The 53,910-nt window shown below is 65.2% G+C and carries 60 protein-coding genes and 1 other RNA gene (2 of these 61 running past the window's edge); 27 read left to right on the top strand and 34 right to left on the bottom strand.

Annotated features, from left to right (window positions below; genetic code table 11):
• The 3 genes from AB0T83_RS05245 to AB0T83_RS05255 form a co-directional block, all read left to right on the top strand.
• Positions 1-2 carry a 2-nt sliver of a metallopeptidase family protein gene (locus AB0T83_RS05245; RefSeq protein WP_366191997.1) on the top strand. 409 nt of this gene lie to the left of the window's left edge, so only 2 of the gene's 411 nt are visible here; its start codon lies beyond the left edge, outside the window; its stop codon straddles the left edge of the window (only 2 of its three bases are visible, at positions 1-2).
• Between the two features lie 86 nt (positions 3-88).
• The gene (locus AB0T83_RS05250) at positions 89-1,006 is read left to right on the top strand and encodes an MBL fold metallo-hydrolase (protein WP_366191998.1); all 918 of its coding nucleotides are present in this window, start codon (positions 89-91) and stop codon (positions 1,004-1,006) included.
• Positions 1,007-1,119: 113 nt separating this feature from the next.
• On the top strand, positions 1,120-2,070 hold the full coding sequence (locus AB0T83_RS05255; RefSeq protein ID WP_366191999.1) for an endonuclease/exonuclease/phosphatase family protein: 951 nt from the start codon (positions 1,120-1,122) through the stop codon (positions 2,068-2,070).
• Positions 2,071-2,299: 229 nt separating this feature from the next.
• On the opposite strand, the gene hemF is transcribed toward AB0T83_RS05255, so the two are convergent.
• Positions 2,300-3,190: an oxygen-dependent coproporphyrinogen oxidase gene (gene hemF, locus AB0T83_RS05260; RefSeq protein ID WP_366192000.1), complete on the bottom strand. Its 891-nt coding sequence runs from the start codon at positions 3,188-3,190 to the stop codon at positions 2,300-2,302.
• A gap of 119 nt (positions 3,191-3,309) precedes the next feature.
• Here hemF and AB0T83_RS05265 point away from each other — a divergent pair, with 119 nt between their 5' ends.
• Positions 3,310-3,684, top strand: a complete 375-nt coding sequence (locus tag AB0T83_RS05265; RefSeq protein WP_366192001.1) for a hypothetical protein — start codon at positions 3,310-3,312, stop codon at positions 3,682-3,684.
• 2 nt (positions 3,685-3,686) lie between these two features.
• Here AB0T83_RS05265 and AB0T83_RS05270 read toward each other — a convergent pair whose 3' ends face one another.
• Genes AB0T83_RS05270 through clpS form a run of 3 tightly spaced genes read right to left on the bottom strand, consistent with a single transcriptional unit; the run spans position 3,687 to position 5,896 of the window.
• Positions 3,687-4,502 carry an SDR family NAD(P)-dependent oxidoreductase gene (locus AB0T83_RS05270; protein WP_366192002.1) on the bottom strand — a complete coding sequence of 272 codons (816 nt, stop codon included), beginning with the start codon at positions 4,500-4,502 and terminating at the stop codon, positions 3,687-3,689.
• Positions 4,499-5,509, bottom strand: coding sequence for a class I SAM-dependent methyltransferase (locus AB0T83_RS05275; RefSeq protein ID WP_366192003.1), 1,011 nt, complete (start codon positions 5,507-5,509; stop codon positions 4,499-4,501). The genes AB0T83_RS05270 and AB0T83_RS05275 overlap by 4 nt, the downstream gene beginning before the upstream one ends.
• A gap of 18 nt (positions 5,510-5,527) precedes the next feature.
• Positions 5,528-5,896, bottom strand: a complete 369-nt coding sequence (gene clpS, locus AB0T83_RS05280; RefSeq protein ID WP_193139521.1) for an ATP-dependent Clp protease adapter ClpS — start codon at positions 5,894-5,896, stop codon at positions 5,528-5,530.
• 108 nt (positions 5,897-6,004) lie between these two features.
• Here clpS and AB0T83_RS05285 point away from each other — a divergent pair, with 108 nt between their 5' ends.
• Together AB0T83_RS05285 and AB0T83_RS05290 are read left to right on the top strand one after the other, a co-directional pair.
• Positions 6,005-6,718, top strand: coding sequence for an HAD family hydrolase (locus AB0T83_RS05285; protein WP_366192004.1), 714 nt, complete (start codon positions 6,005-6,007; stop codon positions 6,716-6,718).
• 160 nt (positions 6,719-6,878) lie between these two features.
• Positions 6,879-8,447, top strand: coding sequence for a serine hydrolase (locus AB0T83_RS05290; protein WP_366192005.1), 1,569 nt, complete (start codon positions 6,879-6,881; stop codon positions 8,445-8,447).
• A 70-nt stretch (positions 8,448-8,517) separates the two neighbouring features.
• Here AB0T83_RS05290 and ccoS read toward each other — a convergent pair whose 3' ends face one another.
• The 8 genes from ccoS to ccoN form a co-directional block, all read right to left on the bottom strand.
• Positions 8,518-8,676: a cbb3-type cytochrome oxidase assembly protein CcoS gene (gene ccoS, locus AB0T83_RS05295; protein ID WP_193139528.1), complete on the bottom strand. Its 159-nt coding sequence runs from the start codon at positions 8,674-8,676 to the stop codon at positions 8,518-8,520.
• A gap of 1 nt (position 8,677) precedes the next feature.
• Positions 8,678-10,924, bottom strand: a complete 2,247-nt coding sequence (locus AB0T83_RS05300) for a heavy metal translocating P-type ATPase (RefSeq protein ID WP_366192006.1) — start codon at positions 10,922-10,924, stop codon at positions 8,678-8,680.
• A 3-nt stretch (positions 10,925-10,927) separates the two neighbouring features.
• On the bottom strand, positions 10,928-11,392 hold the full coding sequence (locus tag AB0T83_RS05305) for a FixH family protein (RefSeq protein ID WP_366192007.1): 465 nt from the start codon (positions 11,390-11,392) through the stop codon (positions 10,928-10,930).
• Entirely contained in the window at positions 11,392-12,834 is a 1,443-nt protein-coding gene (ccoG, locus tag AB0T83_RS05310; RefSeq protein ID WP_366192008.1) for a cytochrome c oxidase accessory protein CcoG, read from the bottom strand. Before ccoG ends, AB0T83_RS05305 begins: the two co-directional genes overlap by 1 nt.
• Before the next feature lie 537 nt (positions 12,835-13,371).
• Complete coding sequence (gene ccoP / locus AB0T83_RS05315) at positions 13,372-14,238, bottom strand: cytochrome-c oxidase, cbb3-type subunit III (RefSeq protein WP_366192009.1); 867 nt, start codon at positions 14,236-14,238, stop codon at positions 13,372-13,374.
• A 45-nt stretch (positions 14,239-14,283) separates the two neighbouring features.
• Entirely contained in the window at positions 14,284-14,466 is a 183-nt protein-coding gene (locus AB0T83_RS05320; protein WP_366192010.1) for a cbb3-type cytochrome c oxidase subunit 3, read from the bottom strand.
• Between the two features lie 12 nt (positions 14,467-14,478).
• The gene (gene ccoO / locus AB0T83_RS05325) at positions 14,479-15,204 is read right to left on the bottom strand and encodes a cytochrome-c oxidase, cbb3-type subunit II (RefSeq protein WP_366192011.1); all 726 of its coding nucleotides are present in this window, start codon (positions 15,202-15,204) and stop codon (positions 14,479-14,481) included.
• A gap of 12 nt (positions 15,205-15,216) precedes the next feature.
• The gene (gene ccoN, locus AB0T83_RS05330; protein WP_366192012.1) at positions 15,217-16,824 is read right to left on the bottom strand and encodes a cytochrome-c oxidase, cbb3-type subunit I; all 1,608 of its coding nucleotides are present in this window, start codon (positions 16,822-16,824) and stop codon (positions 15,217-15,219) included.
• Between the two features lie 219 nt (positions 16,825-17,043).
• Here ccoN and AB0T83_RS05335 point away from each other — a divergent pair, with 219 nt between their 5' ends.
• Positions 17,044-17,883, top strand: coding sequence for a universal stress protein (locus AB0T83_RS05335; protein WP_366192013.1), 840 nt, complete (start codon positions 17,044-17,046; stop codon positions 17,881-17,883).
• 2 nt (positions 17,884-17,885) lie between these two features.
• On the opposite strand, the gene fnrL is transcribed toward AB0T83_RS05335, so the two are convergent.
• The gene (gene fnrL / locus AB0T83_RS05340) at positions 17,886-18,635 is read right to left on the bottom strand and encodes a transcriptional regulator FnrL (protein ID WP_366192014.1); all 750 of its coding nucleotides are present in this window, start codon (positions 18,633-18,635) and stop codon (positions 17,886-17,888) included.
• Positions 18,636-18,695: 60 nt separating this feature from the next.
• Between fnrL and hemN the strand changes: the two genes are divergently transcribed.
• Entirely contained in the window at positions 18,696-20,051 is a 1,356-nt protein-coding gene (hemN, locus tag AB0T83_RS05345) for an oxygen-independent coproporphyrinogen III oxidase (RefSeq protein WP_366192015.1), read from the top strand.
• A 60-nt stretch (positions 20,052-20,111) separates the two neighbouring features.
• Here the strand turns inward: hemN and AB0T83_RS05350 are convergent, their stop codons facing one another.
• The 5 genes from AB0T83_RS05350 to AB0T83_RS05370 all read right to left on the bottom strand — a co-directional run bounded on the left by AB0T83_RS05350 (position 20,112) and on the right by AB0T83_RS05370 (position 26,573).
• The gene (locus tag AB0T83_RS05350; protein ID WP_366192016.1) at positions 20,112-21,722 is read right to left on the bottom strand and encodes an ABC transporter ATP-binding protein; all 1,611 of its coding nucleotides are present in this window, start codon (positions 21,720-21,722) and stop codon (positions 20,112-20,114) included.
• On the bottom strand, positions 21,719-22,864 hold the full coding sequence (locus AB0T83_RS05355; RefSeq protein WP_366192017.1) for an ABC transporter permease: 1,146 nt from the start codon (positions 22,862-22,864) through the stop codon (positions 21,719-21,721). The genes AB0T83_RS05350 and AB0T83_RS05355 overlap by 4 nt, the downstream gene beginning before the upstream one ends.
• A gap of 1 nt (position 22,865) precedes the next feature.
• On the bottom strand, positions 22,866-23,951 hold the full coding sequence (locus AB0T83_RS05360; protein WP_366192018.1) for a microcin C ABC transporter permease YejB: 1,086 nt from the start codon (positions 23,949-23,951) through the stop codon (positions 22,866-22,868).
• A 3-nt stretch (positions 23,952-23,954) separates the two neighbouring features.
• Positions 23,955-25,829 (bottom strand): extracellular solute-binding protein, encoded by a 1,875-nt coding sequence (locus AB0T83_RS05365; RefSeq protein ID WP_366192019.1) that lies wholly within the window; start codon positions 25,827-25,829, stop codon positions 23,955-23,957.
• Positions 25,830-26,048: 219 nt separating this feature from the next.
• Positions 26,049-26,573 (bottom strand): c-type cytochrome, encoded by a 525-nt coding sequence (locus tag AB0T83_RS05370; protein ID WP_366192020.1) that lies wholly within the window; start codon positions 26,571-26,573, stop codon positions 26,049-26,051.
• Between the two features lie 140 nt (positions 26,574-26,713).
• Here AB0T83_RS05370 and AB0T83_RS05375 point away from each other — a divergent pair, with 140 nt between their 5' ends.
• Positions 26,714-27,547, top strand: coding sequence for a prephenate dehydratase (locus tag AB0T83_RS05375; RefSeq protein WP_366192021.1), 834 nt, complete (start codon positions 26,714-26,716; stop codon positions 27,545-27,547).
• Between the two features lie 3 nt (positions 27,548-27,550).
• On the opposite strand, the gene AB0T83_RS05380 is transcribed toward AB0T83_RS05375, so the two are convergent.
• A complete protein-coding gene (locus AB0T83_RS05380) occupies positions 27,551-28,006 on the bottom strand; it encodes a hypothetical protein (protein WP_366192022.1) in 456 nt (151 codons plus the stop codon).
• Entirely contained in the window at positions 28,003-28,986 is a 984-nt protein-coding gene (gene nudC / locus AB0T83_RS05385) for an NAD(+) diphosphatase (RefSeq protein ID WP_366192023.1), read from the bottom strand. Before nudC ends, AB0T83_RS05380 begins: the two co-directional genes overlap by 4 nt.
• 242 nt (positions 28,987-29,228) lie before the next feature.
• Between nudC and AB0T83_RS05390 the strand changes: the two genes are divergently transcribed.
• The 3 genes from AB0T83_RS05390 to rsgA all read left to right on the top strand — a co-directional run bounded on the left by AB0T83_RS05390 (position 29,229) and on the right by rsgA (position 32,392).
• Positions 29,229-31,049 (top strand): 5'-nucleotidase C-terminal domain-containing protein, encoded by a 1,821-nt coding sequence (locus AB0T83_RS05390; protein ID WP_366192024.1) that lies wholly within the window; start codon positions 29,229-29,231, stop codon positions 31,047-31,049.
• A 60-nt stretch (positions 31,050-31,109) separates the two neighbouring features.
• Positions 31,110-31,206: signal recognition particle sRNA small type (gene ffs / locus AB0T83_RS05395), an RNA gene on the top strand.
• 154 nt (positions 31,207-31,360) lie between these two features.
• Positions 31,361-32,392, top strand: a complete 1,032-nt coding sequence (gene rsgA, locus AB0T83_RS05400) for a ribosome small subunit-dependent GTPase A (protein WP_366192025.1) — start codon at positions 31,361-31,363, stop codon at positions 32,390-32,392.
• A 50-nt stretch (positions 32,393-32,442) separates the two neighbouring features.
• Here the strand turns inward: rsgA and AB0T83_RS05405 are convergent, their stop codons facing one another.
• Entirely contained in the window at positions 32,443-33,984 is a 1,542-nt protein-coding gene (locus AB0T83_RS05405) for an ankyrin repeat domain-containing protein (RefSeq protein WP_366192026.1), read from the bottom strand.
• 416 nt (positions 33,985-34,400) lie between these two features.
• Between AB0T83_RS05405 and AB0T83_RS05410 the strand changes: the two genes are divergently transcribed.
• From AB0T83_RS05410 to recR, 3 genes are all read left to right on the top strand, one after another.
• Entirely contained in the window at positions 34,401-36,170 is a 1,770-nt protein-coding gene (locus AB0T83_RS05410; RefSeq protein WP_366192027.1) for a DNA polymerase III subunit gamma/tau, read from the top strand.
• 12 nt (positions 36,171-36,182) lie between these two features.
• A complete protein-coding gene (locus tag AB0T83_RS05415; RefSeq protein WP_193139571.1) occupies positions 36,183-36,527 on the top strand; it encodes a YbaB/EbfC family nucleoid-associated protein in 345 nt (114 codons plus the stop codon).
• Between the two features lie 256 nt (positions 36,528-36,783).
• The gene (recR, locus tag AB0T83_RS05420) at positions 36,784-37,377 is read left to right on the top strand and encodes a recombination mediator RecR (RefSeq protein WP_366192028.1); all 594 of its coding nucleotides are present in this window, start codon (positions 36,784-36,786) and stop codon (positions 37,375-37,377) included.
• A 95-nt stretch (positions 37,378-37,472) separates the two neighbouring features.
• On the opposite strand, the gene AB0T83_RS05425 is transcribed toward recR, so the two are convergent.
• On the bottom strand, positions 37,473-38,243 hold the full coding sequence (locus AB0T83_RS05425; protein ID WP_366192029.1) for a DUF1013 domain-containing protein: 771 nt from the start codon (positions 38,241-38,243) through the stop codon (positions 37,473-37,475).
• A gap of 142 nt (positions 38,244-38,385) precedes the next feature.
• On the opposite strand from AB0T83_RS05425, the gene AB0T83_RS05430 reads away from it, so the two are divergent.
• Complete coding sequence (locus AB0T83_RS05430; protein ID WP_366192030.1) at positions 38,386-39,042, top strand: ribonuclease T2 family protein; 657 nt, start codon at positions 38,386-38,388, stop codon at positions 39,040-39,042.
• Between the two features lie 15 nt (positions 39,043-39,057).
• Here the strand turns inward: AB0T83_RS05430 and AB0T83_RS05435 are convergent, their stop codons facing one another.
• Together AB0T83_RS05435 and nth are read right to left on the bottom strand one after the other, a co-directional pair.
• Complete coding sequence (locus AB0T83_RS05435) at positions 39,058-39,438, bottom strand: HIT domain-containing protein (RefSeq protein ID WP_366192031.1); 381 nt, start codon at positions 39,436-39,438, stop codon at positions 39,058-39,060.
• Positions 39,439-39,498: 60 nt separating this feature from the next.
• Positions 39,499-40,152: an endonuclease III gene (gene nth, locus AB0T83_RS05440; protein WP_366192073.1), complete on the bottom strand. Its 654-nt coding sequence runs from the start codon at positions 40,150-40,152 to the stop codon at positions 39,499-39,501.
• 109 nt (positions 40,153-40,261) lie between these two features.
• Here nth and AB0T83_RS05445 point away from each other — a divergent pair, with 109 nt between their 5' ends.
• From AB0T83_RS05445 to AB0T83_RS05455, 3 genes are read left to right on the top strand one after another with little or no spacing between them, the layout of a single operon-like run.
• Positions 40,262-41,143 carry a methylated-DNA--[protein]-cysteine S-methyltransferase gene (locus AB0T83_RS05445; protein WP_366192032.1) on the top strand — a complete coding sequence of 294 codons (882 nt, stop codon included), beginning with the start codon at positions 40,262-40,264 and terminating at the stop codon, positions 41,141-41,143.
• Positions 41,144-41,203: 60 nt separating this feature from the next.
• A complete protein-coding gene (locus AB0T83_RS05450) occupies positions 41,204-41,872 on the top strand; it encodes a YiaD family glycine zipper/OmpA-like lipoprotein (protein WP_366192033.1) in 669 nt (222 codons plus the stop codon).
• A gap of 59 nt (positions 41,873-41,931) precedes the next feature.
• Positions 41,932-42,717, top strand: coding sequence for an FCD domain-containing protein (locus AB0T83_RS05455; RefSeq protein WP_366192034.1), 786 nt, complete (start codon positions 41,932-41,934; stop codon positions 42,715-42,717).
• 69 nt (positions 42,718-42,786) lie between these two features.
• Here AB0T83_RS05455 and AB0T83_RS05460 read toward each other — a convergent pair whose 3' ends face one another.
• The 7 genes from AB0T83_RS05460 to AB0T83_RS05490 form a co-directional block, all read right to left on the bottom strand.
• Complete coding sequence (locus AB0T83_RS05460) at positions 42,787-43,347, bottom strand: F0F1 ATP synthase subunit B (RefSeq protein WP_366192035.1); 561 nt, start codon at positions 43,345-43,347, stop codon at positions 42,787-42,789.
• A gap of 3 nt (positions 43,348-43,350) precedes the next feature.
• Positions 43,351-43,902 (bottom strand): F0F1 ATP synthase subunit B', encoded by a 552-nt coding sequence (locus AB0T83_RS05465; RefSeq protein ID WP_366192036.1) that lies wholly within the window; start codon positions 43,900-43,902, stop codon positions 43,351-43,353.
• An 84-nt stretch (positions 43,903-43,986) separates the two neighbouring features.
• Entirely contained in the window at positions 43,987-44,223 is a 237-nt protein-coding gene (locus AB0T83_RS05470; protein WP_193139591.1) for a F0F1 ATP synthase subunit C, read from the bottom strand.
• 69 nt (positions 44,224-44,292) lie between these two features.
• On the bottom strand, positions 44,293-45,000 hold the full coding sequence (locus tag AB0T83_RS05475; protein WP_435891142.1) for a F0F1 ATP synthase subunit A: 708 nt from the start codon (positions 44,998-45,000) through the stop codon (positions 44,293-44,295).
• Between the two features lie 91 nt (positions 45,001-45,091).
• Entirely contained in the window at positions 45,092-45,436 is a 345-nt protein-coding gene (locus AB0T83_RS05480; RefSeq protein WP_366192038.1) for an AtpZ/AtpI family protein, read from the bottom strand.
• A gap of 238 nt (positions 45,437-45,674) precedes the next feature.
• Positions 45,675-45,926 carry a hypothetical protein gene (locus tag AB0T83_RS05485; protein ID WP_366192039.1) on the bottom strand — a complete coding sequence of 84 codons (252 nt, stop codon included), beginning with the start codon at positions 45,924-45,926 and terminating at the stop codon, positions 45,675-45,677.
• Positions 45,927-45,956: 30 nt separating this feature from the next.
• A complete protein-coding gene (locus AB0T83_RS05490) occupies positions 45,957-46,853 on the bottom strand; it encodes a DMT family transporter (protein WP_366192040.1) in 897 nt (298 codons plus the stop codon).
• 99 nt (positions 46,854-46,952) lie between these two features.
• Between AB0T83_RS05490 and AB0T83_RS05495 the strand changes: the two genes are divergently transcribed.
• Positions 46,953-47,300, top strand: a complete 348-nt coding sequence (locus AB0T83_RS05495) for an ArsR/SmtB family transcription factor (protein ID WP_366192041.1) — start codon at positions 46,953-46,955, stop codon at positions 47,298-47,300.
• On the opposite strand, the gene AB0T83_RS05500 is transcribed toward AB0T83_RS05495, so the two are convergent.
• Positions 47,297-48,181: a LysR family transcriptional regulator gene (locus AB0T83_RS05500; RefSeq protein WP_366192074.1), complete on the bottom strand. Its 885-nt coding sequence runs from the start codon at positions 48,179-48,181 to the stop codon at positions 47,297-47,299. The genes AB0T83_RS05495 and AB0T83_RS05500 overlap by 4 nt on opposite strands.
• A 216-nt stretch (positions 48,182-48,397) precedes the next feature.
• On the opposite strand from AB0T83_RS05500, the gene AB0T83_RS05505 reads away from it, so the two are divergent.
• Positions 48,398-48,982, top strand: coding sequence for an FMN-dependent NADH-azoreductase (locus tag AB0T83_RS05505; protein ID WP_366192042.1), 585 nt, complete (start codon positions 48,398-48,400; stop codon positions 48,980-48,982).
• Positions 48,983-49,000: 18 nt separating this feature from the next.
• Here the strand turns inward: AB0T83_RS05505 and AB0T83_RS05510 are convergent, their stop codons facing one another.
• Together AB0T83_RS05510 and sciP are read right to left on the bottom strand one after the other, a co-directional pair.
• Entirely contained in the window at positions 49,001-49,705 is a 705-nt protein-coding gene (locus tag AB0T83_RS05510) for a response regulator transcription factor (RefSeq protein WP_366192043.1), read from the bottom strand.
• A gap of 80 nt (positions 49,706-49,785) precedes the next feature.
• Entirely contained in the window at positions 49,786-50,067 is a 282-nt protein-coding gene (gene sciP, locus AB0T83_RS05515; protein ID WP_366192044.1) for a CtrA inhibitor SciP, read from the bottom strand.
• Between the two features lie 485 nt (positions 50,068-50,552).
• On the opposite strand from sciP, the gene ffh reads away from it, so the two are divergent.
• The 6 genes from ffh to bluB form a co-directional block, all read left to right on the top strand.
• On the top strand, positions 50,553-52,028 hold the full coding sequence (ffh, locus tag AB0T83_RS05520; RefSeq protein ID WP_366192045.1) for a signal recognition particle protein: 1,476 nt from the start codon (positions 50,553-50,555) through the stop codon (positions 52,026-52,028).
• Positions 52,025-52,552 carry a GNAT family N-acetyltransferase gene (locus tag AB0T83_RS05525; RefSeq protein WP_366192046.1) on the top strand — a complete coding sequence of 176 codons (528 nt, stop codon included), beginning with the start codon at positions 52,025-52,027 and terminating at the stop codon, positions 52,550-52,552. Before ffh ends, AB0T83_RS05525 begins: the two co-directional genes overlap by 4 nt.
• A complete protein-coding gene (locus AB0T83_RS05530) occupies positions 52,552-53,064 on the top strand; it encodes a GNAT family N-acetyltransferase (RefSeq protein ID WP_366192047.1) in 513 nt (170 codons plus the stop codon). The genes AB0T83_RS05525 and AB0T83_RS05530 overlap by 1 nt, the downstream gene beginning before the upstream one ends.
• A gap of 52 nt (positions 53,065-53,116) precedes the next feature.
• Positions 53,117-53,413, top strand: a complete 297-nt coding sequence (locus tag AB0T83_RS05535) for a chorismate mutase (protein ID WP_366192048.1) — start codon at positions 53,117-53,119, stop codon at positions 53,411-53,413.
• Positions 53,414-53,485: 72 nt separating this feature from the next.
• A complete protein-coding gene (rpsP, locus tag AB0T83_RS05540) occupies positions 53,486-53,860 on the top strand; it encodes a 30S ribosomal protein S16 (protein ID WP_366192049.1) in 375 nt (124 codons plus the stop codon).
• Positions 53,861-53,874: 14 nt separating this feature from the next.
• A protein-coding gene (gene bluB / locus AB0T83_RS05545; protein ID WP_435891143.1) for a 5,6-dimethylbenzimidazole synthase crosses the window boundary here: on the top strand, positions 53,875-53,910 show its beginning. The gene runs 591 nt beyond the window's last position; only the first 36 of its 627 coding nucleotides appear in the window; its start codon is at positions 53,875-53,877; the stop codon falls past the right edge of the window.

The following is a 53,910-nucleotide window of genomic DNA, read 5'->3' on the forward strand; positions in this document are numbered from 1 at the left end:
AACACGTCTCACGAGAGAGTGATCACGCTCGAAAGCAATTCCGGGGCAGCTACTTCTTCGTGAGTGTTCGTTCAACAGGGAGACCAAGATGACCCGCTTCACCCGCCGCCAGGCTCTTTCCACGGTTGCCGCCGTCCCTCTCGCCGCCGGAATGGCGCGGCCGGCCCTTGCCGCCCCAGACAAGCAAGGCGCGGCAACCCCGTCGTTCAACCGTGTCACGCTGGGGGATTTCGAAGTCACCACCATCGCCGCCGGGGCCGCGGTGCGCGAAGACCCGCAAAGCATCTTCGGCATGAATGTCGATGCCGAAGCCTTTCAGGAAGTCTCGGACCAGAACTTTCTGCCCACCGACAAGCTGGTCATTCCCTTCACCCCGACCGTCGTGAACACTGGCGGCGAGTTGATCCTGTTCGACACCGGCCTGAACCCCGAAGGCACAACCGGGCTGCTGGCCCAGGCCGGGATTTCGGCAGATCAAGTGGACACTGTGGTTCTGACCCACATGCACGGCGATCACATCGGCGGCCTGTCCACCGACGGTGCGCCCACCTACGCCAACGCGAAGATCATCACCGGCGCGGTCGAGCACAATTACTGGTCCGGAGCGGACAACGACACCTTCAACAGCAAGGTCGCGCCGCTGAATGACCAGATTTCGTTCCTCGACGATGGTGGCAGTGTGGCCTCGGGCGTTACCGCCATGTCGGCCTTCGGCCATACGCCGGGACATATGATTTACATTATCGAAAGCGGCGGCAAGCAGTTGGCGATCTTTGCAGATACCGCAAACCACTATGTTTGGTCGCTGGGCTATCCCGACTGGGAAGTGCGGTTCGACATGGACAAGGCCGCGGCTGCCGCCACCCGGCGCAAGGTGTTGTCGATGCTGGCCACCGACAAGATCCCGTTCATCGGCTATCACATGCCCTTCCCCGGCATGGGCTATGTGGAAACCCGTGGCGACGGCTTTCGCTATGTGCCGGTCAGCTACCAGATGATGCTGTAACCCCCCCGGCGGGACGCGGCGGGTTCCCCCCCCCGCCGCGTTGCGGCATCGCGGGGCTGTCCAAGCGGCGGGCGATTCACTAGGCTGCGCGCGTCCCGGTTGGATTGGTAATCATGTCTCAAGTTCTGCGCGGCACCTTCATCGGTCTCTGCCTGCCTTTCGCCCTCCCGCTGCCGGTTCTGGCGGTGCTGTTCCAGTTCATGCCGAACGGCGACCCCTTGGGCAGCTTTGCCCGGATCCTTGAACATATGGCGCCGCAGATCCTGGCGGTGTGCCTTGTTCCGGCACTGCTGCTGTGGCTCTTGCGGGCGCGTGTCCTGAGCCTGCTCAGTCTTGCGCTGATCCTTGGCGGCGGCGGCCTGCTGGCGACGCAACACATCCAGACCTCGACGCCGCTGCACGCCGAACTTGAGCCGGATTTCTCGGTGGTCTGGTTCAACGCCCTGTTCGACAACCCGGTCCCGCCCGAGGCCATTGCGGACGAATTGCGCGCCACCCTGCCCGATGTGGCCGTTCTGGCCGAGGCCACGCAACTGGAGGACATGATCGCCGACCTGTCGGATGTCTTCCCCTATCGTCTGGGCTGTCTGGAGGTCTGCGAGGTGGTGATCCTGTCGCGCCATCCCTTCCTTGTGCGGGCGGTGCGCAATCCCGGTCCGGTGTGGCGCGAACGGATGCTGGTCGTGGACGTGCTGCCGCCCGGTCAGGACGGGCCCGTCAAGGTCGTGGCACTGCACATGGTCAAGCCGTGGTATTTCGGGATTACCGAGTTGGAGACCCAGTTGGTGACCGCCCGCCTGCGCCGCTATACCGGGCCGACCGTGGTGGTGGGCGATTTCAACGCCGCGCCGTGGAGCGAGCGGATGCGGTTCATCCGAAAGCGCAGCGGGCTGGAAGGCATCCGCTGGCCGATGGCGACCTGGCCGGCGGCGGCGGGATGGGCCGGGGTGCCGATCGATCACGTGCTGGTCAAGAACGGCCCGCAGGTGGTGGCGGTGACGCCCTGGGGCGCGGCACTGGGGTCGGACCATCGCGGGCTTCTGGTGGACATCGCCCTGCCCTGACGCGGCCTGTCACGCCTATCCCAAAGGATAGCGCCCCTGTCCGGTTGCCGATCGACCTATGCCAAGGGGCACGGGCAGAATGGCTGCGGGATGCCCATCTATCTGGTGTATCGCCAAGGCCAGTTCCCGGCCGGAAACGACGCCTCGCGCCGGTCTCCTGACCTCTCCCTCCTCCCCCGGCGCGGGATCGAAAGACCCCCGCTCCCTCCCGGGGGTCTTTCCATTTCTGTCAGACCCATTTGGCCAGCGGCGGCAGGCTCATCAGCACGGCGTTGGCATCATGGCCGGTGGCCAGCCCGAACTTGGTGCCCCGGTCGTAGACCAGGTTGTATTCCGCATATAGCCCGCGATGGATCAGCTGCGCATCCTTGTCGGCCTCGCACCAGCCGGTGTTCAGGCGGGCGCGGGTCACCGGCAGGAAGGCCGGCAGGAAAGCGCGGCCCACGTCGCGGGTGAAGGCGAAATCCGCGTCCCAGTCGCCGGTGTTCAGATCGTCGAAGAAGATGCCGCCCACGCCGCGCGCCCGGCCCCGATGCGGGACGAAGAAATACTCGTCCGCCCAGGCCTTGAAGCGCGGATAATAGTCCGGATCATGCGCGGCACAGGCGCCTTCCAGCACCTTGTGGAACGCCGCCGTGTCTTCCCCGTACTCGATGCAGGGGTTCAGATCGGCACCGCCGCCGAACCACCATGCGTTCGGGGTCCAGAACATGCGGGTGTTCATGTGCACCGCCGGGGTATGCGGGTTCTGCATGTGGGCTACAAGACTGATCCCCGACGCCCAGAACCGCGGATCGGCCTCGATCCCCGGCACTCCGCGCGCTGCCATCGACGCCTGCGCCTGCTCGCCCAATGTGCCATGGACGGTAGAGACATTGACGCCGACCTTCTCGAACACCCGCCCACCGCGCATCACCGACATCAGCCCGCCGCCAGCATCGGCGCCATCGTCACCGGCGCGGGTGGTGGTCGTGACCTCGAACCGACCGGCGGGAAGATCGGCGGTCGGCCCTTGCAGCGGGCTGTCCTCCAGCCCCTCGAAGGCGGTGACGATCTGGTCGCGCAACTCGCGGAACCAGGCGCTGGCGCGGGCTTTCCGGGCATCGAAACTGTCGGTCATGGCGGTCTCCTTCTCTGGACCAATGCCCTAGCAAGTCCCGGCGCGGTTCACCATTCCCTCGAAGCCGTGAATTGCCATGTGTCGCACGGGCCTGCTATCGATGGGCGGATGAGGCGCCCATGCGATTTGTGATGATCCCGGTTCTTTTGTTTCTGGCGGCCTGTGGCACGCCCGAGCAGCGCTGCGTGCGCCAATACACCGGCGAGGTTGCCACGGTGGAACGCCTGATTCAGGAAACCGAGTTGAACCTGACGCGCGGCTATACTTACGTGCTGGAACCGTCGCCGTTCAACTTCTACTGGGGCGGTTGCACCGGGGGCTGGGATGGCTTCAATTTCTGCGGCTACAACCAGCCGCAGTATCGCCGCAAGGCGGTAGCCATCGACCCGGCGTCCGAGCAACGGAAACTGCAGGATCTGCAACAGAAGCTTGCGCAACTGAAATCACAGGCCCGACCGGTGCTGGAAGCCTGCGGTGTAACCGTCGTCGACTGAGGTCAGTGCGCGGGCGCCGTCACCGGATCAACCAGGGTGCGGCCGCCGTCCACGGTCAGGATCTGCCCGGTCATGAAGCCCGAGCCTTCGCTGGCTAGGAATTGCACGGTCTCGGCCACTTCCGACGGGTTGGCGATGCGCGACAGCGGCGTGTGATCGACGATCTCGCTGCGGTAATCGACATTGTCGCGCAGCGTGTGCTTCAGGCTGGACGACATCACCGAGCCGAACGCCACCGAATTAACCCGGATCCGGTGCGGTGCCAGTGCCACCGCGTGTGAGCGCGTCAATTGATCCAGCGCCGCCGTCGACACCGAGAACGCCAGAAGCTGCGGATGGGTCCGCCGCGCCGCAATGGATGACAGGTTGATGATCGACCCCACGGGCCGGTCGTCGTCGATGCCCTCGTTGGCCTCGGCCTGCGCGATCATCCGCTTGGCCGCGATCTGGGTCAGGCGCAGGCTGGTCATCAGGTTCTGCTGCAATTGCTGCTCGACCACGTCATCCAGATCCAGAATGTCGGCATCGGTGGCGTGCACCTGCCGAGAGGCATTCACAAGGATGTCGAGCCGGTCGAAACTGTCCAGCGTCGCCGACATCAGGTTGTTCAGCGTCAGCCGCTCGCGCAGATCTCCGGCGAAATAGGCGATCTTCTCATTGTCCGCCTCGTCGGACAATTCTTCCTTCAGGCGGGTTTCGTCTATGTCCGCGAACATCACATTGGCCCCGGCGCGGGACAGGTGGCGCGCAATAGCAAAGCCGATGCCATGGGCGGCACCGGTGACGATGGCAGTCTTGCCTTCGACGGAAAAACTCATGATCGGCCTTTCTTGCCTGTCCGCCGCGGTTTCTCGGCGCGCAGCAGCTTGAAGGAACGGGTTCCTTCCAACACATGGACCGCGGAAAACCGCAGATCCAGTTCCGCTTCATAGGGCAAATGCCGGTTCGCAACCAGCCACAGCTTGCCATGGGGCGCAAGGGCACGGGCGGCCGCCGCGATGAACGCCCGGCCCAGTCCCGGATCGCCGCTGCGTCCAGTGTGGAACGGCGGGTTCATCACCACGGCATCCAGCGGTGCCTCGGGCTGCCAAGCGGTGGCATCAGCCCAATGGAACGAGGCACGCGGGTCGGTGATGTTCTGACGGGCCGCGCTGAGTGCGATATGGTCGGCCTCGACCAGATCCAGATGGGTGACCGCGTCGTGTTGCAGGATCTGGCGGGCCAGATAGCCCCATCCCGCCCCAAGATCGCCTACGCGGCCCTTCAGCACCGGCAGCGCCTGCGCCAGCAGTTCCGACGCCGGATCGATGCCATCGGCCGAAAACACCCCCGGTCCGGTCACGAAATCACCCGCGCGCAGATCCGGGGCGCGCCAGTCGTCGAAACGGTCGGCGCCAACCCGGCCCCAGAACAGACGGCCATGCGCCTTGGTAAAACTGTCGGAACTGTCCAGACGGCTCCGGCAGGCCTTGAACAGCGAATCCACCCCGTCGGTCTTGGCGCCATCCACCAGCAGCCATCCGCCTGTGGGCAGGCTGGCCGCGGCCTCGGCGATCCACATCTGGGCGCGGGCGCGGGCGCGCGGCAGGGTGACGATAGCCAGATCCGCTGCCTGCCCCATGGGCAGCACCGGATGCGTGGTAATCCCGGCCTCGGCCAGATGGCCCGCCACCGGTTGCAGCGGCTGAATTGCGGTCACGGTCCCAAACGCCAGATCCTGCGCCGCCTCGGGCGCAGGCATGCCGAACCAGACCACGCGTGCGGTGTCGGCCCATTCGGGCAGCAGACCCTGCGTCAGGGCCAGCGAGAGGCGGCTGTCAGACATGGGGACCCGGCGCGCCGGTCATTCCCGTTCCATGGTGCATTGCAGCGGATGCTGGTGGCGGCGCGCGAAATCCATCACCTGCCCGACCTTGGTCTCGGCGATCTCGAAAGAAAACACGCCGACCACGGCCAGGCCCTTCTTGTGCACCGTCAGCATCAGTTCGAAGGCCTGACTGTGGGTCATGCCGAAAAATCGCTCAAGCACATGGACGACGAACTCCATCGGGGTGTAGTCGTCGTTCAGGATCAGCACCTTGTAAAGCGGCGGCCGTTTCGTCCGGTTCCGGGTCTGGGTGATGATCCCGGTGTCCCCGTCGGTCCCGTCGTCGTCATCGGCTGAAAGGATCAACGGATAATCTTGCAATTCGAGACTCCAGCGGTTTCTCATCGAGCGCGTGCGGTCACCATATAATCGCGGTTGGGTCCCTGAAAAGGGGGCGCCGCGGGGCGGTCGGTCTAGGTGACACCGAAACGGCGGCGAGACAAGGGGCTGAAGATGCAAAAACTGACGGCGATCGGCTTTGATGCCGACGATACGCTTTGGCAGAACGAACAGTTCTTCCGCCTGACCGAAGAGCGATTCGCCGATCTTCTGCGCGACCACGCCGGCCCCGACCATCTGGCCGAGCGCCTGCTGGAGGCCGAGCGGCGCAACCTTGGCCACTATGGTTTCGGCATCAAGGCCTTCATGCTGTCGATGATCGAAACCGCCATCGATGTGACCGACGGCAAGGTCCCCGCCTCGATCATCCGCGAGATCATCGACGCCGGACAGGAGATGCTGGCCCATCCGATCGAACTTCTGCCCCATGCCCGCGAGGCGGTGGAACTGGCCGCGATCTCGTATCGGGTGATCCTGATCACCAAGGGCGATCTGCTGGATCAGGAGCGCAAGCTGGCGCAATCGGGGCTGGGCGACATGTTCGACGGGGTCGAGATTGTCTCGGACAAGAAGCCCCAGACCTATGTCGACATCTTCACACGTCACGGCAGCGGCCCCGAATCGGCGATGATGGTCGGCAATTCGATGAAATCCGACGTGCGTCCGGCCATCGATGCCGGCGGCTGGGGCGTGTTCGTGCCCCACGGCATGACCTGGGCGCTGGAACATGCGGATGCGCCCGAAGGCCATCCGCGCTTCCACGAATTGGCCGATCTGGGGGAGTTTGCAGCCCTTCTGCAACAGTTCCAGGGAAAATCTAGCGCCTGAAGGCACGGACGCCGCCACATCTGCCCTTGCGGCACCCCTGCCGCTTTTGGGGTACAAAACCCTGCCGCATCAAAAATTTCCGTGCTAGTCTTAACCTGCAGGCAACCAAGCTAGCCGAAAAATCGGCAGCGGGCAGAGAAACAAAAAGGCAGGTGACGTCATGCAGCGTCTGAAGACTCTCGCCCTCGCGGGCGTGACCCTTCTATGCATCCTCTCGACTTCGGGACAGCTTTCGGCCGCACCCTATGCGGCGATGGTGATTGATGCCCGATCCGGCAAGGTGCTTCATTCCCGTAACGCCGACACGCGACTTCATCCCGCGTCGCTGACCAAGATGATGACCTTGTACGTCGTCTTCGATGCGGTCCGGCGGGGCGAGATTTCCCTCGATACGCAGGTGCGCGTGTCCAAGAACGCGGCGGCCGAGCCGCCCTCGAAACTTTACCTGAAGGCCGGACAGCGGATTCAATTGCGCTATCTCATTCGCGCCTCGGCGGTGAAATCGGCCAATGATGCAGCCACCGCCATGGCCGAGGCGATCTCGGGCAGCGAAGCCGCCTTCGCGGATCGCATGACGCGGACCGCCCGGGCGCTGGGAATGAAAGACACCACCTTCAAGAACGCCCACGGGCTGACCCAATCGGGTCATCTGTCCACCGCGCGGGACATGACCACGCTGGGCCGGGCGCTGTTCTATCACTTCCCGGATTACTACAACCTGTTCTCGCGCCAGTCGGCGCAGGCGGCGGGCAAGACCGTCTACAACACCAACCGCAAGCTGTTGGCGGCCTATCGCGGCGCCGACGGTATCAAGACCGGCTATACCCGCGCGGCGGGCTTCAACCTCGTGGCCTCGGCACAGCGCGGCAACGAACGGATCATCGCGACAATGTTCGGCGGCAGCTCGTCAGCGGCCCGGAACAAGCGCGTGGCAGAGCTTCTCGACATGGGCTTTTCGCGCGCCCCCAACCGGGTGGCGGTGAACAAGCCGCGTCGCCCGAACCTTGGGAAATTCGCCAGCGCTTCGCCGTCACAGGCGGTGGCCGAAACCATGCTGGCCGTGGCGACCAGCATCCGTCCGTCGCAGCGTCCGCTTCCGGCCGCGCCGGTGGAAATGGCAATGGACACGCAACTTGCTGCCGCCGATGGCAGCGTGACCCGCCCGGCCGAGGGCGAAGCCGCGGTCCTGGCGGCCTCGACCGCCTCACCACCCGACGCCGCCGTGCCCAAGCCTCTGATCGAGGATGCGGTGGCCGCGGCCGTGCTGGCTTCGGTTCCGGCAGATGCGGTTGTTCCCAAATCCGCGGCCGAAGTTGCGGTCGCGCCGGACGTGACGGAAACCAAGGTCAGCGCCCTGGCGGCGGTGGCCAGCCCGGCCCCGCAGCCGCGTCCGGTCAAGATCACCTTCTCGACCAGCACCGCGCCTGCCGAGGCTGTTGATCCCGCCCGTCCCGCCACCAAACCGGTCACCGTGGCCCGCCTGTCGACCTCGGGCGATCGTCACTGGGGCATCAACGTCGGCACCTACGCCAGCCGCTATGAGGCCGAGCGCGTGTTGCTGCGCACCGCCCTGACCGAGATAGAGACTCTGGACAGCGCCCTGCGGAAGGTGGTGCGCAAGAATACCGGGTTTGAGGCCAATTTCGTCGGACTGGACGAGCGCAGCGCCGCCCTGGCCTGCCAGCGGCTCAGCGCCCGCGACCAGCGCTGCGAGCCGCTCAGCCCCTGATCCGCGCCACGCCTGCCCACAACAAAGCACGCCGCCCTCCGGGGCGGCGTTTTGCGTGGTGGCCTGAAGTTCACCCCTTGGGCTTGTCGTCGTAGTCGTCGGTCAGAATGCGGCGGCTGTCGCCGTCGGGGTCGTCATACTGGTTGCTGCGCAGCGTCCAGAAGAACGCGGCCAGACCGACGCCGCCCAGCAGCAGCGAAGCCGGGATCAGGTAACGCAAGACATCCATGTCAGACCTCCTTTGCAGGACGGGCCGGGCGCGGTTTGCGCACGCCCACCCGCAGGGCATTCAGGGACACGGTGATCGACGAGGCCGACATGGCCAGTGCCGCGATCAGGGGCGTCGCCAACCCGGCCACCGCCAGCGGCACCGCGATGACATTGTACACCGTGGCAATCCGGAAGTTTTCACGAATGCGCCGGATGGCCTGCAGCGCCGTGGCCCGCGCCGGGGCAAGCTCGGACAGATCGGTGCCCAGCAGCACGATGTCCGAGGCCACACGCGCCGCATCCAGCGCCGAGGCGGGAGAGATCGAGACATGCGCGGCGCTCAGCGCGGCGGTGTCGTTCAGCCCGTCGCCCACCATCAGCACCTTGTGGCCCTGCCCTGCCAGATCGCCCACGATCCCGGCCTTTTCGACCGGCGTCGCCCCGGCCACCCAGTCTTGGATGCCGACCTCGCGCGCCAGCTCTTCCACCGCCGCAGGGCCATCGCCCGACACCAGCCGGACCGCCAGCCCCTGCGCCTGAAACCCGGCCACTGCCGCCGCCGCGCCAGAGCGCAGGGCATCACAGAATGTGAAAGGATGGGGAGCGGCGTCTCCGATCTTCAGCCAGGTGGCCGCCTTGGCACCGTCCTGCGTGCCGCCGACCCAGTCGCCCCGGCCCAGACGGATGCGATCCTCGCCCAGACGCGCCTCCATGCCGAAGCCCGGCGTTTCGCGAATGTCCGCGACCGGGGCGGCCGCCACGCCTGCGGCCTCGGTAGCGGCCACCAGCGCGCGGCTGAGCGGATGCGAAGACGCCTCGGCCAGTGCCCGTGCCACCGCCAGAACCTCCTCCGGGTGGCTTTGGGGTGCGTCCAGACGCGGGGTCCCTGCGGTCAGCGTGCCGGTCTTGTCGAAGACCACCGTGTCAACCTCGGCCAGACGTTCCAGCGCGGTGGCATCCTTGATCAGCAACCCCTTGCGGAACAGCCGCCCCGAGGCCGCCGTGGTCACCGCAGGCACCGCAAGCCCCAGCGCACAGGGACAGGTGATGATCAGCACCGCCGCCGCGATGTTGATCGCCGTGCGCAGATCGCCGGTGCCGATGTACCACCCGGCAAAGGACAGCCCCGCAAGGATGTGGACGCCGGGCGCATAAAGCGCCGCCGCCCGATCCGCCAACGACGAATAGTTCGACCGCCCGCTTTCGGCCACCGCCACCAGATCGGTCAGCGCATGCAGCGAGCTGTCGGCGCCGACGGCCGTGGCGCGCAGGGTCAGCGGGCCGGTCAGATTGACCTCGCCCGCGCTGACCTCGGTGCCCGGACCCGCGTAAACAGGCAGCGTCTCGCCGGTCAGCAGCGACCGGTCCAACTCGCTTTCGCCGCGTTCGACCACACCATCGACGGGCATGCGTCCGCCGGGCCGCACCAGCACCAGATCGCCCGCCGCCAGATCGGCCAGCGGCACCGTGTGCTCTGCTCCGTCCGGCCCGATGCGCAGGGCGCGGGGCACCTCCAGCGCCGCCAGTTCCTCGGCAGCGGAACGGGCCACGGCGCGGGTGCGATGATCCAGATATCGCCCGGCCAGCAGGAAAAAGGTCAGCGTCAGCGCAGCGTCGAAATAGGCATGCGCGCCGCTTTGCGAGGTCTCGTACAGCGACGTGCCCACCGCCAGCAGGATCGCCAGCACGATGGGCACATCCATGTTCAGCCGCCGGGTTTTCAGCGCCGCCCAGGCGTTGCGGAAGAACGGCTGCCCGGCAAAGGCAATGGCCGGCAGGGCGATGGCGGCAGAGATCCAGTGGAACAGGTCGCGGGTGGCATCCTCGGCCCCGGACCAGACCGAGATCGACAGCAGCATGACGTTCATCGACGCGAACCCGGCCACGCCCAGCCGCATCAGCAACTCGCGCCCTGTCCGGTCGGTTTCGGTGGCGGCCAGCGCGCCGGGATCCAGTTCATGCGCCTCGAAGCCCGCCACCTTTAATGCCTCGGCCAGGGTTTCGGGCAGCATGTCGGGCGCGGCGGTGACGCTGGCGCGCTTCATGGTCAGGTTGACCCGGGCCGTGCGGACCCCCGGCACGGCCTTCAGGGCGCGTTCCACGCGGGAAATGCAGGCGGCGCTGGACATCTCCGGCACCGACAGCATGATCCGCGCCTCGCGGGCAGCCCGCTCGCGGCGTGCCAGCACCTCGGCCGCCGGGGTGACGGCACAGGCGGGGCAGGCGACGCCGCCGGGGCTTTCGGGAAGATCCTCGACCACGGCCATGGGTCAGCCCGCGCCGGACGCCTTCACGTGCAGGACGACCCGCTGCTTGAATTCGCTGCCATCGGAAGATGTGGCCTTCAGGCGGATGTTCCAGTTGCCCGGCACAAGGTCCAACGGCGCGGTGAAGGTGGCGTTGTTGCGCGAGAAATCTGGCACCACGTCATCATGGGTGCTCGTGGCCCAGCCCACGAGGGCGGTCAGATCGGCCACGTCCGGCGCCGGCTGCCCCTCCTTGGTGACCGTCACCGCCAGCAGGCCATCGGCATACTCGGCCGAGACCTCCCACCCCAGCGCAAGCTGGGCGGCGCGATCGGCATCGAAGGTCTGGCTGGCGACATAGGTGTTCTTGACCTCCAGCCCCGGAAAGGTCCGGACCGCCTGCACCGCAAGCAGAAGGTTGACCCCGATGATGATCCCGAAGGCCAGAACCGTGAAGATCAGCACATGCCGTCCGGTGATCTCTCGCATCAGTTTGCCTTTCCGTTGAAGACGGTGTCCTTGCCCGCGCGTTCGCCCGATACGGTATCTTCGACCCAGATATTCACATCCGTCACCGCGCGGGACGCAGCCGGGCTGTCCGGTGGCGCCATGATATAGACCCGTTGCAGCTTGGTCGAATCCGCCGGCACCAGGATCAGCGCATTGTCGCTGCCCTCGGCCAGCACGGACAGGTTGGCGTCGGATTCGATGGTGATCTGGAAATCGCGATCTTCGCCATGCTTGTTGCGCAACCGCACGTCATAGGCGTTGCGGATGGTGCCGTCGGACATTGTGACGAAGACCGGGTTGCGGATCGGGGCGACCGTGAGGCTCAGGTCCGGGCGGATGAACAGGGCGACGGTCAGCCCGACCCCCACCAGGGCCCACAGGGTGGTGTAAAGGATCGTGCGCAGCCGGAAGATGTGCTTCCAGACCGGGATTTTCTCCTGCCCCGAGCGTTCGTGCTGTTCATCGGTCAGCGCCATGTAGTCGATCAGGCCGCGCGGCTTGCCGACCTTGGCCATGATCTCGTCACAGGCATCGATGCACAGTGCGCAGGTGATGCATTCCAACTGCTGGCCGTCGCGGATGTCGATGCCCATCGGGCAGACGTTGACGCAGGCGTTGCAGTCGATGCAATCGCCCAGGGGCGCGGCATCGACCTCGGCGGCTTTCTTGCGGTGATGTCCGCGCGGCTCTCCGCGCCAGTCGCGGTAGGCGACGGTGATCGTGTCCTCATCCATCATTGCCGCCTGAATGCGCGGCCACGGGCAGGCATAGATGCAGACCTGTTCGCGCATCAGCCCGCCAAAGACAAAGGTGGTGGCTGTCAGCAGGAAGATGGTGGAATAGGCCACCGGGTGCGCGGTCAGCGTCACCACCTCCCACAACAGCGTCGGCGCATCGGCGAAATAGAACACCCAGGCCCCGCCGGTGGCGATGGCGATCAGGATCCAGACCACATATTTGGTAATCCTCAGACGCAGCTTTCGGACATCCATCTTCTTCTGGCGATGCAGGCGCAGGCGCGCGTTGCGGTCGCCTTCGATCCAGCGCTCGACCAGAATGAACAGGTCGGTCCAGACCGTTTGCGGACAGGTATAGCCGCACCAGACCCGCCCCAGCGCCGAGGTGAACAGGAACAACCCCAACCCGGCCATGATCAGCAGACCGGCGACGAAATAGAACTCATGCGGCCAGATCTCGATGAAGAAGAAAAAGAACCGCCGGTTCGCCAGATCGACCAGAACCGCCTGGCTGGGCAGTTCAGGCCCGCGATCCCAGCGGATCCACGGGGTGATGTAATAGATCCCCAGCGTCACCAGCATGATGATCCACTTCAGGTTCCGGAAACGTCCCGAAACGCGCTTGGGGAAAATCGGCTCCCGCGCAGCGTAGAGGTTCGGCGGGGTATCGTCGGTCGTACTCATGATGACTTGTCCGATTCTGGCGACAGCATTGCTGTATCTCGCATAGGCCTTTCAGAAGGTAATTGACCTGCATCAATCCTCCAGTGGGCGCGACGCATGGGCACTGCCCGGGTGGAGTCCTGTCCTGGTCGTGGTGTACCTTGTGCGCCTTTCTGACCCCAAGAAGGCAATTGGTCGATGCGCCGATCCGCCTCACATATGCGGCCTTTCGCATGGGAATGGTGGAAATTACGACCCGAATGCAACCTCGGCGTGCGGAAGGTCGGAAATATCTCACTCCCCGGCCCGGCCCGTGAGGTGCAGATTGGACAGGCAATCGCCATGATCGGAAAAGGAAGTCCCCGATGCCCCGCGCAAACATGACCCCCCGTCCCACCCGCATGACCGACCCGGCGCCCGGCAAGACCGCCAGCGCGCGCCATGATCTGCTGCAAGGCTGGGTTCTGCCCGTTCGCCGCAGCTGACACCGGCGGTGCCGGAAGGAAAAAAGGCCGGGCGCAGAGGCCCGGCCTTTTCCTGTCGCGAATGCGTTTGGGGTTATTCACCGCCGCCCAGCTGGTGCACATAGACGGACACGGCGTTGATCTCGGCCTGCGTCAGGCGGCCTTGCCACGGCGGCATGACGCCGAAGCGGGCGTTCTCGACCGACTCCATCACCGCGTCGTAGTCGCCGCCGTAAAGCCACACGGCGTCGGTCAGGTTCGGTGCGCCCTGCTCGCGGTCGCCGGTGCCGTCTTCGGCATGGCACGCGGCGCAGTTGTCCATATAGACTTCCTCGCCAGCCGCTGCAGCCTCGGCATCCACCGGATCGCCCGACAGGCTCATCACGTAGTTGACCACCTGGTCGATCTGTTCCGATTCCAGCAGGTCGTCGGCACCGAAGCGGGGCATCTCGGAATACCGGGCATCCGGGTCTTCCTCGTTGCGGATGCCGTGCATGACGGTGGTCTGAATGGCTTCGATGTCACCACCCCAGAGCCAGGCGTCGTCCAGCAGGTTCGGGAAGCCGACCGCACCGGCCGCGCCCGAGCCGTGGCACTGCGAGCACCAGGTCCGGTAGACCGCAGCCCCCTTGCTGACCGCGAACTGATCCAGTTCGGCATTGTTCGCCACTTCGGTCAGATCGATCGAGGCCAGCGCCGCGTTCAGATCGGCATGGGCAGCTTCGGCCGCCTGCAGATCCTCGACCAGGTCGCCACGGGTCGAGAACCCAAGGATACCGGCCGTGGCCTTGTTGATCATCGGCCACGCCGGATAGGCGATGGAGTATCCGATGCCCCAGACAATGGTGGCGTAGAAGCACCAGAGCCACCATCGCGGCATGGGGTTGTCAAATTCTTCGATCCCGTCCCAGCTGTGGCCGGTGGTGGGGACCCCGTCTTGTTCATCAGGTTTGTTGCTCATAATCGAGTCTCCTTGCCGCCTTCGCGGTTGGGGGGTGGGACCGCCTCAGCGGTCCTTGTCCTCATCGCTCAGGGGCTTGTCATCGTGCCTGAAAATCACGTCTGCCGTATCCCGGTATTTCTGGCGATTGCCGAAAATCACGTAGATGACCACGCCGATGAAGAAGGCGAAGATGAACAGCATCATCCAGCTATCGGCGAATTGGCGAAGCAGAGTGTAGGTTTCCATGGCGTCCCCGCTTTACCGGCTTGCGTCGGGTGTGAAGGTCGAGAAATCGACCAGCGTACCCAACATCTGAAGATAGGCCAGCAAGGCATCCATTTCCGAGATCCCCGGCTCGCTGTCGAAGTTGCGCACCTGCGCGCCCGGATACCGTTCCAGCAGCCCGTCATAGTCGCTGTCGGGATCGGCCTGGGCCACGAAGTCCGCCTTGGCGCTGGCGATCATCTCGTCGGTATAGGGCACACCCACGATCTTGTGCGCCTTCAACGTGTCGCCGATGTGATCCGGGTGCAGACGGGTATCCATCAGGAACGCGTATTTCGGCATGATCGATTCCGGCACCACCGATTGCGGATCCATCAGGTGGGCAACGTGCCAGTCGTCCGAATAGCGGCCGCCGACACGGGCCAGGTCCGGCCCGGTCCGCTTCGAGCCCCACTGGAACGGACGGTCGTATTTCGACTCCGCCGCCAGCGAGTAATGGCCATAGCGTTCGACCTCGTCCCGCATGGGACGGATCATCTGGCTGTGGCACACATAGCAGCCCTCGCGGATGTAGATATCGCGCCCCTGAAGTTCGAGCGGAGAGTAGGGGCGCATGCCCTCTACATCCTCGATCGTGTTCTCAAGGTAGAACAGCGGCGCGATTTCGACGATGCCCCCGATGGTCACCACGATGAAGCTGAAGACCAGCAGCAGCGTGACGTTGGTTTCAAGGATCTTGTGCTTCTTAAGGATGGACATGTGTCGTGCTCCTTACTCGGCCGGGGCGGCAGCTGCGGCCGGGGCTTTCGCCTCGCCACGGGTTGCCGTCATGTACAGGTTATAGGCCATGATCAGGGCACCGACGACATACATCAGACCGCCCAGGGCACGCACGACATACATCGGGAACTTGGCCGCCACGGTATCGGCGAAGGAGTTCACGAGGAAGCCGTTGGCATCCACTTCACGCCACATCAGGCCTTCCATGATGCCGGTCACCCACATGGACGCCGCGTAGAGCACGATGCCGATGGTGGCGAGCCAGAAGTGCCAGCTGACCATGGACAGCGAATACAGACGCTCGCGGTTCCACAGGCGCGGCACCAGGAAGTACAGCGCGCCGAAGGTGATCATGCCGTTCCAGCCCAGAGCGCCGGAGTGCACGTGACCGATGGTCCAGTCGGTGTAGTGCGACAGCGAGTTCACCGCGCGGATCGACATCATCGGGCCTTCGAAGGTCGACATGCCGTAGAAGCCGATGGACACCACCATCATCCGGATCACCGGGTCGGTGCGCAGCTTGTCCCAGGCGCCCGACAGGGTCATCAGACCGTTGATCATGCCGCCCCAGCTGGGCATCCACAGGATGATCGACATCACCATGCCAAGGGTCGAGGCCCAGTCCGGCAGAGCGGTGTAGTGCAGGTGGTGCGGACCGGCCCAGATGTACAGGAAGATCAGCGCCCAGAAGTGGATGATCGACAGCTTGTAGCTGTAGACCGGGCGTTCGGCCTGCTTCGGCACGAAGTAGTACATCATGCCCAGGAAGCCCGCGGTCAGGAAGAAGCCCACCGCGTTATGGCCGTACCACCACTGCGTCATGGCATCCTGCACACCGGCAAAGACCTGCACCGAATCCGAGCCGAAGATCGACACCGGAACCACCAGGTTGTTGACCACATGCAGCATCGCGACAGTCACGATGAACGACAGCAGGAACCAGTTGGCCACGTAGATGTGCGGCTCTTTCCGTTTCACGAGGGTGCCGATGAAGATCGCCAGATAGGCGACCCAGACGATGGTCAGCCACAGGTCGACGTACCATTCGGGCTCGGCGTATTCCTTGGACTGGGTGCCGCCCAGAACATAGCCCGTTGCTGCCAGCACGATGAACAGCTGGTAACCCCAGAAGACGAACCACGCCAGGTTGCCGCCCCACAGGCGCGCCGCGCAGGTGCGCTGGACGATGTAGAACGAGGTACAGATCAGCGCGTTGCCGCCAAAGGCGAAGATCACCGCCGAGGTGTGCAGCGGGCGCAGACGGCCGAAGTTCATGTAGGGCTGGGCAAATTCGAAGTTCAGGACCGGGAAGGCCAGCTGAGCCGCGATGAAGGTGCCCGCCAGAAATCCGACGACGCCCCAGAACGTGGTGGCGATGACCCCGTAGCGGATCACGTCATCCATGTATTCGTCGTCGGGGGACTTGGTGGAAATTTTCACATCATCGACGTTGCGCAGGGTGTAAAGGAACATCCCCGCCGCGATGAGCATGATCAGAATTGCATGGACGAAATACGCAAGGTCTCTTGCGTAGTTCGCCGCTATAGCGGCTGCAAGGGTGATCAGCCCCAGCGCAACCAGCTTGAAATAATCGGTCATTCTCGTTCCCTTCTGCGTCCCATCCCGGCTTTGTCCGAACACCCTCACGTCCGGTTCCGAAGATTGGGACTGTCAGCCTGACAGTATCCCTCGGTATCCACACGGTGCCTGCGCAAGGCATTGATCCATGTCAAAAGCGACTGTAGCGCATGTGATAGGCTATGCAGTGCGGGCTGAAAGTCGCACGTTTTCAATCTCGCGCCGAAAGGAGCTTCCCCCATGTCCTACAAGACATTGTTGACCCTGATCCGCAGCCCGGATGACGCAGCGCAGCAAATTTCCGCTGCGGCGCAGCTTTCCCGGCAATTTGACGCACACCTTGAAATAATCTGCATCGGTATCGATGAAGTGCAGATGGGCTACTATTTCGCGGGTGCGGATTCGATGCTGCAGGAGACCAGCATCGAAATGGCGCGCGAACGGGCGCAGGAACTGCTGACCCAGGCCGAATCACTGGCCGAATCGGAGGGCATCCGCTGGTCGGCACGCGGTATCGTCAGCCAGTACGGCGTGCTCGGCGACGTGGTTTCGCAACTGGCCCGATTCGTGGATCTGGTGATCCTGCCGCCGCCCTATGGCGACGAGGGCCATGTGGAAACCGAAGCGATTCTGGAAGCGGTGCTGTTTTCCGGCACGGCGCCGGTGCTGATCGCGCCGAAGGGCGGGCTGCCCGACGGCTTCCCCAAGCGCGCCGTGATCGGCTGGGACGAAAGCGCCGAGGCGCTGCACGCCACCCGCGCCGCCCTGCCCCTGCTGCAAGCCTGCGAGGATGCCCGTGTCACCATGGTCACCCCGTCCCGGCGCATCCGCCATTCCGGCACGCCCGGAGAGGATCTGTCGACCATGCTGGACCGTCACGGCGTCAAGGTGCAGATCGACCAATGCCCGAAAGGCTCTGACCGGGTGTCGGACGTGATCCTGACCCATGTGCGCGACACCGGCGCGGATCTTCTGGTGATGGGCGCCTATGGCCATTCGCGGTTCCGCGAGGCCATTCTGGGCGGCGCAACGCGCGAGATTCTCAGCGACGCGTCTCTGCCGCTGCTGCTGGCGCATTAGGCTCAGGTCAGCATGCCACCATCGGCATCATCCCCGGTTTCTTCCAGCAGACGGTCGAAATCGGGGATGGTGATGTGGCGTTTGCCTTTCAGGACAATCACCCCGTCACGGCGCAGGGCCGAGACTTGGCGGCTGACGGTTTCCAGCGTCAGGCCCAGATAGTCGGCCATGGCTTCGCGAGTCAGCGGCAGGTCGAATTCCAGCGGCCCGTCGCGCCCCATCAGTTGCAGCGAGGCATCGCGGCGCACGATGATAGTCAGCAGCGTCGCGATCTTCTCGCGCGCGGTCTTGCGGCCCAGAAGCAGCATCCATTCACGCGCCGCGTCCAACTCGTCCAGCGTCATTTCCAGCAGCCGCTGGCCGATGTTCGGGGTGCGCCGCATCATGTCCTCGAACGGGCGCTTGCGGAAACAGCACAGCGTCACCTCGGTGGTCGCGGTCACGTCATAGGCCGCCTGCGCGCGCCCCGGACGGCCCACGAAATCCGACGGCAGCAACAGGCCCACCATCTGGGTGCGCCCGTCTTCCATGGTCTGAGTCAGGGTGGCGATGCCGCTGACGATCGAGGCCACGAAATCCATCTCGTCCCCGGACCAGACCACGGTCTGCCCGGCGGGCACGGTGCGATAGTACTTCAGGCCATCCAGTTCCCGCAGTTCGTCGGATTCGCATTTCGCGCAAACCGCACGATGGCGGATCGGGCAATCCTCGCACTTCAGATTCGGAGTGGTGGCCAGCGAATGTGCGCGCATGGGAACCCTATTTGATGCGGATCAAGGTCCGCCGCGAACCAATGAGATTAGCGTATCGCCATGGATACTCTAACTCAACTCTCCCGTCTCGGTCTCTTCGACAGCCGGGTGCCGCGCTATACCAGCTACCCGACCTCGCCGCAATTCGATCAAAGCGTCGATGCGGACAGGGTTTCGTCATGGATTCAGGCCATTCCGGCAAACAGCCGCATATCGCTGTATGTGCATGTGCCGTTTTGCCGGCGGCTGTGCTGGTTCTGCGCCTGCCGCACCCAGGGCACGTCGAATCTGGACACGGTACGCCTGTACCTTGAAACCCTGAAAACCGAGATCGGCCATCTGAAGGCGCATCTGGCGCCCGGCGTGACCCTGTCGCGGCTGCATTGGGGTGGTGGCACGCCGACCCTGCTGGCGCCCGACATGATGCGCGAACTGGCCGACACGATCTTCGACATGACGCCCATGGCCGAGGATGGCGAGTTTTCGGTCGAGATCGACCCGAACGAGATTGACCATCCCCGCCTCGACGCGCTGGTCGCCGCCGGGATGACTCGGGCCAGCATCGGCGTGCAGGACTTCGACCCGAAGATCCAGGAAACCATTGGCCGCATTCAAGGCTATGACCTGACCCGCCAGGTGGTCGAGGACATTCGCGACCGGGGCATCGAAAGCCTGAACACCGACATCCTTTACGGCCTGCCGCACCAGACCAACGAACGCATCGCCGACAGCGTGCAACGGCTGCTGTCGCTGAACCCCGACCGGGTGGCGCTTTATGGCTACGCCCATGTGCCATGGATGGCGCGGCGCCAGTCGATGATTCCCTCCGACGCCCTGCCCACCCCGGCCCAGCGGCTGGAGCTGTTCGAGACCGCGCGCGAGCTGTTCACTTGGGATGGCTATGCCGAGATCGGCATCGACCATTTCGCCAGGCCCAGCGACGGGCTGGCGCTGGCGCAGGAACAAGGCCGCCTGAAGCGCAACTTCCAGGGCTATACCGATGACACCGCACCGGTTCTGGTTGGGGTCGGTGCCTCGTCGATCTCGCGCTTTCCGCAGGGCTTTGCCCAGAACGCGCCCAGCACCGGGGTCTATACCAAGCATGTGCGCGCCGGTCAGTTCGCCACCGCCAAGGGCCACGCCTTCCGGGGCGAGGATCTGATCCGCGCCCGCATCATCGAGGCGCTGATGTGCGACTTCCGGGTGTCCAACGCGGAACTGACGCGAGACTTTGGCGCGACGCCCGCGCAACTGGCCGCGCTCTACAAACCGGCGCTGGAGACCTTTGCGGGTTTCGTGCAACTGACCCCGAACGGGTTGCAAATCACCCGCGACGGCCGTCCCCTCACCCGGATGATCGCGCGCAGCTTCGACGCTTACGAATTGGCGAAATCGGGGCACAGTTCGGCGGTCTGACCGCCGCGCCAATCCAGTCACATACGCCCGGTCCGCATCCCGCAGGCCGGGCGTTTTCGGTCAGGCCGCGGTGTGGCGCGCATCCAGGTTCAGCGCGGCGGCCAGCAGGTCGCGGGTATAGTCGGATTTCGGCGCGCTGAAGACCTCCTGGCTGCGGCCCGATTCCACGATGTCGCCGGCCTTCATCACCAGCACCTTGTGGCTGAGCGCGCGCACCACCCGCAGATCGTGGCTGATGAACAGATAGGCCAGCCCGTGCCGCCGTTGCAGGTCGCGCAGCAGATCGACGATCTGCACCTGCACGGTCATGTCCAGCGCCGAGGTCGGTTCGTCCAGAACCACCAGCTTGGGCCGCAGGATCATGGCCCGCGCAATCGCGATACGCTGGCGCTGCCCGCCCGAGAATTCATGCGGATAGCGGTCGGCCATAGCCGGATCCAGCCCCACCTCTACCAATATCTCGGCCACCATCTGGGCCGGGGTCTTGCCGCTTTCGGTGCCATGCACGCCCAGTCCCTCGGCGATGATCTCGCCCACGTTCATGCGCGGGCTGAGCGAGCCGAAAGGATCCTGAAAGACGATCTGCATGTCCTTGCGCAGGGGCCGCAACGCCCGCGTTTTCAGCCCCGAGATGTCGCGCCCCATGTAGACGATCGGCCCTTTCGAGCCCACCAGCCGCATCAGCGCCAGCGCCAGCGTGGTCTTGCCCGAGCCGGATTCGCCGACGATGCCCAGCGTCTCGCCCTGCCGCACCGACAGCGTAGCGGCATTGACGGCCTTCACATGGCCCACGGTCTTGCGCAGGAAGCCCCTTGTGATCGGGAACCAGACCCGTAGATCGGTGCAGGACACGACCTCGGCCCCGGTGTCGGGGGCCGGATCGGGCAAGCCGGTCGGTTCAGCTTCCAGCAGCTTCCGGGTGTAGGGATGCTGCGGGTTGGCAAAAATCTCGTCGGTCTTGCCGGTTTCGACGATCTCGCCATCCTTCATCACGCAGACCCGGTCGGCAATGCGCCGCACGATGCCCAGGTCGTGGGTGATGAACAGCAGGCTCATGCCCTCAGCCTTCTTCAGGTCAGCCAGAAGCGCCAGGATCTGCGCCTGTATGGTCACATCCAGCGCCGTGGTCGGCTCGTCCGCGATCAGCAGTTCCGGCCCGTTGGCCAGCGCCATGGCGATCATCACCCGCTGCCGCTGGCCGCCGGACAACTGGTGCGGATAGGCGTCCAGACGGCTTTCCGCATCGCGGATGCCCACCTTCTGCAACAGGTCGATGATCCGCGCCCGCGCGGCATCGCCGGTCAGCCCCTGGTGCAGGGCCAGGCTTTCGCCGATCTGCTTTTCCAGCGTGTGCAGAGGGTTGAGCGAGGTCATCGGCTCCTGAAAGATGAAGCTGATGTCATTGCCGCGAATCTCGCGCAGCTTGGCTTCCGAGGCGCCGATCATTTGCTGACCCCTAAAGGTGACCGAGCCTTCGGTCTGCGCGCTTTCGGGCAGCAGCGCCACGGTGGACAGCGCCGTCACCGATTTGCCGGACCCGGATTCGCCCACCAGCGCGACGGTCTCCCCCGCGCCCACGTCGAAGCTGACGCCCTTCACCGCTTCGACCGTCCGGCCATCCTGGCTGAAGCAGACGCGCAGGCCGCGGACACTGAGAACCGGATCACTCATGCGAAGGTCTTTCTGGGGTCGAACGCGTCGCGCACGCCTTCGAAGATGAAGACCAGAAGCGACAGCATGATGGCGAAGGTGAAAAAGGCGGTGAAGCCCAGCCACGGGGCTTGCAGGTTCTGCTTGGCCTGCAAGGTCAATTCCCCCAGCGACGGAGCCGAGGATGGCAGCCCGAAACCAAGGAAGTCCAGTGCGGCGAGCGAGCCCAGCGTGCCGGTGATGACGAAGGGCAGCATGGTCAGCGTCGCCACCATGGCATTGGGCAGCACGTGGCGGAACATGATGATGCCGTTGCTGACCCCCAGCGCGCGGGCGGCGCGGACGTATTCGAAGTTCCGCGCGCGCAGGAATTCGGCGCGCACCACACCCACCAGCGCGGTCCAGCCGAACAGCACCATCAGGAACACCAGCAGCCAGAAGTTCATCTGGAAGATCGCCGCCACGATGATGATGATATAAAGGCTCGGCGTCGCGCCCCAAAGCTCGATCACACGCTGGAAGATCAGGTCGATCCAGCCGCCGAAATAACCCTGCACGGCCCCCGCCGCGATGCCGATGACCGAGGTGAGCGCGGTGACCACCAGTGCGAACAGCACAGACAGGCGGAACCCATAGATCACGCGGGCCATCACGTCGCGGGCGGTATCGTCGGTGCCCAGCCAGTGGTTGGCATCGGGCGCCGAAGGCGCGGTGCCGGCAATGTCGCTGACGGTGTTGTAGCTGTAGGGGATGACCGGCCACAGCAGCCAGCCCTTGCTGACCTCCTGGCCGTCGAATTGCCCGGTGTCCCGCACGCTGTCGATGACTCCTTCGGGATCGTCCCAGCAATCCTCCAGCCCGCCCGAGACGATCAGGCATTGCACCTCGATGTCACGATAGACGGCCTCGGTCCGGAAATCCCCGCCGAACTGGGTTTCGGGATAGAAGTTGAAGATCGGCATATAGAATTCGCCCTGATAGCGGACCAGCAGCGGCTTGTCGTTCGCGATGAACTCGGCAAACAGCGACAGGCCGAACAGCAGCGAAAAGACGATCAGCGACCAGAACGCCCGGCCATTGGCGCGGAAGTTGCGCCAGCGCCGCTGGTTCAGGGGCGACAGCCGCGACTTGCGGCGGGGGACGGTCGTGTCAACAACGGCCATCTCAGGTCTCCCGCGTCTCGAAGTCGATGCGCGGATCGATCCACACATACATCAGGTCCGACACCAGCCCCATCAGCAGGCCGATCAGGCCAAAGACATAAAGCGTGCCGAAGATCACCGGGTAGTCGCGGCTGACCGCCGCCTCGAAGCCCAGTCGGCCCAGACCGTCCAGCGAGAAGATCGTCTCGATGATCAGCGAGCCGCCGAAGAACACCGACACGAAGACTGCCGGAAACCCCGCGATAACGATCAGCATGGCGTTGCGGAACACATGGCCGTACAGCACCCGGCGCTCGGTCAGCCCCTTGGCCTTGGCGGTCATCACGTATTGCTTCTTGATCTCCTCAAGGAAGGAGTTCTTGGTCAGCAGCGTCAGCGTGGCGAAGGCCGAGATGGTCGAGGCCAGCACCGGCAGCGTGATGTGCCAGAAATAGTCGATGACCTTGCCCATCATGGTCAGGTCCGCGAAATTGTCCGAGGTCAGCCCGCGCAGCGGGAACCATTTCAGATAGGATCCGCCCGCGAACAGCACCAGCAGCAGGATCGCGAACAGGAAGCCTGGAATGGCATAGGCCACGATGATCGCGCCGCTGGTCCAGGTGTCGAACCTCGATCCATCCTTGACCGCCTTGCGGATGCCCAGCGGGATCGACACCAGATAGGCGATCAGCGTCGACCACAGGCCCAGCGAGATCGACACCGGCATCTTCTCCTTCACCAGATCGACGACGCTGATCGACCGGAAGTAGCTTTCGCCGAAATCGAAGCGGGCATAGTTGCCCAGCATGTTCAGAAACCGCTGCCACGCGGGCTTGTCGAAGCCGAATTCCTTTTCCAGTTGCTCGATGAAATCCGGTGGCAGGCCGCGTGCACCCAGATAGCCGTCGCCGGCATCGGTACCGCCGCCGCCGGCGTCATCGCCGCCGCCCGCGAAACTTCCGAACACATCGCCCTGCCCTTCGATCCGGGCAAGGATCTGTTCCACCGGGCCGCCGGGCACGAATTGCACCAGAATGAAGTTGATCAGCATGATGCCGATGAGGGTCGGGATGATCAGCGCCAGACGGCGCAGGATATAGGGACCCATGGGTTACCTCAGAACCCCGGCGGCCTTCAGCGCGGCGGCCCCTTCGGCGTCATACCACCAGAAGTCGAACTGTCCGAGGTCCAGCGGCGGCAGCGGGTCGGGACGGCCGTACATGTTGTAGTAAGCCACCCAGTGTTTGTCGTTGTACCACAGCGGGATTTCATAGTTCAGCGACCGCAAGGTGCGATCCAGCGCGTGGGTTGTGGTGGTCAGCTCGTCCAGCGTTTCGGCGGCCATGACCTCGGCCACCAGCTTGTCCACTGCCGGGCTGCGCAGCCGCGCGAGGTTACGTGAACTGTCGTCGGCGGTGGCCGAACCGAACCATTGCAGCAGCCCGCCCGAAGGCTCGAATCCCATCTGAAAGCCCTGGTTGGTCAGGTCGAAATCGCCCTTGCGGCGGCGTTCGACATATTGCGCGGTGTCGATCCGGTCCAGCCGTCCCGTCACGCCCAGAAGCTTCAGATTGTTGATGTAGGGGTTCACGATGCGGTCGAACAGCGGGCTGAACTGGATGATGACGACCTCCAGCTCCTGCCCGTCCTTGCGGCGGATACCGTCATCGCCGGTGATCCAGCCGGCTTCGTCCATCAGTTGCGAAGCGGCACGCAGGATACGGCGACTGGGCTGGTTGCGCTCGGCCCCGTGTTGCAGGGGGACATTGGCCTCGGCGGTCAGGATCTCGGGATCCAGAAGGCCCTCGTCCACCAGCGGTTGCAGGATGGCGATTTCTTCGGGCGTCGGCAGGCCGCTGGCGGCCAGATCTGTGCCCGGCCAGAACGACACCGGCTGCTTGTAAAGATCATAGAACAGCGTGTTATTCGACCATGCGAAGTTGAACATCATGCCGATGGCCTGACGGACGCGCTTGTCCTGCCATTTTTCCTTGTCCAGGTTGAACACCCAGCTCAGACGCTGGCCGACATTGCCGTCGGGCAGTTCCACCTTGGTGACATAGCCGTTCTGCAGCGCCGGAAAGTCGTATCCCGTGGCCCAGTCGCGCGACGAGCTTTCGGTGCGGAAGGTATAGTCGCCGGACTTGAAGCCCTCGAAGGCGGCGGAGCCGTCCGCGAAATATTCCACCCGGATGCGATCGAAGTTGTTGCGGCCGATGTTGAACGGCTGGTCCGCGCCCCAGAAATCGGGGTTGCGGGCATAGACCACGCGGCGGTTGATGTCGAAACTGTCCAGCACGTAGGCGCCGGTCGACATGAAGGGGCGCTTGGTGCTCTTGTCCAGCCGTACCCCGGTTTCCTCGAACCACGCCTTCGAGAACACCGGCGTGCCGCCCGCCAGACCGACCCGGTCGCGCATCGCGGCCTCGTCGGTGAAGCTGAACTTGATGCGGTAGGGGTCCAGAACCTCGACCCCGTCGAAATAGCGTTCGACCAGCCGCCGGTATTCGATGATGCCCTGCTCAAGGAACAGCCGGTGGGTAAAGGCCACATCCTCGGCGGTCATCGGCGTGCCATCCTGGAAGGTCACGTCGTCGCGCAGATTGAAGATCACCCACGACAGATCCTCGGGATATTCCAGCGTTGTGCACAGGTAGCAGTACAGCCCGTAAGGGTCATCGGCGGTCGAGGTCATGATTCGCTCGGTCCCGATGGTGTTGAGCGAGGCCGGCACCCCTTCGCGCGCGTACTGGTTGAAACTGTCGAAATTGCCCTGCGCCCAGACCGAGATTTCACCGCCCTTGGGGGCATCCGGGTTCACATAGTCCAGATGCGGGAAATCGGCGGGGTACTTGATGGCGCCGAAGCTGGAATAGGCATGCGCGGTGGTGACATCGTTCTGCGACATGGCCGGAACGGCGGTTGCGGACAGGATCGTGGCCAGAAGGGCCACCTTCTTGGTGGTGGCGCGCGGCGTCGGCGTCATCTGCTACTCCCCATGCAGTCATGCAAGCTGTTGCGCCCAAGCTAGTGGGCAGGGCCGACCATGTTCAAGGCGCGATTGCGCAAGCGTGAAGGGACGTGTGGGTCCGGCGCGGGATTTCTGCCCCAGATGGCCCCGATAGCGGGCAGGAACACCCGCAGCGCGCAAGAAAAAGGCCGCCCCGGAAGGCGGCCTGTAACTTGTCTTGATCCGGGCTGACGCTCAGTTGCCGGTGGTCTGCAGATAGGCCACCAGGTCGGCGCGATCGGTGATCTTTTTCAGACCGGCAAAGCTCATCTTGGTGCCTGGCGCCCAGCTCTTGGGATTCTCGAGGAACCCGTTCAGGTTCTCGGCGGTCCAGGCTTCGGCCGATTTGTCGGCCAGCGCGTCGGAATAGGCAAAGCCTGCAACGCTGGCGATGCCACGATCCACCACACCGTCAAGATGCGGGCCGGTGCCATCGGAGCCGTCCAGCTTGTGGCAGGCCTTGCACTTGCCAAAAACCTTCTCGCCCTTGCCGGCGTCGGCTTCGGTCAGGACCGATGCGAAATCCTGGATCTCGGCGGCATCGCTGTCACCGTGTCCGTCTTCTTCGCCGGTGTCGATGAGATAGGCTTGCTCGCCGTGATCGCCATGGCCGCCGCCGGTTGTGTACAGGGACTCACCAACCCAGCCGCCCAGAAGATAGACCAGAAGCGCGCCACAGAAAGCGCCCACAATTTTGGTCATCGTCATCGTGTCTAGCATTCTGTCGCCTCGTGCTTTCAGATTGCGCGCATCTAGCGGCTTCCGTCTGCCCGGTTCAAGGTGTAGGAGGCGCGACCAAACGACCATAAAGCCGCAGGATCCCGTCCTGACGGGAAAAACCGAAGCAGAGAGACGCAGCCATGACCCGCATCGCCTTCCAGGGGGAACCCGGCGCTTACTCCCACGAAGCTTGCCGCAATGCCCGCCCCAATTACGAGGCGGTGCCGTGCCGCACCTTCGAAGGTGTGATCGAGGCCGTGCGCGAGGGCCGGGCCGAGCTGGCGATGCTGCCGGTCGAAAACTCCACCTATGGCCGGGTCGCCGACATTCACCGGCTGCTGCCCGAAAGCGGGCTGCACATCGTCGAAGAGGCCTTCGTACGGGTGCATATCAACCTGCTGGCTCTGCCCGGCACCAAGCTGGACGACGTGCGCGAGGCCATGAGCCACACAGTACTGCTGGGTCAGTGCCGCAGCTTTCTGCGCCAACACGGCATCCACGCGGTGGTCGGCGCCGACACCGCCGGGTCGGCCCAGCAGGTGGCCGAGGAGGGCAATCCGGCAATGGCGGCGCTGGCTTCGGAACTGGCCGGCGAGATCTACGGGCTGGACGTTCTGGCCCGCCACATCGAGGATCACGACCGCAACACAACCCGCTTCCTGATCATGGCCAACGAACCCGACATGTCGCGGCGCGGCACCTCGGGGATGATGACCAGCTTCGTGTTCCGGGTGCGCAACATTCCGGCAGCGCTCTACAAGGCGATGGGCGGCTTCGCCACCAACGGTGTCAACATGACCAAGCTGGAAAGCTACATGGTGGGCGGCAGCTTCACCGCCACCCAGTTCTTCGCCGATATCGAGGGCCATCCCGACGATCCTGCGGTGGCACGGGCGCTGGAAGAGCTGGAATACTACACGTCGACCCTGTCGATCCTGGGTGTCTACCCCGCCGACCCGCGCCGCCACGAATAGGGATCAGGCCGGGATCTCCAGCGCGCGGGCCATGGCCGCGATGTTGCGCACCAGCCGTTCCTCGATGCGCGGGCGCAGCAGGTGCAGCGGCGGCATCAGCATGTGCCCCGACAGGGCACAGGGGCGCACCGACAGGTCGAACCGTGCCAGCGTCAGATCGGCGGCGCGGGCGGTAAATACGGCAGCGATCTTGACCTTCAACTCGGAGGTGCGCCCGGTCAGGGCATAGCCCTCGGGCGGGGCGATCTCGTCAAGGCACAGCGTCACCTCGCGCTGCAACCCGTGAAAGGTCACGTCGCACTGCCATGTGGCGCCGGGCCGCAAGGGCGTGCTGTGGTTCTGGCGGCGCAGCGCCATGGTCTTGGGCACCACCGCAGAAATCAGCCGGTCCAGATCGGAAAACCCCGCGAAGGCGGCGGACCGCGACACCGCGATCTCTTCCTCGTGGGAAACCTTCATCCGGGCATGTCTCCCAGCCGGTCGGCCAGCCATTGCCCCATGATGTAGCCGGCAATCGCGCCCTTCCGGGGGGCGCGAATGGTGGGATGGGCGCCCGTGAACACCTCCAGCAATTCCTCGCGGGTAATCCAGAGGGCATCCTCGATCTCGACCGGATCGACGGTGATTTCCGTGCTGCGGGCAATGCCGTGGCAGGCCAGCATCAGCGAGGACGGGAACGGCCAGGGCTGGCTGGCCAGATAGCGCACCGCGCCAACCTCGACGGCGGTTTCCTCGGCGACCTCGCGCCGCACGGCGGCTTCCAGCGTCTCGCCGGGTTCGACGAAGCCCGCCAACAGCGAATACATGCCGTCCGGCCACTGCGGAGAGCGGCCCAGAAGCAGGGAATTGCCATGGGTGACCAGCATGATGACCACCGGATCGGTGCGCGGAAAATGCTTGCCGTCGCAGGCCGCGCAATCGCGCTGCCAGCCGCCTTGCGTGATGGTCGTCGCCGCCCCGCAGTTGGAACAGAACCGGTGGCGTGCATGCCAGGACAACAGGGCGCGGGCGGTGGCCGCAAGCTCGGCATCGCGCGGGGTCAGCCCGGTCATCGCACCGCGCAGTTCGGCAAACCGGTGCTGCGGCGGGAAGGCCGGATGCACTTGTTCGGACGGATCGAAGAAGGCCTCCAGCGCGCCTTCGGGCACCGCGTCCGGCTCCCAGGCGGACAGATCCAGCGCGAAGCGTGGCGTGGCGGCGTCCATTCCAAGGAACAAGGGCGCTTCGACTGCCGCCTCAAGGCCGGCCGCATCCGTCGGCAGCCATCCGGCCGCCAAACTGTCCGCGTCGCCCGCGATCAGCGGCTTGCCACGCCAGAACGGCAGAACCCGTGCCGTGGGACCGTCATAGAGCGCACGCAGCCGGGCCGGGTCCGCGCGCAGAGGCGCGGCCCGTGGCAGCCCCGAGTCCCGGAACGCGAGCGAATTCGTGTCAAACATGCGGCGCGACCCCCGTTTCCCCTGCCCCGCCGCATCGCACAGCCCCTGCCGGATTGCAAACCACCGGCCCGGCGCGGGTGTTGCGAGAACACCCCGACTGCGCGAGAAATACAACCTTCGGTGCGGCCCGCCTTGCCCCCGGCGCAAAGGCTCCGTGAAGATGCGCATACCAGACGCGAACGTCATGGAAAGGGCGCCCGATTTCCACCTCGGAACACTTGCTGGACCCGGCACAGGTCTCCTTGCGGATTCTGTGCACCACCGATCTGCATGCCGCGATCTGGCCCTTCAACTATGCCACCGACAGGCAGGACGACACGCGCGGACTGGCGCTTCTGGCGCCGCTGATTCATGCTGCCCGGCGCGAGGCCGCCAACAGCTGCCTGTTCGACGTGGGCGACAGCCTGCAGGGCACTGCCCTGGCCGACGCCGCCGCCGGGGACCTGTCGTCCCCCCATCCGGTCATCGCGGCAATGAACAACTTGGACTATGACGCGGCAACGCTGGGCAACCACGATTTCGACTATGGTCTGGAGGCGCTGAGCGCGGCGATGACCGCCGCCCGGTTCCCCTTCGCGCTGGCCAACCTGCGAAATGCGCCCGGATCTTCCCCGGCCCTGCCGCCGCCCTTCGTCTTGCTGGACCGGGAGGTGACCGATCGTGCGGGGCGCAGGCATCCGCTGCGCCTCGGCGTTCTCGGTCTGGCGCCGCCGCAAACCATCCTGTGGAACGCCGCCGCGCTTGACGGCGCGGTGACAGCCGAAGAGGCCGCAGGCGTGGCGGAAGCCCTGATCCCGCAGATGCGCGCCGCCGGGGCGGATCTGATCGTGGCCCTGTGCCATTCCGGCATCGGCAGGGATACCGACACCGATCCGCCCGACATGTTCGCCCAGAAAATCGCCCGGCTGGAGGGGATCGACGCGCTTCTCACCGGCCACAGCCACGGGTGCCTGCCGGGGCCGGATTATACCGGCCATCCTGCCGTCGATGCCGAAAAGGGCGCGATTTGCGGCACGCCCGCCCTGATGGCCGGGGCGCATGGCCGCCACGTTGGCGTGCTCGATCTGGATCTTGCGCGCGGCAGCCGGGGCTGGACCGTCACCGGCGCGCAGGCCGGGTTGCGCGGCATCCCGGCGTCCCCGCCGCCCGCCGATCCGGCCATCCTGCAGGCAACCGCGCAGCACCACGCCCGGACCCGCGCCAGCCTGAGAGACATCATCGCCACCGCCGCGGTGCCGCTGCACACGGTGGCCGCCATGGTGGGACATGCGCCTGCCCTGCGGGTTCTGTCCGATGCGCAGGTCCGAACCGCACACCACATGCTGCGGGATCATTCGCTGGGCGATCTGCCCCTGCTGTCCGCGGTGGCCCCGATCCGGATGGGCGGGCGTGCCGGGCCATCGGCGTTCGTCGATCTTCCCGAAGGCCCGATCCGCGAACGAGACCTGCTGGACCTGGCCCCGTTTCCCAACCGCCTTTCGGTTTTCGAGATCACCGGCGCCCAGCTTCGGCTTTGGCTGGAACGCGCGGCGGCCTGCTATCGGCAGGTGTCGCCCGGCCCTGAGCCGCAGCCGCTGCTGGTGCCCGGCGCCCCCGGATACAATCTGGATACGGTCTTTGGCGTGACTTACGAGATCGACCTGCAGGCGCCAGCCTGGTTCGACGCGATCAGTGGCGTCGCCAAGGCGCGCCGGGGCCGTGGGCGCATCCGGCGGCTGGCCCTGAATGGCCAGACCGTGACCGATGCGGATCGCTTCGCCATGGTGACCAGCGCTTTCCGGGCCTGTGGCGGCGGCGGCTACCGCGCGCCCGCCGATCCGGAGGGGCAGTTGTTCTCTACCGACACTCTGCGCCAATGCCTGTCGGCCCATGCGCGCGACTTGCGCACCCTGAACCCGCCCGGCGACACGCCATGGCGTTTTGCGCCGATGGCCGCATCGGTACAGTTGCAAACCTCTCCAGCAGCGACTCCCGCCCATTTCGGCCCGCTGGAGCGCTCGGTGCAGGATCTCGGGCTGGATGCACAGGGGTTTCGCTTGCTGCGGCTGTCGTTGGACGGCTAGGCCATATGGCTTGCGCCCAGACCCTTGCATCCGTTTCGCAAGACGCTTAGATATCGCGGTGAGAGGTTGGCGCGGGCAGGCGCCTCGCCAACCCGGTCAGATCCGGAAGGAAGCAGCCGTAACGAGCCCCGCTTGGGTCGTTGTCCAGCCTCTCACCCACACCATCCAGCCCGGAGGTCATCTGATGATTGTTCTCGTCTCTCCCCGGGCAGCGCGTTTCTGACGGTCTGAACCGTCCCGCTGCCTGATCCGTATTGCCGCGCAAGCGATTGCTGCGCGGTGAGCAATGCGTGATATCAACAGGCAGACAAATGGCTTTTTCCCTTGCGGACCTTGGCTGGTCCAACTTTTTCCTGCAACAAGACCCTCAGGACGACGGCGATACACTGTATCGGCTGGCCCATGTTCATCGCGACCGCGCCGAAGGGCTGGGCTGTGACGGCCCCGTCGTTCTGACAACCGCGCCGCCGCTGACCACCGCAGAGCTGGCGGTCGGCGATTGGGTCGCGGCGGATCCCGATTTCCGAATCCGACATCGCTTTGACCGCAAGACCGTTCTGCAGCGCCGCGCGGCGGGCACCGATGCCCGCACCCAACTGATCGCGGCCAATGTGGACACCCTGTTCATCGTCGGCTCCTGCAACGCCGATTTCAGTCCGGCGCGGCTGGAGCGGTACCTGGCCCTGGCCAAGGGCGCCGGATGCTACCCGGTCGTGGTGCTGACCAAGGCCGATCTTTGCGACGATCCCGGCACTTTCCGTGCACAGGCCGAGACCCTCGCGCCCCTGTTGACCGTGCTGACGGTGGATGCCCATGCCGCTGAAGACATCCGGCAGGTGGCCGGCTGGCTGGGGCGCGGCCAGACCGGCGCGCTGGTCGGGTCGTCAGGAGTGGGCAAGACCACGCTTCTGAACGGGCTGACCGGGCAGCAGGAAGACACCCAGGCGATCCGCGAGGATGACGCCAAGGGGCGCCACACCACCACGGCGCGCGGGCTGTATCCGGTCGCCTCGGGCGGCTGGATCATCGACACCCCCGGAATGCGCGCCCTGCGGCTGTCAGACGCCAGCCAGGGCATCGACGATGTGTTCGAGGATGTCTCATCGCTGGCCACGCAATGCCGGTTCAGCGATTGCACGCATGAGACCGAACCCGGTTGCGCCATCCTTGCCGCGATCGAAAGCGGCGACCTGGACCCCGCCCGCCTGCGGCGCTGGCAGAAGCTGCGGCGCGAAGACCAGCACAACAGCCAGACGCTGGCGCAGGCCCGTGCCCGCGACAAGGCGTTTGGCAAGATGGTCCGCAACGTGGTGGCCGGGAAGAAGTCCAAGCGCGGCCTGTAAACCGCACCGGACAACCGGGGCGTCAATTCTACGGCGCCCCGGCGCACGGATCAGACCACTCCGCTGTCAACCACCTGCCCCGGATGCGCCTCGGCCCACGTCGCCAGCAGCGCCGCCATCTCGGGTTCCTCGGCCATGCCGACAGCCCGGCGCGGCAACGCGACGCCATGCTCAAGCGCAAGACGCATGCAGCCAGTGTGATCGCGCGCAGCCCGGTGTGGGCAATTCTCCGATCCATGCAGGATGGTTGAAAACACCGTTCCGCCGTAGGCGTTCACATGGCCCATGTCCGGGCCCTGCTTCAGGAACCAGGCGAAGACCTCGGTCAGCCCTTCCCATCCGGCCAGTTGCAGCGGGGTCAGGCCCATTTCGTCGGTCGCATTCGCATCAAACCCCATGGCCACCAGACGCTGCATCTGTGGCAGCGTGCCCGGACGCGGCACCAGCAGGGTCAGCAAGGGGCGCAGATCCGTTGAAACCCTGGCCATGTCGATCCAGTCGGTCGCGGAAACGTCCCCTTCTGCCGCCCGCGCCAATTGCGCCTCGATCGCCGAAAGCGCCGTATCCGCACCGCGCTGTTCCAGCCGCCGCGACAGGGCGGCCTGCCCGAAGATCCGCGCATAGGCATAGGCCGAATGCCCGTGGAACAGGGTCGCGGGATCAGCGCCATTGTCCAGCAGAAGATCCGCCATCGCCACCGAAGCCCCCCGCCGCGCCACCAGATGCAGCGCCGGCAGCGCTGACATTGCGGTGCCCGAGGGATGCGTGGCGGCCCCCTCGTTCGGATCCGCCCCCGCCGCAAGCAGCATCCGCACCGCCTCCACATCGTCGAAATCGATGGCCCGCAGCACGGCGTTGGTGCCCCTTGGAGACGCGCCATGCTCCAGCAGCATCCGCAGCCCCTCGTGATGGCCCAACTCGGTGGCGTGATAGAGCGATTCGCCATCGTCGGGATCGGCCCCATGCGCCAACAGCCATCGCGCCAGCACCATGTTGTTGCTGTGCCCGATGGCCCCGTACAGCGCCGACAGCCGATGGTTGGACCCCGGCTCCGCAGGGCAACTGTCATTTACCGATGCCCCGTGCCGCAACAGAAGCTCCGCAATGCCCAGCATGGCGTCGTCGGGTTCAGGCATCGCCTGGAAGCGGCGCGAAAACGCCAGATGCAGGATCGGCCGCCCGCGCGGCCCGAAGCTTTGCGTGGCCAGTAACGGGTCGCGGGCCAGTGCCGCCGCCACGGCCGCATGATCCAGAAGCGCCACCTGCAAGGCAAAATGCCCCTCGGCCAGATCCGGCGCCTCTTGCAACAACCGATCCACGCGGGCGTTCCGCCCCTGATACAGGGCTCGTTTCAGCGCCTGCAAACGCGCCGCGCCGTCCACGCCGTGCCGTGCCACGGCCTCTTTCAGTTGCGGCCAACTGGAAAATCCAGCCTCGCGCGCCACCACATGCAGCGCATCCGCATGCCGAAGGTCCACCACGGACGCCCCCTGCACTTGCCGGACACGCGCCACGGCCGCCGGATCGCCCTGATCATGGCCGGATTTGAGCGCCTTCGCAGATCGGCGCAGATGGTCGAGGGATTTCACCATCGGTTTCCTCATCGCTTGGCCCAGTGATCCGCCGACACGGGCATGAGAAAAACCGAAGATATTTCTTCGTTCAGGTCTCGATAGGGTGCCGACAACAGCTTTCCGCGGATCAGGAGGCCGCCCCGAACGGCCCTTCCCTGAGGGTACCGCTGCACATCTTGCCTCGCAAGGGGCAACTCCCGCCCTCTGTTGCGCCCTTGCGGGCGCGCCGCCGGTTGGGCCGGGCGCCGCTGGCGCGGCGCGGTTGCACCTTTTTCTTGTCGAAAACACTCAAAATCCCGCCGCCGCCACAGGCCCCGCCCCCACATCGAAGGCACGACCCGATTTGACCTGCATTCCGGCCCGTCCATCTGGACCTCCGCTCCGCTGCCCCCTAGCTTGGCTGCAACCAATGATTCCCCGGGGAGACGACACAGGTGAGCGACAGCGGCTATCAGGTTCTGGCACGCAAGTACCGCCCCGAAACCTTCGCCGACCTGGTGGGTCAGGAGGCGATGGTCCGCACCCTGAAGAACGCCTTCGCCGCCGACCGCATCGCCCAGGCCTTCATGATGACCGGCATCCGCGGCACCGGGAAGACCTCTACCGCGCGGATCATCGCCAAGGGCATGAACTGCACCGGCCCGGACGGTCAGGGCGGCCCCACCACCGATCCCTGCGGCCAGTGCCCGCAGTGTCGTGGCATCGCCACAGGCACCCATGTGGATGTGATCGAGATGGACGGCGCCAGCCAGACCCGCATCGACGACATCCGCAGCAACGTCCTCGACAGCGTCACCTATGCGCCGGCCGAAAGCCGCTACAAGATCTACATCATCGACGAGGTGCACATGCTCAGCACCTCGGCCTTCAACGCGCTGCTCAAGACGCTGGAGGAACCCCCCCGGCACGTGAAGTTCATCTTCGCCACAACCGAGATCCGCAAGGTGCCGGTGACGGTGCTGTCGCGGTGCCAGCGCTTCGACCTGCGCCGGATCGAGCCCGAGGACATGCTGGCCCTGCTGCGCCGCATCGCCGAGGCCGAGGGTGCGCAGATCACCGATGAGGCGCTGGCGCTGATCACCCGCGCCGCCGAAGGCTCGGCCCGCGACGGCACCTCGCTGCTGGATCAGGCGATCAGCCATGGCGCTGGCGAAACCGGGGCCGATCAGGTCCGCGCCATGCTGGGTCTGGCCGACCGGGGCCGGGTGCTGGACCTGTTCGACCTGATCATGAAGGGCGAGGCCGCCGCCGCGCTGAACGAATTGGCCGCGCAATACGCCGATGGCGCCGACCCGCAATCGGTACTGCGCGACCTGGCCGAGATCGCCCATTGGCTTTCGGTCACCAAGGTCACCCCGGACGCCGGCGACGACCCCACCCTGCCCCCCGACACCCGCGCCCGCGGACAGGAAATGTCGGCCCGCCTCAGCCAGCGGGTGCTGGGCCGGGCCTGGCAGATGCTGCTGAAATCCCTCGAAGAGGTCGCCGCCGCGCCCAATGCCATGATGGCCGCCGAGATGGCGGTGATCCGCATGACCCATGTGGCCGACCTGCCGCCGCCGGAAGAGCTGTTGCGCCGCCTGAACGCGCAACCGACCGGATCGCCCGCCCAGTCGGCTTCCCCTGCGCGCCCTGCCCCAGCAGGCGCGCCGACCGCGCGACAGGCCCCCGTCGCGTCGCCGCGCGCACGGGTCTCCCGCACCTCCGGCCCGGCCACGGCTGCGGCCCCAAATGCCGACGCCGAAGCCGCGCTGGCCCGATTTGCCACTTTCGAGGACGTGGTCGCCCTGATCCGCCGCCACCGCGACGTGAAACTGTTGCTCGAGGTGGAAAACGCGCTGCACCTCGTGCGCTATTCGCCCGGGCGGATCACCTTCCGTCCGGCCCCACAGGCGGCCCCGGACCTGGCGCAAACACTTGGCGCGCGACTGCAGGCCTGGACCGGCAACCGCTGGGCGGTCACCGTCACCACAACGGAAGACGGCGCCCCAACCATCGCCCAGACTCGCGCGGCGGAAACCGACGCGCTGACGGCACAGGCGTTGGAACATCCCATGGTGCAAGCGGTGTTTGCGCGCTTTCCCGGCGCCGAGATCATTGATATCCGAACCCCCGAAGCCATCGCCGCGGACGCCGCGCAGGAGGCCCTGCCGGAACTGCCCGAGGCCGATGAGAACTGGGACCCGTTTGACGACGATTTCTGAAAGGACGACACGATGCTTAAAGGACTTGGCGGTCTGGGCGACATGGGCAAGATGATGAAAGCTGCCCAGGAAATGAAGGACAAGATGGAGGCGCTGCAGGAAGAGCTGACCACCATCACCGTGGAAGGCGAAAGCGGCGCCGGACTGGTGCGCGCCACGGCGACGGCCAAGGGCGAGCTGACCGCCCTGTCGATCGATCCGTCGATCTTCCACAAGGATGAAAAGGAAATGGTCGAGGACCTGATCCTTGCGGCGATCAAGGACGCGCAATCCAAGGCGCAGGATCGCACCCAGGCCGAAATGCGCAAGCTCACCGAATCCATGGGCCTGCCCGCAGATATGAAACTGCCCTTCTGAGCATGGGCGCGCCCTTCGCGGACCGGGTCACGAGCGCCGAAGGCGCGGCGCAGCCGCTGGCCCTTGACGCGGGCCGCGGCGGGATCACGGGCGCGTCGAGCCGTACCGTGGTGCGGCTTTCCCAGCGAAATCGCCCTGCCCTCTCCGCCGACCCGCGGCAGTCAGGCCGGGTGCCCACGGGCCCCGTCGCCGCCAAGGGCGGGGATGGGGGGAAAGGTCGTGGCGCGCCTGCGCGCCTCCGCGTGGCAGGGCGGACATGAGCGCGCCGCCCTCGGTTGAGACGCTCATCGAACTGATGGCCAAGCTGCCCGGTCTCGGACCGCGCTCGGCTCGCCGCGCGGTGCTGCATCTGCTGCGCAAGCGGTCTCTGTTGTTGCTGCCTCTGGCGGACCTGCTGACCGAGGTCGCGCGCACCGCGCGTGAATGCGTGACCTGCGGCAATATCGCGACCGAAGACCAATGCCCGATCTGCACAGATCCGCGCCGGGCCACCGGGGTGATTTGCGTTGTGGAAGACGTGGCCGACCTCTGGGCCATGGAACGCACCGGCGCCTTCAAGGGCCGTTACCACGTACTGGGCGGCACCCTGTCGGCGCTGGATGACATCGGTCCCGAGGATCTGGGCCTGCCGAAACTGTCCCGCCGCATTACCGACGAGGGCGTGTCTGAGGTGATCCTTGCCCTGAACGCCACCGTGGACGGGCTGACCACCGCGCATTACATCGCCGATCTGCTGGAAGACGGGGTACTTGTGACCTCGCTGGCGCAGGGCGTGCCGGTGGGGGGCGAGTTGGACTACCTGGACGACGGCACCATCGGGGCGGCGCTGAAGGCCCGCGGACGGGTCTAGACGGCACAGGTCGGATCCTGAGTATTTTCGACAAGAAAAAGGGCGCGGGGTCATCGACCCGCGCCCTCAAACCTTGTTGCTGACGAAGGGTCAGATCAGGGGATCAGGTTGTCCTCGCCATCCTCATCCTCGTCGTCGCCATTGTCCGGCAGATTGAAGAAGCTGTCGGCGTCGATCGGCGCGTCTTTCTTGTCGTCTTCGTCCATGGAGCCACCCAGGGTGAAGGTTTCCAGCCCGGAAATCGCCGTCGGGATCTTGGGTTCGGCGTCCATCTCCAGCGATTGCTCGGTCGAGACCAGCTTGCGGCGTTCGTCATCGGACATGACTGCGCCCTCGCGGGCCTTCTTGGCGGCGGCTTTCTGGACGGCGGCGTCCAGTTCCGACTGCCGGCACAGGCCCAGGGCCACCGGATCGACCGGCTGGATGTTGGAGATGTTCCAATGGGTGCGCTCGCGGATCGCCTGGATCGTCGGCTTGGTGGTGCCAACCAGCTTGGCGATCTGGCTGTCTGCCAGTTCCGGATGGAACTTGACCAGCCAGAGGATCGACGCCGGGCGATCCTGGCGCTTGCTGAGCGGGGTGTAGCGCGGGCCGCGGCGCTTGTCCTCGCCCGAGGCCGCCGGGTTGTATTTGAGCTTCAGCTTGTAGAGCGGGTTCTTCTCGCCCTGGTCGATCTCGCTCTGGTCGAGCTGGTTGTTGGCGACCGGGTCGAACCCCTTGACGCCGGCGGCCACGTCACCGTCGGCGATGCCCTGCACCTCAAGCTGGTGAAAGCCGCAGAATTCGGCGATCTGCTTGAAGCTGAGTGTCGTGTTGTCCACCAGCCAGACGGCGGTGGCCTTGGCCATGATCGGCTTGCCTTGCATGGCGATCTCCTGTCATTCGTTGTCCCGTCGAGAAGGCGCAATTTCCCCGCGCCGTGACTCGGCTGCGCCGGGAGGGCGCGTCTTCTCGATGTAGGGAAGATTGAGTGTATATAGGGCGGCTTGTCCGCGGAGGAAAGAGAAAATGCGAACTGCTGCGGCCCGCGGGCTGGTGTTGAGCATGGCCTTGCTAAGCCTGATGTCCGCGGCGGCGCGCGCCGACCATGATCGGCCCGGGGTCTTCGACTATTACGTGTTGTCGCTGTCCTGGTCGCCGAACTGGTGCCTGCGCGAAGGCGATGCCCGCGAGGCCGAACAATGCGACGCCCGGTACGACCATGGCTGGCTGTTGCACGGGCTGTGGCCCCAGCACGAGGACGGCTATCCCAAGTACTGCCACACCGACACTGCCGATCCGACGCGGGCGCAAAGCGGCGACATGGCCGACATCATGGGCTCGGGCGGGCTGGCCTGGTACCAGTGGAAGAAACATGGCCGCTGCACCGGTCTGAGCGGGCCGCAATACTATGCACTGTCGCGCGACGCCTACGCCCGGATCACCCGACCCGACCTGCTGCGCAAGCTGGACAAGACGGTGAAACTGCCCGCCTCGGTCATCGAGGAAGCGTTTCTTGAGGTCAACCCGGCCCTGTCCGCCGCAGCCCTGACCATTACCTGCCGCGATGGCATGATCCAGGAGGCGCGCGTCTGCCTGACCCGCGATCTGGAGCCGCGCCCCTGCGGCGACGGCGTGTCCCGCGATTGCTCGCTGGACGACGCCCTGTTTGCCCCGATCCGCTAGGGGCGCCTGTGGCCGTCAGGCCGGTTGCAGGATGCGGCCCAGCGGACGGCCCGCCACGAGGTGCACATGCATGTGCGGCACTTCTTGAATCGCATCCTCGCCCGCGTTCGAGATCAGGCGGAATCCGCCCGCGCCCGTGGCCGGTTGCACGCCCAGCATCTCGGCGATCTTGCCGACGGTTCGGGTGAAATCCACGATCTCGACGTCCGAGGCTTCCAGCGCGAAGTGATCGAAGGTGGCATAGGGCCCCTTGGGGATCACCAGCACATGTTCGGGCGTCTGCGGCTGGATATCGCGGAACGCCAGGCTGTACTCGGTTTCGAGCACGGTGTTGTTGGGGATCTCGCCGCGCAGGATCTTGGCGAAGATGTTCTGGTCGTCATAGGCAAAGGCCATTGGGGCGCCTCATGTGTCTGGAAATCTTTGTGCCTGTGTCCGCTTCTGCACCGGCGGCTGTCAAGCGGGCTGAATGACCTTCTCTTCGAAGGCGCAGAGGTCGCGGATGATGCAGGTGCCGCACATGGGTTTGCGCGCCTTGCAGTGATAGCGCCCGTGCAGGATCAGCCAGTGATGGGCGTGCTGCTGGAACTCGGCGGGAACCTGATCCTCGATCGCGCGTTCCACCGCATCCACATCCTTGCCCGGACACAGGCCGGTGCGGTTGCCGACCCGGAAGATATGGGTGTCGACGGCCTGCGCGGGCATCTTGAACCACATGTTCAGCACCACGTTGGCGGTCTTGCGCCCGACGCCGGGCAGCGAGACCAGCGCCGCGCGCGACGAGGGCACCTGCCCGCCAAAATCGTCCACCAGGATCCGGCTCAGCTTGATGACGTTCCTGGCCTTGTTGCGATAGAGGCCGATGGTCTTGATGTGCTCGATCACGCCCTCCTCCCCCAGTGCCAGCATCTTCTCGGGGGTGTCGGCGATCCTGAACAACTCGCGGGTGGCCTTGTTGACCCCGGCGTCCGTGGCTTGCGCCGACAGCGCCACCGCGACCACCAGCGTGAAAGCGTTGACGTGGTCCAGCTCACCCTTGGGCTCGGGTTCGGCGTCGCGGAAGCGCGAAAACGCCTCGACGATGGTGGCGTAATCGGCCTGCGGTGACATCGGCGTGGGCGACGGCGCCCCGGCAGCGGGGGCCTTGGCCTTGCGGCGCGGTTTCGCTTGCGCAGGTTTCGGGTCGTTCGACGCCGGTTTTGCCGCTACATCCTTGGCCATGACCCGTTCTTCCTCATCCTCGTCCGCAGCGGACACCGCCCCCGAGGGGGCCTATCACTATGGCGTCATGGCGCGTGCCATCGCCGCCATCGACGCCGCCGGGGGCGCGCCCCTGCCGCTGGCCGATCTGGCCGCTGAATTGCACATGTCGCCGGCCCATTTCCAGCGCATCTTCACCCGCTGGGCCGGGGTCTCGCCGAAACGCTATCAGCAATACCTGGCGCTTGACCATGCCAAGCGGCTGCTGGCCGAACAAGCCACCACCCTGGCCACGGCGCAGGAGGTGGGTCTGAGCGGCTCGGGCCGGCTGCACGATCTGTTCCTGCGGTGGGAAGCGATGACACCGGGCGACTATGCCCGCGCCGGCAAGGGCCTGCTGATCCGCATGGGGATGACCGACACGCCTTTCGGCCCGGCGCTGGCCATGGCCACCGACCACGGCCTGTGCGGGCTGGCCTTCACCGCCGAGACCGGCGAGGACGCAGCCCGCACCGACCTGTGCGCCCGCTGGCCCGCCGCGCGTTTCGTCGAGGATCCGGATGTGGTTGCGCCGATGGTCGCGGATGCCCTGGGCGGGCGCGGGGCCCGGCTGCACCTGATCGGCGCGCCGTTCCAGATCAAGGTCTGGGAGGCGCTGCTGCATATCCCCTCGGGCCAAGTGACCACCTATTCCGACATTGCCCGTGTGGTCGGCAAGCCCAACGCGCAGCGGGCCGTGGGCACCGCCGTGGGGCGCAACCCCATCAGCCTGCTGATCCCCTGCCACCGGGCGTTGCGCAAATCCGGTGCCCTTGGCGGCTATCACTGGGGGCTGCCGGTCAAGCGCGCCATCCTGGCCTGGGAAAGTGCGCGGAGAGACGCCGAGTTCACGCAAGCCTGACTCGCAATTCTGCCCGGTTTCGCCATATTGGCGGCAAAGAAAACGAGCAGAGGCAAACCCATGTTCCCCACCCGCATCCCGACCGCCGCCAAAGGCGCCGGACTTCTGACCCTCGCACTGGCCCTGACCGCCTGTACCCCGGCCTATGAACAAGCCACCGGGTCCGGCAACCGCAATGCCACCACCGGCGCGATCATCGGCGGTGTGGCGGGGGGGCTTCTGGCCGGACCTGTCACCGGGGGCAACGGCGGCAAGGCCGCGGTCGGCGCCGTGGCCGGGGCCGCCGTGGGCGCGGCCATCGGCAACGCACTGGATCGGCAGGCCGCCGAGCTGGACCAGCAGCTGGGCGACAGCATCACCGTGGAAAACCAGGGCGACAAGCTGCTGGTGAACTTCCCGCAGGACATCCTGTTCGCCGTGGACAGCGCCGCCGTGGCCGAAAGCCAGAAGGCCGAACTGCGCACTCTGGCAGCCAACCTGCAGCGTTATCCCGACACCACGATTCAGATCATCGGCCATACCGACAACACCGGCGCGGCAAGCTACAACTTCGACCTGTCGGCGCGGCGCGCGGGCGCGGTGTCTTCGGTGCTGGTCGGCGCCGGTGTCGCGGGCAACCGCCTGACCGCCATTGGACGGGGCGAGGATGCGCCCATCGCGTCGAACCTCTCGGCCGAAGGCCGTGCCCAGAACCGCCGGGTCGAGGTCGTCATCCGCCCCACCACCTGACGCGTCTTGCGGGCGGGCCGCACCGGTCATACCCTTTGACCAGAGTGAAAGGCCCGCCCTTGACGTTCCGCCGCATCGACCACGCAACGGTTTCCGCCTCGATAATCCGCCAGATCGAGGATCTGATACTGCGCGGCATCCTGCGTCCCGGAGAGCGCCTGCCTCCCGAACGGGAGCTTGCCGAACGGCTGGGGGTCTCGCGCCCAACCCTGCGCGACGCCATCGCCGAGTTGTCGGAGCGGGGCCTTCTGACCCGCCGCGCCGGGGCCGGGATCTTTGTGGCCGAGGTTCTGGGCTCGGCCTTCGCACCGGCGCTGATCGACCTCTTTGCCTCCAATGAAACCGCCGTCTTCGACTATCTGGAATTCCGGCGCGAGCTTGAGGCCATGGCCGCCGCCCGCGCGGCGCGGCTGGGCTCGGATACCGACCTTGCGGTGATCGACACGGTCTATCGCCGGATGGAAGCGGCCCATGCCAAGCGCGATCGCACCGAAGAGGCCACACTGGACGCGGAATTTCACTTGTCGATCCTGGAAGCCAGCCACAACGTCATCCTGCTGCACATGATGCGGTCGATGTTCGACCTGCTCCGGCAGGGGGTGTTCTACAACCGCCAGGCGATGTTCCGTCAGCACACGGTCCGCGCACAGCTGTTGCAGCAGCACAAGGCCATCAACAGCGCCCTGCAGGCCCGCGATCCCGATGCCGCGCGCGCAGCGGTCGAGGCGCATCTGCGGTTTGTCGAGACCACCCTGCGGGACGAGGGCCGCGCCCGTGACAATGAAGCCATCGCCGCGCAACGGCTGGCGCATCAGGAAGAACGGGCCGCCGGGCGCAAGGGCTGACCCAACTGACCCGCAAACGAAAAACCCGGCCAGTGGCCGGGTTTCACGAGATCGCATGTCGCAAACCGCTCAGTGCAGCTTGGCAGACACTTCGTCGATCGAGGCGTCGATGCTGGCCGAAACCGCCTCGGCGCTGGTGTTTTTGGCCATCACGTTGCGAGCCGCGGCAACCGCCACGGTGATCGCACGGTCGCGGACCTCTTTCACCGCGTTGGCTTCCGCCGACGCGATCTGGTCCTCGGCCGCCTGCAGACGACGGGCGATGGAGACCTTCAGATCCTCCTTGGCCTGTTCGGCTGCCGCTTCAGCTTCTTTCTTGGCACCGGCGACGATGCGCGCGGCCTGCTCCTGCATCTCTTTCTGCTTGCGCTCGTACGAGGCCAGCAGCGTCTGGGCTTCTTCCCGCAGGTTACGGGCTTCGTCCAGATCGGACAGGATGTTGTCCGCGCGCTTGTCCAGCAAGCCGCCCAGCAGCGCCGGCACCTTGAAGTAGACCAGCACGCCGATGAACAGCAGGAACGCCAGCAGCACCACGAAGTTGGTGTTGTGCAGCGAGAAGAACGGACCGCTGGCGGCCAGCGCGGGGCTGGCAGCAACGACAGCGGCAAAGGCAAGGCTCAGTCGTTTCATGGCTTACCCTTTCAGCTGCGCGGAAACCGCGGCGTTCACGGCGTCGTCATCGCTGGTGCCACCCAGGGCAGCCACCAGAGCGGCGGCGGTGTCCTTGGCCACCAGTTCGACACTTTCCACGGCCCCGGCGCGAATCTCGCCGATCCGGGCTTCCGAGTCCGCGGTTTTCGCCGAGATCTCGGCATCCGCCTTGGCAATCGCATCGTCCAGGTCCGCCTGAATGGCGGCACGGGCTTCCGCAGTGATACGGGCGCTTTCGGCGCGCGCATCGGCCAGGGCCTTCTGATAAGCCGTTTCAGCTTCCTGCGCCTTGAGCTTGAGCTCTTCGGCGGCAGCAATGTCGTTGGTGATCGTCCCCTGACGGTCTGCCAGGATGGCCGCGATGCGCGGCAGCGCCACGCGCGACAGGATCAGGTAGATCGCGCCAAGCGCGATAATGAGCCAGAAGATCTGGTTCGGGAAATGCGCGAATTCCAGCTGCGGCATTCCTGCCGCTTCGGCTGCGTGCCCACCCCCGTGTGCCGCATCTGCGGCAACATGCTTGGTGTCGGCCATGTCGTCCTCCTGGAACCTAGAGACTTACACGGGCAGGGCAACGCGTCGGCGCCCCGCCCGGTCGTAAGGATGGGTCCGGGTGGATCAGACGGCGAACATCAGCAGAAGGGCAACGAGGAACGAGAAGATCCCCAGAGCTTCCGCGAACGCGATGCCGATGAACAGGGTCGCGGTCTGGTCGGCAGCAGCCGACGGGTTGCGCAGGGCGCCAGACAGGAAGTTGCCGGCCACATTGCCCACACCCATCGCGGAGCCGCCCATGCCCATGCAGGCCAGACCAGCGCCGATGTATGCACCCATTTGTACGATATCGCCTTCCATGTCGTGTTCTCCTTACGTTGGAATTGGCAGGTATAAGTTGGTGTTTCGGTTGTTCGATCCCGGCGCCGCTTAGTGATGCGGGTGCAGGGCGTCCTTCAGGTAGACGCAGGTCAGGATCGTGAAGACATAGGCCTGGATGAAGCTCACCAGAACTTCGAGCCCGTACATGGCGGTGATGGCCAGGACCGAGATCGGCGAGATCGCGGCAATCGCAGCGAAGCCCGCGAACACCTTGATCACCGCGTGGCCGGCCATCATGTTGCCCGCAAGACGAATGGAGTGGCTGACCGGGCGCACGAAGTACGAGATGACTTCGATCAGCGCCAGCACCGGGCGCAGCGCCAGCGGTGCCGAGGACACCCAGAACAGGCCCAGGAAACCGGCGCCGTTCTTGACGAAGCCCAGAACGGTCACGGTCACGAACACCGCCAGCGCCAGAACCGCGGTCACGGCGATGTGGCTGGTGGTGGTGAAGGACATCGGGAGCAGGCCAAGGAAGTTGGCGAAGACGATGAACATGAACAGGGTCATGATGTAGGGGAAGTAGCGCACGCCATCCTTGCCGGCGACATCTTCCACCATCTTGTAGACAAAGCCGTAGGCCAGTTCGGCAATCGACTGGGTCTTGCCGGGAACGATCTTGCTGTCACGGGTGCCCAGCACCAGCAGGGCGGCAATGGCGGCCACGGTCAGGGCCAGCCACAGGGTCACGTTGGTGGGCGTATACCAGTGCACCGCGCCATCCCCGAACAGGGGTTTGACGATAAACTGGTCCATGGGGTGAAAAACAAGACCGCCTTCGGCTGGTGCTTCCGTTGCCACGTTGTCGTCCCTCTCGCCTGTCCGCGTCGCTGACGCGGGTCGTTGTTCAGTCGCCCGTGTCGGGCGGATCGGTTTTCGCGGCGGCCTCGGCCTTCCGCGCGGTCTGGAACTCTTCGGCGGTGCGCATCATCGTCTTCACACCGGCCGCCAGCCCCAAAAATACAAACAGCACCATCAGTATCGGCATGGTCCCCAGAAGGGTGTCCAGCCCGTACCCGATGCCGAAGCCGATCCCCAGACCGGCCACAAGCTCGATCACCATGCGCCAACCCATCTGGGCCTGCGAATAATGCTCTTCCTGATGGGGTTTGCTTGTGCCGCCAGCCTGTTTCGCGGCGTCAATCCGCGCTTCCAGTTGTCTGAGCTTTTCCCGCTCGGACTCCTCGGCCATACAATTCCCCTTCAGGTTCGAGGCGGAACCTAGGCAGGGGGGACGCCAAAGTCAAAGCCAATCGACTCTGTCAAAACCCTTTTGATTCAACGGGATGCGCCCTCTGCGACACATGTGCCGCACCTGCGGGATATTCAACCACGCGGTTGAGGAACACCCCCTGAAGCGCCGTTAGCGCCCCTCAGACCTGCAAATTGGGGCACGGGGGAACGCCCTGCCCCTTGCTGTGTTTCGAAGATCACCCGCGCGAAATCAGCAGCAGCATCACGAAACACAGCGGCACCGAGGCCACGAAGGGCACGGCAAAGGCGACCAACCCCCAGGTGGAAATTGCCAGGATCCAGACCGTGGCCACGATTGCCAGCGCGTACCAGGTGTTCTCGCGATGGCCGAACAGAATGTCGCGCGCCAGCCAGCCGATCACCGGCAGCTTCAGAAGAACCCTGGAATACCAGGGTACGGAGGGCGGGATGGGAGTAAGGATGCTCATGCAGGGGAGATAATTTCTGCGGTCGCGCCGTCACCGTGCCAGCTTGCCGCGCCCCAGCCATTTCGCCAGCCGCCCGTCGAGAATCAGCAACGCCACGAAAATGATCCCCATGCCCATAAGGTGCTCGGGCTCCAGCCGTTCCTTCAGGACGAAGACCCCCAGCACCACCGCCGAGATCGGGGCGATGAAGGTGATGGTCGACGCCGCCGTCGCCCCAACCTTGGGGACCAGCCAGAACAGGGTGATGAAGGCCGCCGATGTCAGCACGAACCCGATGATCAGGGCCGCCGCCCAGGTCTCGGGCCGGTGCATCACCGGCAGCCCTTCCAGCGTCAGCGACACCGGCAGGATCATCGCCGTGCCGATGGTCGCCGACCAGGCGGTCAGCACCACCCGGTCCATGCCCTGAAACTTACGAAGATAGTTGACGGCGATCCCGTAGCAGACCGGCGCCAGAAGCGCGACCAGCAGCCCCCACAGCGCATTGACCCCGTCACCGCGCGCCGCCGGCAGCATCAGGACAAGGATCCCGGCAAAGCCCAGCAGCACCGCGAGGCTCTTGACCTTCGTGGCGCGTTCGCCGCCCGGCAGGAAATGCCCGAAGATCACTGCGCAGATCGGGGTGGCCGCGTTGATGATGCCCGCCGCGCTGCTGGTGATGCCCTGCTGGGCCAGCGGATAGAAGGTCAGCGGCAGCGCGTATTGAATGGCGCCGAAGATCAGCAAGGCCCCAGCCAGTTCTTTCGGGAAAGGCGCCGGGATGCGACGGGCGGCTATCCAGATCCAGCAGCCCAAGGCGCCGAAGCCGACACGCACCAGCGACACCGACAGCGGCCCGATTTCGCGCAGAAGGATCTCGTTGAAGAAGAACGATCCGCCCCAGCCGATGCCGAGGGCGAAGATCACCAGCCAATAGCGCAGTTCCATGCCGGACCCTCCTGCCCCCTCCCTGCGCCGGGCGCGGCGGTTTGTCCAGACCGAGGATGCGCTTGGCCTTTGGTCCGCCGCCTTCTATCGTCTGCGGCCATGACACTGTCCCTGGATACGGTTTTCTCGGCCCTTGCCGACCCAACGCGCCGCGCGATCCTGTCGATGCTGCTGGAGGACGACATGGCGGTCACGGATGTGGCCGAACCCTTCGAGATGTCGCTGGCGGCGGTGTCGAAACACCTGGTGATCCTGACCCGCGCCGGCCTGATCACGCAGGAAAAACGCGGCCGGGTGAAATGGTGCAAGCTGGACCCCGACGCCCTGCGCGAGGCCAGCATCTGGATGCAGAGCTTCGGCCAGTTCGAGGCGGTCAACCTGGATGCCTTCGAGCGGTTTCTGGAACAGGAACTGTCGGCGCCGGTGCCCGAGGCCGATCCGGGCTAGGCGAAATCCCAGCCCCGCGCCTCGGCCTTCAGATGGGTCAGCAGGGTCTGGACCTTGACCGTGCGATGCAGGTCCACGTGCGTCACCAGCCACAGACGCGACTGCCATTCCGGACGCGGCGGCAGCACCTGCACCAGATCGGGCATCTCCTGAACCTCCCAGCAGGACAGGAAGCCCAGCCCCGCCCCCGACAGGATCGCGTGCTTCAGGGCACGGGCATCGGTGCAGCGGAACCGCACCCGGTCGCGCGGCACGGCGGTGCGCAGCCAGCGATAGAACGGCGCGCGGCTGTCCTCGTGATCGGGGCCGATGAAGATGTGACGCTCCAGATCGGCATCGGACTCGGGGGCGCCGTACCGTTCCAGATAGGCGGGCGCGGCATAGAGGGCAGCGGGCAGACTGGCGAGGCTTTGCACCACGTTGTCGGGCTCGTCCGGGGCCTGCGCCCCGGCGCGGATCGCCACATGCGCCTCGCCGTATTCCAGCCGGAACACCCGCTCGTCGGTGAGAAACCGCAGGGTCAGATCCGGATGCTGGCCGAGGAAACGCGCCATCGAAGGCACCAGCAGCGGCGACAGCCCCGGCAGGCTGGTCACCACCAGTTCGCCGGTCACCGAATCGCCACGACCGCGCAAGCGCCCGGCCAGTTGCGTGAACTGATCGTCGGTGGCCTGCGCCACCTGCAGCAGATCCTGCCCGGCCTCGGTCGCGGTATAGCCGCGCGCGTGGCGCTGAAACAGCTTGGTGCCAAGGCGGGCTTCCAGCGCATCGATGTGCCGGATGACCGTGGCATGATGCACCCCCAGTTCTGCCGCCGCGCCGGACACCGTGCCTTGACGGGCAACATGAAAGGCCGTGCGGATTTCATCCCAGGCATCGATGGACATGGGCAGCTACACTCGCTTGCGGTCAGGATCAGACGGACCCCATAGAACCGCACATGCCCGCGGCCCTCAAGCGCAATTGCTCAGGGGCAGAGGTTGGGGAATGGCTTGAAGGTAATGTGCGATAATGCGCATCATGCGCGCGAAATGCTGGAATTCACCCAAGCAGCGCGCAGGTCTATCTGTATCTCAACACAACGAAAGGATACCCCCATGACCCGCATTCTGCACATCGACAGCTCCGCCCGCATGCAGGGCTCGGTCACCCGCGACCTCAGCGCCCGGATCGTCACGCAACTCTCTGGCCCTGGCACCGAAGTGATCCGCCGCGATCTGTCGGCCGGCCTGCCGCTGCTGTCCGAAACCTGGGTGATCGCCAATGCAACGCCTGAGGCCGAGCGCACCGTCGCCCAACGCGCCGAACTGGCCCTGTCCGATACGCTGGTTGCGGAACTGGAAGCCGCCGACACCATCGTGATCGGGGTGCCGGTCTACAATTTCAATGCACCGGCGGTGTTCAAGGCCTGGATCGATCTGGTGGCCCGCGCCGGACGCACCTTCCGCTATACCCCCGACGGGCCGCAGGGCCTGTTGACGGGCAAACGCGTCGTCCTGGCAGTGGCCTCGGGCGGCACGCAAGTGGGCTCGCCCATCGACCATATGACCGGATACCTGCGGCATGTGCTGGGATTCATCGGCCTTGATCGGGTCGAGATCGTGGCCGCCGACCAATTGGCCCGCAATCCCGAGGAAACTCTGGCCAAAGCCTTTGCGGCCATTCCGAAGATCGCGGCCTGACGTGTCCGTGCCCGGCGGTCAGACGACAGCTCTGACCGTCCGGGGCAGGACGACGGCCTCTTCGACCGGATCGCGCAGGACATAGCCACGGCCCCAGACGGTCTGGATCAACGGATCGCCGCCGGTCAGTTGCTTCAGCTTGCGCCGGATCTTGCAGACGAACACATCGATGATCTTGACCTCGGGCTCGTCGATGCCGCCATAGAGACGATCGAGAAACATTTCCTTGGTCAGGGTCGTGCCCTTTCGCAAGGCGAGATATTCCAGCACCTCATATTCCTTTGCGGTCAGCGGCACCGGCATTTCGCCAATGCGGGCCTGCTGCGCCTCAAGGTCCAGAACCAACGCCCCGACCCTGGCGGTCTTGCCATGGGTGCGCCGGATTTGCTGGCTGGCATGGATCCGGGCCAGCAGGTCGCCGCGGTGAAACGGAGTGGCCAGCGTGTCGGCGCCGTCGAATCCTTCGGGCACATTGGGATCGGGATCGTTACCCACGATCACCAGAACCGGGATGCTGGCCAGTTGCGCGGCGTGATAAGCGTGGAACCCCTGGATCTCCAACGCGGGCAGATGCGAATCCAGGATCACCAGACCGGGCACCGGACAGGCGCGCGTATGGGTGCTGTCAAACTTCGCAACGGACATCCCGAAGGCCTTGTCGGCCAGCATCAATTCGATGCTTTTCACAAGCATGGGGTTCTGGGACACGATACAGATATTCATGGGGTCTCCTTCCCCATCTTTCGACCGCAATTCATATTGCTATCTAGAGATGTGTTAATCCGTTGCGAAAATTTCAAGGGCTAGTGGCCGGCCCGCAGGTCGTGCATCCGGGTGACCTTCAACCCCGCGGCGCCGTGGCGGTCGATCGCCCCGATCCAGCCCTGAAGCTCTTCATGGGACAGGTCGTACCGGGCGACGGCTTCGTCGGCGGCGATCAGGCCGTATTTCACGGCTTTCGCAACGACAGCCTTGCGGCTGGCCACCCAGCGCGTGGTGCCGGAATTGGGCAGATCGGCGACCGAAATACTGCCGCCATCTGGCAGGCGAACGACGCGCGGTCCATTGAGCTTTCTGACAAACATGCGACAGATCCCTTTCCTCGATACCACTGCCTCGGCCCACGGTCCCGGATCTCCCTGCGTTGCGGCGGAAATCCAGGACGGCACGAGGATCGCGCAGGCGTGACATCGGACCCGGCGCCGGGTCTTCCCGGTGCGGCGGCAACTCGTTAACCACGTCCTTGCGATACTGTTGATCTAGGGTCAGCCACGGTCCTGATCACCTCTGCTGAAGGGTAATCGGACGACCAAAAGCCTACGCTTCCGGGATTTAAGGTAGCCCCGCTATACGAAAGCACAGGCCCGCGCCGATCCCCTCGCCGTCCGGCCCCGGCTTCGCTTGACATTTCCCGCCCAAGGGTCCATCTGCTGCGCAAACCTTCCGGGAGCCGTGAGTCTTCCGGTCCTTGGCCCTCGCCAGGATCGCCGTCCACCAGCGCGTTGCGCCCGTGGGCGCGTTTGTGCTTTGAGCCTCGGCTGGGAACCGAACGACAAGGAGTGCCACGCGCATGTTTGAAAATCTGTCCGAACGCCTTGGCGGCGTCTTTGACCGGCTGACCAAGCAGGGTGCGCTGAGCGAGGATGACGTCAAGACCGCCCTGCGCGAGGTTCGCGTCGCCCTTCTGGAAGCCGACGTCTCGCTGCCCGTGGCGCGCGATTTCACCAAGGCCGTGCAGAAGAAGGCCACCGGGGCCGCAGTCACCAAGTCGGTGACGCCGGGCCAGCAGGTCGTGAAGATCGTCCATGACGAACTGGTGCAGGTGCTGGCGGGGGACGATCCCAACCCCGGCGCACTGAAGATCGACACCATCCCGGCGCCGATCCTGATGGTCGGCTTGCAGGGCTCGGGTAAAACCACCACCACCGCCAAGCTGGCCAAGCGCCTGACCGAGAAGAACGGCAAGCGGGTGCTGATGGCCTCGCTCGACACCAACCGCCCGGCGGCGATGGAACAACTGGCCATCCTAGGCAATCAGATCGGCGTTGACACCCTGCCCATCGTCAAGGGCGAAAGTGCCGTGCAGATCGCCAAGCGGGCCAAGCAGCAGGCCACGCTGGCCGGCTATGATGTCTATCTGCTGGACACCGCCGGCCGCCTGTCCATCGACGAAGAGCTGATGACCCAGGTCGAACAGGTCCGCGACGTGGCCAACCCGCGCGAGACGCTGCTGGTGGTCGACGGGCTGACCGGTCAGGACGCGGTGCACACCGCCGAGAACTTCGACCAGCGCATCGGCATCTCGGGCGTCGTGCTGACCCGGATGGATGGCGACGGGCGCGGCGGTGCCGCCCTATCCATGCGCGCCGTCACCGGCAAGCCGATCAAGTTCGTCGGTCTGGGCGAAAAGGTCGACGCGCTGGAGGAATTCCACCCCAGCCGCGTTGCTGGCCGCATCCTGGGCATGGGCGACATCGTTTCGCTTGTGGAAAAGGCGCAGGAGACGCTGGAGGCCGAACAGGCCGAGCGCATGATGAAGCGGTTCCAGAAGGGTCAGTTCAACATGAACGACCTGAAGAACCAGCTTGAGCAGATGATGAAGATGGGTGGCATGGAAGGCGTCATGGGCATGATGCCGGGCATGGGCAAATACAAGAAACAGGTCGATGCCGCCGGTCTGGACGACAAGGTGCTCAAACGCCAGATCGCCCTGATCCAGTCCATGACCAAGAAGGAACGCGCCAACCCGCAGCTTCTGCAAGCGTCGCGCAAGAAGCGCATCGCGGCAGGGGCCGGCATGGAAGTGTCCGAGTTGAACAAGCTTCTGAAGATGCACCGCCAGATGGCGGACATGATGAAGAAGATGGGCAAGATGGGCAAAAAGGGCATGCTGAAGAACCTCGGCGGCATGTTCGGCGGCAAGCAGCCCTCGGAAGCCGAGATCGCGGCGGCCCAGCAGAAACTGGGCTCGATGCCCGGCGGCATGCCGGGTCTGGGCGGCGGCGGTCTGCCGCCGGGACTGTCGGGCTTCGGAAAGAAGAAATGAACATCCCGACCCTCACCACCGCGCGGCTGACGCTGCGCGGCTTTGCGCCCGAAGACTTCGACGGGTTCGCGGCCTTCTATGCCGATGACCGCTCGCGCTTCGTGGGCGGGGTGAAGACCCGTGACGAGGCCTGGCGGCAGTTCGGGCTGGAATTCGGCCATTGGCATCTGCGCGGTTATGGCAATTTCGCCGTGACCGAAACCGCCACCGGCAAGCTGGCCGGCTATGCCGGGCCGTGGAATCCCGAAGGCTGGCCGGAACCGGAACTGGGCTGGAGCCTGTTTGCCGGGTTCGAAGGCAAGGGATACGCCACCGAGGCCGCCCGCGCCGTGCGCGACTGGGCCTATGCCGAATGTGGCTGGACCACGGCGATCAGCCTTGTGGACCCGTCCAATGCCGGATCGGCCAAGGTCTGCACCCGTATGGGGGCCTGGCACGAAAGCGACATGGATCATCCGATGTTTGGCGCCCTGCAGATCTGGCGTCACCCCTCGGCCATCGATCTGGCGAAGGGCGTGGCCTGATGGGGCCGCTGACCACCGAACGCCTGATCCTGCGCCGTCCCGCGCCGGACGACTGGCCGACGTTTCAGGGCTGGGCCATGTCCGACCGCGCCGCCATGGCGGGCGGGCGCAAGGACCTGGGCGGTGCCTGGCGGCAGTTCGCGTCGGTCCTGGGGCATTGGCAGATCCGCGGCTTCGGCATGTGGGCGCTGACCCGCCCCGGCGATGACACCTGCTTCGGCATGGTCGGCCCGTGGTTCCCCGCAGACTGGCCCGAGACCGAATTGGGCTGGATCCTGTTCGACGGCGCCGAAGGCCAGGGCTATGCCTCCGAGGCTGCCCGTGCCGCCCGTCGCCATGCCTATGACGTTCTGGGCTGGTCCACCGCTGTCAGCTACATCGAGCCGGACAATCTGCGCTCGATCGCCGTGGCCGAAAGGTTGGGCGCCACGCTCGACCCGCAGGCGGCGCAGCCGAAACCGGACACGCCACAGCTGGTCTATCGCCACCCCGGCCCCGAGGGCCGCGCATGACCCGCGCCCGTTTCCTGATTTACTCGATCTTCCCAGTCTCCGGAGGCCCCCGATGACCGACGCCACCACTCGCGCCGCCGAGCTTCTGAAAGATCACCGGGCCAGCATCGACCGGCTGGACGCGATCCTTGTTTACACGCTGGGAGAGCGGTTCAAGCACACCCAGGCGGTGGGCAAGCTGAAGGCCGAACACGATCTTCCCCCGTCCGATCCCGACCGCGAAGCGCGGCAGATCGAACGGCTAGAAGCCCTTGCGAAAGAGGCGGACCTGGACCCCGATTTCGCAAAGGAATTCCTGAACTTCATCATTCAGGAAGTCATCCGACACCACAAGAAGCAACAAAAGTGATCCCAGCGGGATCGCCCCCAAAGATGACAGGTGCCCGCACCTGACAGACGCCATTTAAAGGAGAACAGTACAATGGCCATGAAAATCCGTCTCGCCCGTGGCGGCTCGAAAAAGCGCCCCTTCTACCGCATCGTTGCCGCCGACAGCCGCATGCCGCGCGATGGCCGCTACGTCGAACGTCTGGGCACCTACAACCCGCAGCTGCCGAAAGACAGCGAAGATCGCGTGAAAATGGACATTGAGCGCGTGCAGCACTGGCTGAGCCAGGGCGCCGAGCCGTCCGACCGCGTGTCGCGCTTCCTGGAAGCCGCCGGTGTTGTCGCCAAGAAAGAGCGCGCCAACCTGAAGAAGGCCGTTCCGGGCAAGAAAGCCCAGGATCGCGCCGAACAAAAGGCTGCCAAGGCCGCCGAAGCCGCCGAGGCACCGGAAGAAGCCTCCGCGGAATAAGCGGGCGCTTGGGGGTGCAGTTCTCGGACAGCTTCCGGCACGACCTGGCG

Source organism: Meridianimarinicoccus marinus (assembly GCF_040689105.1).
In the GTDB taxonomy this organism is placed as follows: Bacteria; Pseudomonadota; Alphaproteobacteria; order Rhodobacterales; family Rhodobacteraceae; genus Meridianimarinicoccus; species Meridianimarinicoccus marinus.

Bases quoted from the DNA above. Each gene is read 5' to 3' on its own strand.
- hemN (WP_366192015.1), top strand. From the start codon at position 18,696: ATGGATACTCTAACTCAACTCTCCCGTCTCGGTCTCTTCGACAGCCGG.
- AB0T83_RS05290 (WP_366192005.1), top strand. From the start codon at position 6,879: ATGCAGCGTCTGAAGACTCTCGCCCTCGCGGGCGTGACCCTTCTATGC.
- nth (WP_366192073.1), bottom strand. From the start codon at position 40,152: ATGTCACCGCAGGCCGATTACGCCACCATCGTCGAGGCGTTTTCGCGC.
- AB0T83_RS05355 (WP_366192017.1), bottom strand. From the start codon at position 22,864: ATGGCCGTTGTTGACACGACCGTCCCCCGCCGCAAGTCGCGGCTGTCG.
- AB0T83_RS05480 (WP_366192038.1), bottom strand. From the start codon at position 45,436: ATGGCCGAGGAGTCCGAGCGGGAAAAGCTCAGACAACTGGAAGCGCGG.
- AB0T83_RS05535 (WP_366192048.1), top strand. From the start codon at position 53,117: ATGACCGACGCCACCACTCGCGCCGCCGAGCTTCTGAAAGATCACCGG.
- clpS (WP_193139521.1), bottom strand. From the start codon at position 5,896: ATGAGAAACCGCTGGAGTCTCGAATTGCAAGATTATCCGTTGATCCTT.
- rsgA (WP_366192025.1), top strand. From the start codon at position 31,361: ATGGCTTTTTCCCTTGCGGACCTTGGCTGGTCCAACTTTTTCCTGCAA.
- sciP (WP_366192044.1), bottom strand. From the start codon at position 50,067: ATGTTTGTCAGAAAGCTCAATGGACCGCGCGTCGTTCGCCTGCCAGAT.
- AB0T83_RS05505 (WP_366192042.1), top strand. From the start codon at position 48,398: ATGACCCGCATTCTGCACATCGACAGCTCCGCCCGCATGCAGGGCTCG.
- AB0T83_RS05465 (WP_366192036.1), bottom strand. From the start codon at position 43,902: ATGGCCGACACCAAGCATGTTGCCGCAGATGCGGCACACGGGGGTGGG.
- AB0T83_RS05300 (WP_366192006.1), bottom strand. From the start codon at position 10,924: ATGGCCGTGGTCGAGGATCTTCCCGAAAGCCCCGGCGGCGTCGCCTGC.
- fnrL (WP_366192014.1), bottom strand. From the start codon at position 18,635: ATGCGCGCACATTCGCTGGCCACCACTCCGAATCTGAAGTGCGAGGAT.
- AB0T83_RS05255 (WP_366191999.1), top strand. From the start codon at position 1,120: ATGTCTCAAGTTCTGCGCGGCACCTTCATCGGTCTCTGCCTGCCTTTC.
- AB0T83_RS05425 (WP_366192029.1), bottom strand. From the start codon at position 38,243: ATGCAAGGCAAGCCGATCATGGCCAAGGCCACCGCCGTCTGGCTGGTG.
- AB0T83_RS05415 (WP_193139571.1), top strand. From the start codon at position 36,183: ATGCTTAAAGGACTTGGCGGTCTGGGCGACATGGGCAAGATGATGAAA.
- AB0T83_RS05495 (WP_366192041.1), top strand. From the start codon at position 46,953: ATGACACTGTCCCTGGATACGGTTTTCTCGGCCCTTGCCGACCCAACG.
- AB0T83_RS05445 (WP_366192032.1), top strand. From the start codon at position 40,262: ATGACCCGTTCTTCCTCATCCTCGTCCGCAGCGGACACCGCCCCCGAG.
- AB0T83_RS05460 (WP_366192035.1), bottom strand. From the start codon at position 43,347: ATGAAACGACTGAGCCTTGCCTTTGCCGCTGTCGTTGCTGCCAGCCCC.
- ccoS (WP_193139528.1), bottom strand. From the start codon at position 8,676: ATGGATGTCTTGCGTTACCTGATCCCGGCTTCGCTGCTGCTGGGCGGC.
- AB0T83_RS05275 (WP_366192003.1), bottom strand. From the start codon at position 5,509: ATGTCTGACAGCCGCCTCTCGCTGGCCCTGACGCAGGGTCTGCTGCCC.
- AB0T83_RS05370 (WP_366192020.1), bottom strand. From the start codon at position 26,573: ATGCTAGACACGATGACGATGACCAAAATTGTGGGCGCTTTCTGTGGC.
- ffh (WP_366192045.1), top strand. From the start codon at position 50,553: ATGTTTGAAAATCTGTCCGAACGCCTTGGCGGCGTCTTTGACCGGCTG.
- AB0T83_RS05360 (WP_366192018.1), bottom strand. From the start codon at position 23,951: ATGGGTCCCTATATCCTGCGCCGTCTGGCGCTGATCATCCCGACCCTC.
- ccoO (WP_366192011.1), bottom strand. From the start codon at position 15,204: ATGTCCATCCTTAAGAAGCACAAGATCCTTGAAACCAACGTCACGCTG.
- AB0T83_RS05320 (WP_366192010.1), bottom strand. From the start codon at position 14,466: ATGGAAACCTACACTCTGCTTCGCCAATTCGCCGATAGCTGGATGATG.
- AB0T83_RS05250 (WP_366191998.1), top strand. From the start codon at position 89: ATGACCCGCTTCACCCGCCGCCAGGCTCTTTCCACGGTTGCCGCCGTC.
- recR (WP_366192028.1), top strand. From the start codon at position 36,784: ATGAGCGCGCCGCCCTCGGTTGAGACGCTCATCGAACTGATGGCCAAG.
- AB0T83_RS05450 (WP_366192033.1), top strand. From the start codon at position 41,204: ATGTTCCCCACCCGCATCCCGACCGCCGCCAAAGGCGCCGGACTTCTG.
- AB0T83_RS05365 (WP_366192019.1), bottom strand. From the start codon at position 25,829: ATGACGCCGACGCCGCGCGCCACCACCAAGAAGGTGGCCCTTCTGGCC.
- AB0T83_RS05475 (WP_435891142.1), bottom strand. From the start codon at position 45,000: ATGGACCAGTTTATCGTCAAACCCCTGTTCGGGGATGGCGCGGTGCAC.
- AB0T83_RS05380 (WP_366192022.1), bottom strand. From the start codon at position 28,006: ATGAAGGTTTCCCACGAGGAAGAGATCGCGGTGTCGCGGTCCGCCGCC.
- AB0T83_RS05405 (WP_366192026.1), bottom strand. From the start codon at position 33,984: ATGGTGAAATCCCTCGACCATCTGCGCCGATCTGCGAAGGCGCTCAAA.
- AB0T83_RS05335 (WP_366192013.1), top strand. From the start codon at position 17,044: ATGTCCTACAAGACATTGTTGACCCTGATCCGCAGCCCGGATGACGCA.
- AB0T83_RS05470 (WP_193139591.1), bottom strand. From the start codon at position 44,223: ATGGAAGGCGATATCGTACAAATGGGTGCATACATCGGCGCTGGTCTG.
- AB0T83_RS05510 (WP_366192043.1), bottom strand. From the start codon at position 49,705: ATGAATATCTGTATCGTGTCCCAGAACCCCATGCTTGTGAAAAGCATC.
- ccoN (WP_366192012.1), bottom strand. From the start codon at position 16,824: ATGACCGATTATTTCAAGCTGGTTGCGCTGGGGCTGATCACCCTTGCA.
- AB0T83_RS05435 (WP_366192031.1), bottom strand. From the start codon at position 39,438: ATGGCCTTTGCCTATGACGACCAGAACATCTTCGCCAAGATCCTGCGC.
- nudC (WP_366192023.1), bottom strand. From the start codon at position 28,986: ATGTTTGACACGAATTCGCTCGCGTTCCGGGACTCGGGGCTGCCACGG.
- AB0T83_RS05265 (WP_366192001.1), top strand. From the start codon at position 3,310: ATGCGATTTGTGATGATCCCGGTTCTTTTGTTTCTGGCGGCCTGTGGC.
- AB0T83_RS05485 (WP_366192039.1), bottom strand. From the start codon at position 45,926: ATGAGCATCCTTACTCCCATCCCGCCCTCCGTACCCTGGTATTCCAGG.
- AB0T83_RS05490 (WP_366192040.1), bottom strand. From the start codon at position 46,853: ATGGAACTGCGCTATTGGCTGGTGATCTTCGCCCTCGGCATCGGCTGG.
- AB0T83_RS05530 (WP_366192047.1), top strand. From the start codon at position 52,552: ATGGGGCCGCTGACCACCGAACGCCTGATCCTGCGCCGTCCCGCGCCG.
- AB0T83_RS05525 (WP_366192046.1), top strand. From the start codon at position 52,025: ATGAACATCCCGACCCTCACCACCGCGCGGCTGACGCTGCGCGGCTTT.
- ccoP (WP_366192009.1), bottom strand. From the start codon at position 14,238: ATGAGCAACAAACCTGATGAACAAGACGGGGTCCCCACCACCGGCCAC.
- AB0T83_RS05285 (WP_366192004.1), top strand. From the start codon at position 6,005: ATGCAAAAACTGACGGCGATCGGCTTTGATGCCGACGATACGCTTTGG.
- AB0T83_RS05350 (WP_366192016.1), bottom strand. From the start codon at position 21,722: ATGAGTGATCCGGTTCTCAGTGTCCGCGGCCTGCGCGTCTGCTTCAGC.
- AB0T83_RS05305 (WP_366192007.1), bottom strand. From the start codon at position 11,392: ATGCGAGAGATCACCGGACGGCATGTGCTGATCTTCACGGTTCTGGCC.
- rpsP (WP_366192049.1), top strand. From the start codon at position 53,486: ATGGCCATGAAAATCCGTCTCGCCCGTGGCGGCTCGAAAAAGCGCCCC.
- AB0T83_RS05270 (WP_366192002.1), bottom strand. From the start codon at position 4,502: ATGAGTTTTTCCGTCGAAGGCAAGACTGCCATCGTCACCGGTGCCGCC.
- hemF (WP_366192000.1), bottom strand. From the start codon at position 3,190: ATGACCGACAGTTTCGATGCCCGGAAAGCCCGCGCCAGCGCCTGGTTC.
- AB0T83_RS05375 (WP_366192021.1), top strand. From the start codon at position 26,714: ATGACCCGCATCGCCTTCCAGGGGGAACCCGGCGCTTACTCCCACGAA.
- ccoG (WP_366192008.1), bottom strand. From the start codon at position 12,834: ATGAGTACGACCGACGATACCCCGCCGAACCTCTACGCTGCGCGGGAG.
- AB0T83_RS05430 (WP_366192030.1), top strand. From the start codon at position 38,386: ATGCGAACTGCTGCGGCCCGCGGGCTGGTGTTGAGCATGGCCTTGCTA.